The 57,671-nt window shown below is 63.5% G+C and carries 51 protein-coding genes (1 of these 51 running past the window's edge); 25 read left to right on the top strand and 26 right to left on the bottom strand.

Annotated elements, in window-relative coordinates; translation table 11 throughout:
• On the top strand, window positions 1-258 hold the 3' portion of the coding sequence (locus ACH49N_RS33375) for a RidA family protein (RefSeq protein ID WP_159922151.1). Its footprint begins 144 nt before the window's first position; only the last 258 of its 402 coding nucleotides appear in the window; the start codon falls outside the window, past its left edge; the stop codon is at window positions 256-258.
• Between the two features lie 9 nt (window positions 259-267).
• A complete protein-coding gene (locus ACH49N_RS33370) occupies window positions 268-1,251 on the top strand; it encodes a hypothetical protein (RefSeq protein ID WP_358277016.1) in 984 nt (327 codons plus the stop codon).
• 467 nt (window positions 1,252-1,718) lie between these two features.
• Here the strand turns inward: ACH49N_RS33370 and ACH49N_RS33365 are convergent, their stop codons facing one another.
• Together ACH49N_RS33365 and ACH49N_RS33360 are read right to left on the bottom strand one after the other, a co-directional pair.
• Entirely contained in the window at window positions 1,719-2,084 is a 366-nt protein-coding gene (locus ACH49N_RS33365) for a hypothetical protein (RefSeq protein ID WP_159922173.1), read from the bottom strand.
• 417 nt (window positions 2,085-2,501) lie between these two features.
• Complete coding sequence (locus ACH49N_RS33360) at window positions 2,502-3,152, bottom strand: helix-turn-helix domain-containing protein (RefSeq protein ID WP_358277015.1); 651 nt, start codon at window positions 3,150-3,152, stop codon at window positions 2,502-2,504.
• A gap of 132 nt (window positions 3,153-3,284) precedes the next feature.
• Here ACH49N_RS33360 and ACH49N_RS33355 point away from each other — a divergent pair, with 132 nt between their 5' ends.
• The 11 genes from ACH49N_RS33355 (at window position 3,285) to ACH49N_RS33305 (ending at window position 13,962) form a co-directional block, all read left to right on the top strand.
• On the top strand, window positions 3,285-4,259 hold the full coding sequence (locus ACH49N_RS33355; RefSeq protein ID WP_358277014.1) for a sugar phosphate isomerase/epimerase: 975 nt from the start codon (window positions 3,285-3,287) through the stop codon (window positions 4,257-4,259).
• A 44-nt stretch (window positions 4,260-4,303) separates the two neighbouring features.
• Window positions 4,304-5,029: a glucose 1-dehydrogenase gene (locus tag ACH49N_RS33350; protein ID WP_358277013.1), complete on the top strand. Its 726-nt coding sequence runs from the start codon at window positions 4,304-4,306 to the stop codon at window positions 5,027-5,029.
• Between the two features lie 14 nt (window positions 5,030-5,043).
• A complete protein-coding gene (locus ACH49N_RS33345) occupies window positions 5,044-5,940 on the top strand; it encodes an intradiol ring-cleavage dioxygenase (RefSeq protein WP_358277012.1) in 897 nt (298 codons plus the stop codon).
• Window positions 5,937-7,013, top strand: coding sequence for a maleylacetate reductase (locus ACH49N_RS33340; protein WP_358277011.1), 1,077 nt, complete (start codon window positions 5,937-5,939; stop codon window positions 7,011-7,013). Before ACH49N_RS33345 ends, ACH49N_RS33340 begins: the two co-directional genes overlap by 4 nt.
• Before the next feature lie 49 nt (window positions 7,014-7,062).
• The gene (locus ACH49N_RS33335) at window positions 7,063-7,449 is read left to right on the top strand and encodes a nuclear transport factor 2 family protein (RefSeq protein ID WP_358277010.1); all 387 of its coding nucleotides are present in this window, start codon (window positions 7,063-7,065) and stop codon (window positions 7,447-7,449) included.
• A gap of 75 nt (window positions 7,450-7,524) precedes the next feature.
• Window positions 7,525-8,307, top strand: a complete 783-nt coding sequence (locus ACH49N_RS33330; protein ID WP_358277009.1) for an SDR family oxidoreductase — start codon at window positions 7,525-7,527, stop codon at window positions 8,305-8,307.
• A 256-nt stretch (window positions 8,308-8,563) separates the two neighbouring features.
• A complete protein-coding gene (locus tag ACH49N_RS33325; RefSeq protein WP_358277008.1) occupies window positions 8,564-10,117 on the top strand; it encodes a sugar ABC transporter ATP-binding protein in 1,554 nt (517 codons plus the stop codon).
• Entirely contained in the window at window positions 10,110-11,108 is a 999-nt protein-coding gene (locus ACH49N_RS33320; protein WP_317763903.1) for an ABC transporter permease, read from the top strand. The genes ACH49N_RS33325 and ACH49N_RS33320 overlap by 8 nt, the downstream gene beginning before the upstream one ends.
• Window positions 11,105-12,118 (top strand): ABC transporter permease, encoded by a 1,014-nt coding sequence (locus tag ACH49N_RS33315; RefSeq protein WP_358277007.1) that lies wholly within the window; start codon window positions 11,105-11,107, stop codon window positions 12,116-12,118. The genes ACH49N_RS33320 and ACH49N_RS33315 overlap by 4 nt, the downstream gene beginning before the upstream one ends.
• Entirely contained in the window at window positions 12,115-13,137 is a 1,023-nt protein-coding gene (locus tag ACH49N_RS33310; RefSeq protein ID WP_358277006.1) for a sugar ABC transporter substrate-binding protein, read from the top strand. Before ACH49N_RS33315 ends, ACH49N_RS33310 begins: the two co-directional genes overlap by 4 nt.
• Before the next feature lie 24 nt (window positions 13,138-13,161).
• Window positions 13,162-13,962, top strand: a complete 801-nt coding sequence (locus tag ACH49N_RS33305) for an SDR family oxidoreductase (RefSeq protein WP_358277005.1) — start codon at window positions 13,162-13,164, stop codon at window positions 13,960-13,962.
• Between the two features lie 438 nt (window positions 13,963-14,400).
• On the opposite strand, the gene ACH49N_RS33300 is transcribed toward ACH49N_RS33305, so the two are convergent.
• Window positions 14,401-15,411: an NADP-dependent oxidoreductase gene (locus ACH49N_RS33300; protein WP_358277004.1), complete on the bottom strand. Its 1,011-nt coding sequence runs from the start codon at window positions 15,409-15,411 to the stop codon at window positions 14,401-14,403.
• Between the two features lie 236 nt (window positions 15,412-15,647).
• On the opposite strand from ACH49N_RS33300, the gene ACH49N_RS33295 reads away from it, so the two are divergent.
• From ACH49N_RS33295 to ACH49N_RS33270, 6 genes are all read left to right on the top strand, one after another.
• Window positions 15,648-16,616: a polysaccharide deacetylase family protein gene (locus ACH49N_RS33295; RefSeq protein ID WP_358277003.1), complete on the top strand. Its 969-nt coding sequence runs from the start codon at window positions 15,648-15,650 to the stop codon at window positions 16,614-16,616.
• A 44-nt stretch (window positions 16,617-16,660) separates the two neighbouring features.
• On the top strand, window positions 16,661-18,181 hold the full coding sequence (locus tag ACH49N_RS33290) for a long-chain fatty acid--CoA ligase (RefSeq protein ID WP_358277002.1): 1,521 nt from the start codon (window positions 16,661-16,663) through the stop codon (window positions 18,179-18,181).
• An 86-nt stretch (window positions 18,182-18,267) separates the two neighbouring features.
• Window positions 18,268-19,221, top strand: a complete 954-nt coding sequence (locus tag ACH49N_RS33285) for an AraC family transcriptional regulator (protein ID WP_358277001.1) — start codon at window positions 18,268-18,270, stop codon at window positions 19,219-19,221.
• A 139-nt stretch (window positions 19,222-19,360) separates the two neighbouring features.
• The gene (locus tag ACH49N_RS33280; RefSeq protein ID WP_358277000.1) at window positions 19,361-20,200 is read left to right on the top strand and encodes an SDR family oxidoreductase; all 840 of its coding nucleotides are present in this window, start codon (window positions 19,361-19,363) and stop codon (window positions 20,198-20,200) included.
• A gap of 467 nt (window positions 20,201-20,667) precedes the next feature.
• Complete coding sequence (gene fabG / locus ACH49N_RS33275) at window positions 20,668-21,441, top strand: 3-oxoacyl-ACP reductase FabG (RefSeq protein ID WP_358276999.1); 774 nt, start codon at window positions 20,668-20,670, stop codon at window positions 21,439-21,441.
• Window positions 21,438-21,893 (top strand): MaoC family dehydratase, encoded by a 456-nt coding sequence (locus ACH49N_RS33270; protein ID WP_358276998.1) that lies wholly within the window; start codon window positions 21,438-21,440, stop codon window positions 21,891-21,893. The genes fabG and ACH49N_RS33270 overlap by 4 nt, the downstream gene beginning before the upstream one ends.
• Window positions 21,894-22,012: 119 nt before the next feature.
• Here the strand turns inward: ACH49N_RS33270 and ACH49N_RS33265 are convergent, their stop codons facing one another.
• Window positions 22,013-22,435 carry a YciI family protein gene (locus tag ACH49N_RS33265; RefSeq protein WP_358277022.1) on the bottom strand — a complete coding sequence of 141 codons (423 nt, stop codon included), beginning with the start codon at window positions 22,433-22,435 and terminating at the stop codon, window positions 22,013-22,015.
• 696 nt (window positions 22,436-23,131) lie between these two features.
• Between ACH49N_RS33265 and ACH49N_RS33260 the strand changes: the two genes are divergently transcribed.
• The gene (locus tag ACH49N_RS33260; protein WP_358276997.1) at window positions 23,132-24,472 is read left to right on the top strand and encodes an NAD(P)-binding protein; all 1,341 of its coding nucleotides are present in this window, start codon (window positions 23,132-23,134) and stop codon (window positions 24,470-24,472) included.
• A 449-nt stretch (window positions 24,473-24,921) separates the two neighbouring features.
• Here the strand turns inward: ACH49N_RS33260 and ACH49N_RS33255 are convergent, their stop codons facing one another.
• From ACH49N_RS33255 to ACH49N_RS33180, 16 genes are all read right to left on the bottom strand, one after another.
• On the bottom strand, window positions 24,922-25,596 hold the full coding sequence (locus tag ACH49N_RS33255) for a triacylglycerol lipase (protein ID WP_358276996.1): 675 nt from the start codon (window positions 25,594-25,596) through the stop codon (window positions 24,922-24,924).
• 945 nt (window positions 25,597-26,541) lie between these two features.
• Entirely contained in the window at window positions 26,542-27,615 is a 1,074-nt protein-coding gene (locus ACH49N_RS33250; protein WP_358276995.1) for a 2-oxo acid dehydrogenase subunit E2, read from the bottom strand.
• A gap of 18 nt (window positions 27,616-27,633) precedes the next feature.
• On the bottom strand, window positions 27,634-29,970 hold the full coding sequence (locus ACH49N_RS33245) for a transketolase-like TK C-terminal-containing protein (protein WP_358276994.1): 2,337 nt from the start codon (window positions 29,968-29,970) through the stop codon (window positions 27,634-27,636).
• A 155-nt stretch (window positions 29,971-30,125) separates the two neighbouring features.
• Complete coding sequence (locus ACH49N_RS33240) at window positions 30,126-31,748, bottom strand: AMP-binding protein (RefSeq protein ID WP_358276993.1); 1,623 nt, start codon at window positions 31,746-31,748, stop codon at window positions 30,126-30,128.
• A 161-nt stretch (window positions 31,749-31,909) separates the two neighbouring features.
• Complete coding sequence (locus tag ACH49N_RS33235) at window positions 31,910-33,034, bottom strand: 3,4-dihydroxy-2-butanone-4-phosphate synthase (protein WP_358276992.1); 1,125 nt, start codon at window positions 33,032-33,034, stop codon at window positions 31,910-31,912.
• Window positions 33,035-33,036: 2 nt separating this feature from the next.
• Window positions 33,037-33,555, bottom strand: coding sequence for a flavin reductase family protein (locus tag ACH49N_RS33230; protein ID WP_159922217.1), 519 nt, complete (start codon window positions 33,553-33,555; stop codon window positions 33,037-33,039).
• 81 nt (window positions 33,556-33,636) lie between these two features.
• On the bottom strand, window positions 33,637-34,392 hold the full coding sequence (locus tag ACH49N_RS33225) for a creatininase family protein (protein ID WP_358276991.1): 756 nt from the start codon (window positions 34,390-34,392) through the stop codon (window positions 33,637-33,639).
• Between the two features lie 8 nt (window positions 34,393-34,400).
• Window positions 34,401-36,284 (bottom strand): AMP-binding protein, encoded by a 1,884-nt coding sequence (locus ACH49N_RS33220; protein ID WP_358276990.1) that lies wholly within the window; start codon window positions 36,282-36,284, stop codon window positions 34,401-34,403.
• Window positions 36,285-36,310: 26 nt separating this feature from the next.
• On the bottom strand, window positions 36,311-37,468 hold the full coding sequence (locus ACH49N_RS33215) for an ABC transporter substrate-binding protein (RefSeq protein WP_358276989.1): 1,158 nt from the start codon (window positions 37,466-37,468) through the stop codon (window positions 36,311-36,313).
• Window positions 37,469-37,692: 224 nt separating this feature from the next.
• Window positions 37,693-38,412, bottom strand: a complete 720-nt coding sequence (locus tag ACH49N_RS33210; protein ID WP_358276988.1) for an ABC transporter ATP-binding protein — start codon at window positions 38,410-38,412, stop codon at window positions 37,693-37,695.
• Window positions 38,399-39,184 (bottom strand): ABC transporter ATP-binding protein, encoded by a 786-nt coding sequence (locus tag ACH49N_RS33205; protein ID WP_358276987.1) that lies wholly within the window; start codon window positions 39,182-39,184, stop codon window positions 38,399-38,401. Before ACH49N_RS33205 ends, ACH49N_RS33210 begins: the two co-directional genes overlap by 14 nt.
• A complete protein-coding gene (locus ACH49N_RS33200) occupies window positions 39,184-40,173 on the bottom strand; it encodes a branched-chain amino acid ABC transporter permease (protein WP_159922225.1) in 990 nt (329 codons plus the stop codon). The genes ACH49N_RS33205 and ACH49N_RS33200 overlap by 1 nt, the downstream gene beginning before the upstream one ends.
• Window positions 40,170-41,036 carry a branched-chain amino acid ABC transporter permease gene (locus ACH49N_RS33195; protein WP_162603223.1) on the bottom strand — a complete coding sequence of 289 codons (867 nt, stop codon included), beginning with the start codon at window positions 41,034-41,036 and terminating at the stop codon, window positions 40,170-40,172. Before ACH49N_RS33195 ends, ACH49N_RS33200 begins: the two co-directional genes overlap by 4 nt.
• Before the next feature lie 10 nt (window positions 41,037-41,046).
• Entirely contained in the window at window positions 41,047-41,841 is a 795-nt protein-coding gene (locus tag ACH49N_RS33190) for an enoyl-CoA hydratase/isomerase family protein (RefSeq protein WP_358276986.1), read from the bottom strand.
• Between the two features lie 3 nt (window positions 41,842-41,844).
• On the bottom strand, window positions 41,845-42,711 hold the full coding sequence (locus tag ACH49N_RS33185) for an enoyl-CoA hydratase/isomerase family protein (protein WP_358276985.1): 867 nt from the start codon (window positions 42,709-42,711) through the stop codon (window positions 41,845-41,847).
• The gene (locus ACH49N_RS33180; RefSeq protein WP_358276984.1) at window positions 42,708-43,901 is read right to left on the bottom strand and encodes an LLM class flavin-dependent oxidoreductase; all 1,194 of its coding nucleotides are present in this window, start codon (window positions 43,899-43,901) and stop codon (window positions 42,708-42,710) included. Before ACH49N_RS33180 ends, ACH49N_RS33185 begins: the two co-directional genes overlap by 4 nt.
• A gap of 362 nt (window positions 43,902-44,263) precedes the next feature.
• Between ACH49N_RS33180 and ACH49N_RS33175 the strand changes: the two genes are divergently transcribed.
• Window positions 44,264-44,851, top strand: coding sequence for a TetR/AcrR family transcriptional regulator (locus ACH49N_RS33175; protein WP_250768245.1), 588 nt, complete (start codon window positions 44,264-44,266; stop codon window positions 44,849-44,851).
• Window positions 44,852-45,195: 344 nt separating this feature from the next.
• On the top strand, window positions 45,196-45,549 hold the full coding sequence (locus tag ACH49N_RS33170) for a VOC family protein (protein ID WP_358276983.1): 354 nt from the start codon (window positions 45,196-45,198) through the stop codon (window positions 45,547-45,549).
• Window positions 45,550-45,583: 34 nt separating this feature from the next.
• Here the strand turns inward: ACH49N_RS33170 and fdhD are convergent, their stop codons facing one another.
• From fdhD to ACH49N_RS33155, 3 genes are all read right to left on the bottom strand, one after another.
• A complete protein-coding gene (fdhD, locus tag ACH49N_RS33165; protein ID WP_358276982.1) occupies window positions 45,584-46,411 on the bottom strand; it encodes a formate dehydrogenase accessory sulfurtransferase FdhD in 828 nt (275 codons plus the stop codon).
• On the bottom strand, window positions 46,411-48,714 hold the full coding sequence (locus tag ACH49N_RS33160; protein ID WP_358276981.1) for an FdhF/YdeP family oxidoreductase: 2,304 nt from the start codon (window positions 48,712-48,714) through the stop codon (window positions 46,411-46,413). Before ACH49N_RS33160 ends, fdhD begins: the two co-directional genes overlap by 1 nt.
• A gap of 81 nt (window positions 48,715-48,795) precedes the next feature.
• Complete coding sequence (locus ACH49N_RS33155) at window positions 48,796-49,710, bottom strand: LysR family transcriptional regulator (protein ID WP_358276980.1); 915 nt, start codon at window positions 49,708-49,710, stop codon at window positions 48,796-48,798.
• Between the two features lie 333 nt (window positions 49,711-50,043).
• On the opposite strand from ACH49N_RS33155, the gene ACH49N_RS33150 reads away from it, so the two are divergent.
• Window positions 50,044-53,355 (top strand): protein kinase, encoded by a 3,312-nt coding sequence (locus ACH49N_RS33150; RefSeq protein WP_358276979.1) that lies wholly within the window; start codon window positions 50,044-50,046, stop codon window positions 53,353-53,355.
• 31 nt (window positions 53,356-53,386) lie between these two features.
• On the opposite strand, the gene ACH49N_RS33145 is transcribed toward ACH49N_RS33150, so the two are convergent.
• Entirely contained in the window at window positions 53,387-53,968 is a 582-nt protein-coding gene (locus ACH49N_RS33145; RefSeq protein ID WP_159922245.1) for a dihydrofolate reductase family protein, read from the bottom strand.
• A gap of 225 nt (window positions 53,969-54,193) precedes the next feature.
• Window positions 54,194-55,339 carry a LuxR C-terminal-related transcriptional regulator gene (locus tag ACH49N_RS33140; RefSeq protein WP_358277021.1) on the bottom strand — a complete coding sequence of 382 codons (1,146 nt, stop codon included), beginning with the start codon at window positions 55,337-55,339 and terminating at the stop codon, window positions 54,194-54,196.
• 103 nt (window positions 55,340-55,442) lie between these two features.
• On the opposite strand from ACH49N_RS33140, the gene ACH49N_RS33135 reads away from it, so the two are divergent.
• Entirely contained in the window at window positions 55,443-55,913 is a 471-nt protein-coding gene (locus tag ACH49N_RS33135) for a grhN (protein ID WP_358276978.1), read from the top strand.
• Between the two features lie 11 nt (window positions 55,914-55,924).
• Window positions 55,925-56,728: an MBL fold metallo-hydrolase gene (locus ACH49N_RS33130; RefSeq protein ID WP_358276977.1), complete on the top strand. Its 804-nt coding sequence runs from the start codon at window positions 55,925-55,927 to the stop codon at window positions 56,726-56,728.
• Between the two features lie 131 nt (window positions 56,729-56,859).
• Here ACH49N_RS33130 and ACH49N_RS33125 read toward each other — a convergent pair.
• Window positions 56,860-57,671, bottom strand: an 812-nt coding sequence (locus ACH49N_RS33125) for an SMP-30/gluconolactonase/LRE family protein (protein WP_358276976.1), incomplete at its 5' end; no start/stop codon positions are given.

Below are 57,671 nucleotides of genomic sequence, written 5' to 3'. Positions count from 1 at the left end.
GACGGCATCGAGGCCCAGGCCCGGTTCGCGTTCGACGGCGTCAAGCAGGCCCTCGAAGCGGCCGGGTCCTCGATGGACAACATCCTCGAACTGCTCACCTATCACACCGATATGGCCCGAGACGGTGAAATTTTCGGCCGGGTCAAGGACGAATACATCAAGGAACCGTACCCGTGCTGGACCGGCGTCGGGGTCACACACCTCGCCCGCCCGGAGCTGCTGTGTGAAGTCCGCGTCATCGCCTACGCCAACGACTGAGGAGCGGCAATGAATTCGACGCAGTCACGCCGGGTCGGACTTTACGGAACCGGACGCGCCGCCGCCCAGCTCGTCGGCGCCATCGAGGCGAGCCCGCACACGCTGACCACTGCCATCGTCTTCTTCGACGAGCATGCCGGCCAGGACATCGGCACACTCACCGGGGGTCGAGCCGCCGGGATCACGGCGACCACCGACCTCGAGGGCGCGATCCGCTCCGGCGACTTCGACGTCCTGACCTACGCCGGCCTGAAAGGTGAAGTGCTGCACCGGGCGATGGAACTGTGCGCCGACGCCGGTGTCGACCTCGTACACGCCTGCTTCGTCCATCCCCGGGTCAAGCTCGATCCCGAGATGTACTCGCGGTTGCAGAAGCGCGCCGAGGAAACCGGTGCGCGCATCGTCGGCACCGGCATGCTGCCCGGATTCTGGCTCGACGTGCTGCCTGCACTGCTGAGCAGCGCGCTGCCCGCGCCGGTCTCGATCGTCGGCGAATCCCGCTCCGACATCACCGCGTGGGGCCGAGGCGTCCTCGCCGACGAGATGGGTCTCGGCACACTCGCAGACGGTCAACCCGGTCCTGTGGGCGGGGTGCTGCAAGAATCCGCGGAGATGATCGCCGATGTCCTCGGCCTCACCGGGTACGAGTCGAAGGTGTACGGCGGATTCGTCACGGCGGACGCCGCCACCGAGGTGGCGGGCATCCAGATCAGCCCGGGCACCAGGGTGGGTTTCGACGAGGCCGCGGTAGTGGTCCACGACGGTCGTGAACGCATCCGCATCGCCTGGAAAGGACTGCCCAAGGGGTCTTTCGAAGGTTACGAGCGCTCCTTGACGGTCACCGCGATCGGGGGCGACGACTCCGAGTGCACCCTGAGCATCACCCCGGCACCCGATCCCTATCCGGGTACCGCCGCACGCATCGTGCACGCCGTCGGCGCGCTCGGTGCGCTGCCGGGCGGCCAGCACACCCCGATAGGACTCGGTATCTGAACCAACGAGGTAGGAGTGCGATTTCCGCCGCGAGAACTACGACGACGACCACGGGGCCCGGGATTCCTCGGCATCGGGATCCCTGAAGAAGCTCCACGCAGTACCCCAGACGGTCCCGCTCGACATGCGGTGTGTTGTCCGCATTGGTTTGGTCCACCGGACCACCTTTGCGGGACAACAGCAGTCAAGCTTCCGATTGGGGACCGCTTCCGGAACACGCCGGTCGGGCTTCCGCTAGCGGAGTTTTCCGGCTCCACCGGCCAGCCGGAAGTTGACCCACCCAACGACGCCGAGTTGAGGACCGTGCCGCTCAGGGATCCCTCGGCATTGCGGACCCGTTCGGGCGCACCACTCGAATGGTGCCCGAATGAGAACATCCTGGCCGCTGGTGAGCGACGTGAGGACCTCGATTCTCTCTCGAGACTATATCATCGGCTCACATCAAACAGGCGGGCTGCGAACAGATCTCAGAGCGAGATGACAGCTTCGATTGCAGGCGCGGACACGTGAGCAGTAGCGGTACTCAACCAGAACCGGACGCGCCCGAGGCCCGACGCGACATAGGCCGCGTTACCCGAGGTTTGATATCGATCCGGGCGGCTGTCCATCGGATAGACCGTGCGACTGCCCGCAGCGCCCGTATCAAGGTTCTCCCAATGCACGGTCACCGGGATAAGGCACGAGGTCAGTTCGTGCGGTGCTCCTCGCAGCTCCGCGGGCACATAGAACTCCGGTGACAGCAGAATGTATGCCTCCGCACCTGGCCACCCGCTCGACAGACCCACCGTCATCGGGATCCGGGCAACACCGCATTGACTGACGTCCTCGGCCATAGCCCATGTATCACCGGCTTGCACCGGGACCGGAGCGGCGGAGGCCGACCCGCAACCGACCACAGCGGCTACAGAGACCGCGGCAGACGCAAACACAATCCGACTAACAGATTTCAACATCGCCCCCCATTTCGGCGAGGAAGGCTGTCCCACAGCCACTCGCATCTCCGTGAATCCATTCGAGTGGATATCACCATCTCCGGTTCGATCGTTACACACTGGCGAGGGCTGACCAGAAGCCCACGTTCACAGTGATTGCAGAGAGTCGGCATACGCGGCAGGGGTCAACCAGCTGCTCCCGAGTCCGCGCCGGTGGACGCGCTGGTTCGCGGTGGCCTCGGCACGGGTAGTGGGTACTCACCCGCAGGCAGGATCAGGCGGAGGTGATCGCCGAAACGTGGGGACAGGCTAGCGGGTTTACCTGAACGTGGGCAGATGGGTGCGGCTCTGGCCGCTTCCGTTGGCGGTTCGCATCGCGTCTAGCAACGATTTGACGTCGGCGGTGTGGCTCGCGGTGTCGAAGACGAACCAGACGCCGCGTGCGGGTACCGTGTCTGGGTTGTAGAACAGGTGTGGCCGGCTCGAGTCGAAGCAGAACGAGTCGCCGGGGCCCAGGTCATGTTCGTCAAAGTCGAGCCGGAGCCGCAGCGTGCCTTCGAGGATGTACGCGAACTCGGCTCCGTCGTGGCGCATCTGTTTGCCGTCGACCGAGCTGGAAGCGCCGACTTCATAGGTGACATAGAGCGGTTCGATCTCAGTGCGCCCGCCGGTTGCCAGCCGCTGCCAGGTGACCCCGTTTTCCATTTCGAGGACCGGATTGTCTGCGGCGCGCTGGATACCCGCCGCGGCGTCGCGGTTCTGCGGGAGCTCGATGTCGAGACCGCTGCGACCGGACACGATCTGGTCGAGGGAGACCTCGAGCACGGTCGCGAGACCGAAGAGTGTTTTCACCGACGGCTGGGTTTTTCCGTTCTCGACCTGGGACAGCAGGCTGGTGGAGATGCCGAGCTGATCTGCGACCTGGCGAAGTGACAGTTTCTTGTCCAGGCGGGCCCGCTTCAAGGCCACGCCGATTTCCTCTTCCACCACTGTGCCCCGTTCTGTGTGTCTGACGCTCGATATCCACTCTGGCTTAACTCCGGCAGTGGTGCCACACCGCAGTTCATCGCCTGTTGTTGACATTCACACTACACGGCTTGCATGATTGGAATCACAAAATTAAGCCAGGATGAAATGTCTGGTTGGTCGGTCTGGCATCGTCGCGATCCTGCGCTACACCGCAGGATGCAATCCACCCAACCCCTCTGGAAGGAAGATCTGGTAGTGAGCAAGGTCGAATTGATCGCTGGAACGTGGACGACCGCTGGTGACGCCGATGCCGGCAATGCGGAGAACGATCGCAGTCCGCACAGCTTCCAGGAGCGCATCGAAGTTGCCGCGAAGGCCGGATTCACCGGCGTGGGCATTGGGTACCTGGATCTTCTCGAAGCCGAGCAGCAGTACGGGTTTCCCACTGTCAAGAGCATGCTCGCCGACAACGGCATCGCTCACCTCGAGCTCGAGTTCCTGGAGAACTGGTTCCTCACCGACGAGCGCCGGACAGCCGCGGACGAGATTCGCGAAAACATGTTCCGGGCCGCCGAAGCTCTCGGCGCCCGTCACATCAAGGTCGGCGGCGACTTCAGTGGTGGTGAATTCGATGCGGATCACATGGCGGCCGAATTCGTGAAGCTCTGCACCGACGCTTCAAACGCGGGTACCACGGTGGTGTTCGAGCCGATGCCGTTCGTGAACGTCAAGACACCGCAGCAGGCACTCGAGTTCATCGCCAAGGCCGATCATCCCGCTGGCGGGTTGTTGATCGACATTTGGCACGTCGCCCGTGCCGGCGTCGACTTCGACACTCTCGCCGATATCCCGGCGCAGTACATCTTCGACGTCGAACTCGACGATGCGCCATTGACGTTCGAAGGTGACCTCATCGCCGACACCTTCAACGGCCGCCGGCTTCCCGGCGAGGGCGAACTCGACGTCCAAGGCTTCGTCGACGCCATCCGTAAGACCGGCTACGACGGAATCTACGGCGTGGAGATCTTGTCCGCCGCCTACCGCAAGCTCCCGATCAGCGAGGCCGTTCCCGCCGCCTATGAAGCGACGATGAAGTACCTGCGCTGACCTGGCCGGATACCGATCCGAACACGAAAGAAGAGGGCAACACAATGGCGCGGTTGGAACAGAAGGTAGCTGTCGTCTCCGGCGGAGCCCGCGGTATCGGCCGCGCCACGGCGGAACTGTTCGCCGAGGAAGGCGCGAGGGTGGTGGTCGGCGACCTGCGGGAGCCGGAGCCCTTCGATCACCCGAACATCACCTTCAAGCGCCTCGACGTCACCCAGCTCGACAGCTGGCAGGGACTCGTCGACTCGGTGATCGCCGCGCACGGGCGGATCGACATCCTGGTCAACAACGCCGGCCTCGTCGGCTCCTACGAGGCGATCGACAAGATCGACCTCAACGACTGGCACCACATCATCGCGGTCAACCAGACCGGGGTCTTCTACGGCATGCGCTCGGTCTTGCCGACCATGCAGGCCCAGCACGCCGGCGCGATCGTCAACGTCTCGTCGATCTGGGGCATCGTCGGCGCCGCCGGGGTCTCGGCCTACCAGGCCAGTAAGGCCGCGGTGCGGATGATGAGCAAGAATGCCGCCCTGTCGTACGTCGGCGACGGCATCCGGGTCAACTCCCTGCACCCGGGTCTGGCCAGCACCCCGATGATCGACGCTCAGGACGAGGCGATCACCGCCGAGGTGATCGCCGCCACCCCGATGAAGCGTGCCGCCAATCCTCGCGAAATCGCCTATGGCGCATTGTTCCTCGCCAGCGACGAGGCCAGTTACGTCACCGGCATCGAACTGCCGGTCGACGGCGGCTACACCGCACCGTGAAAGGAGTTGAACCGATGACCGATCGTGGACTGTTCACCGAAGGCCGCTCAGCCGAGGTGGTGATCGACAGCCTCGGAGCCGACACCGATCCCCGGCTGCGGCAGATCGTGACCTCCCTGATCCAGCACCTGCACGACTTCGTCAAGGACGTCCAGCTCACCGAGGAGGAGTGGGAGAAGGGCATCGAGTTCCTCACCCGCACCGGGCACACCTGCAACGACGTGCGTCAGGAATTTATCCTGCTCTCCGATGTTCTCGGGGTATCGATGCTGGTCGAGACGATCAACCACCGCGCCCTCGATCACGCCACCGAGCAGACCGTTCTGGGCCCGTTCCACATGGTCGACTCCCCGCCGCGCGAGCTCGGCGACACCATCGCCCTCGACGACGGTGGTGAGCCGTGCCTGGTGACCGGACAGGTCCGCAGCGCGGACGGCACCCCCTTGGCCGGGGCGAGTGTCGACGTCTGGCAGGCGAACGCCGAAGGCTTCTACGACGTCCAGCAACCCGGCATCCAGCCGGAGCTGAACTTGCGTGGGTTGTTCAGGACCGACGACGAGGGCAAGTTCTGGTTCCGCTCGATTGTTCCGCGGTACTACCCCATCCCCGACGACGGACCGGTGGGGGAGCTGCTGGCCATCACCGGGCGCCATCCCAACCGGCCGGCGCACGTGCATTTCATCGTCACCGCACCCGGCCACGAACCGGTCACCACCCATCTGTTCGTCGACGGCACCCCTTACATCGACTCCGATGTCGTGTTCGGGGTCAAGGAAAGCCTGATCCGGGAGTTCCCGGTGGTCGACGACCCGGACCGCGCCCGCGAGCTCGGGTTCGACAATCCTTTCCGCACGGTCCACTTCGATGTGACTCTGCTCGAATCCGAGGTACGAGAGGCGGCCGGACTGTGACCTTCACCACCTCCTTCCACTATGAGGCCCTGCCGATGCGGGTGAGCTTCGAGGTCGGCGCGGTGACCAAGATCGGGGAGGAACTCGACCGACTCGGGCTGAGCCGGGCGCTGGTCCTGTGCACTCCCGAGCAGAAGCACCTGGCCGATCTCGTCATGGATAATCTCGGTGACCGCGGTGCCGGCATCTTCGACCAGGCTCGCATGCACGTGCCGGTCGACACCGCGGACCGCGCCCGGGACCGGGCCCGCGAGCTCGGCGCGGACAGCTGCGTGGTGATCGGCGGTGGTTCCTCGATCGGCCTCGGCAAGGCGATCGCCCTCGAACACGGGCTACCGATCATCGCGATCCCCACCACCTACGCCGGATCGGAGATGACCCCGATCTGGGGTCTGACCCGCGACGGGCGCAAGCAGACCGGGCGCGACGCGAAGGTGCTGCCGCAGAGTGTCATCTATGACCCACAGCTGACTACCACGCTGCCGGCGGGGATCTCGGCCGCCAGCGGCCTGAACGCGGTCGCGCATGCCGTCGAGGCACTCTATGCCCCGGACGCCTCGCCGATCATCTCGCTGATGGCCGAAGAGGGAGTTCGCGCCTTCGCCGAATCGCTTTCGGTGGTGGTCGCCGACGGCAACGATCTCGACGGCCGGTCGAAAGCCCTGTACGGCGCCTGGCTGTGCGGTGCCTGCCTGGGGGCGACAACGATGTCGCTCCATCACAAGCTCTGCCATGTCCTCGGCGGATCCCTCGACCTGCCGCACGCCCAGACGCACGCGATCGTGTTGCCCTACGTGCTGGCCTACAACGAATCCCACGCCCCGGCAGCGCGGGCCGCCTTGCAGCGGGCCCTGGGCACCGACGGTGACCCGTCGACCGCGCTGTGGGACCTCGAACAGCAACTGCAGATCCCGCACTCGCTCGAAGAATTGGGGGTGAGCGAAAGCCAACTTCCTGCCGTCATCGACGAGGTCCTGTCCAACCCCTACTCGAACCCGACCCCGGTCACCGAGGACGGGCTGCGCCACCTCCTCGGCCAGGCTCTGCGCGGCGATCGGCCCACCCGCCGATGACCTGGTACGACACCTACCCTCGCCCACCCTGAACAGCACAGGAGCCGACGTGACAGCTACCCACGATGCGACCACCACCATCCGTGACCTCGAAAACGCCCGGTACCGGGCGATCGTCGAGCAGGACCTGGCTCGGTTCGCCGAGCTCAGTCATCCCGACCTGGCCTACTCGCACTCCTCCGGGGACACGGACAGCCTCGACTCCTACCTCGACAAGGTGCGGTCGGGCTACTACGTCTATCACGACATCGACCACCCGATCGAGTTCATCCGGATCGTCGACGATGTCGCGCTCGTCATCGGTGAGATGAACGCCAGCATCACCGCCGGCGGACGCGAGAAGAAGCTGCGAAACCGGTGCCTGGCAGTGTGGAAGTACACCGACGAGGGCTGGCGATTCCTCGCCTACCAGCCCACCCCGGTGCCCACCGCGTAAATCCCCCTCACACGACCCCCGTGCACCGGTGTGCCGGCGGAGTTCACCCCACCCGAACACCAGATTGGATTCCCCATGTCCACCCTCGAGAACAAGATCACCATCGTCACCGGAGCCAGCCGTGGACTCGGTGAGGGCATCGCCGTCGAACTCGCCCGACGCGGCGCCACGGTCGTCTGCGCCGACCTGCACAGCGCCGAGGAGACCGCGAGCACGCTGCAGTCCGCCGGCAGCCCGAAGAGCAGCTCCGCCAAGGTCGACGTGTCCAGTGCGGCGTCGGTGGACGAGTTGGTCGGTTCCACTGTCGAGACGCACGGGCGTCTGGACATCATGGTCAACAACGCCGGCATCTACACCTACGGTGCAATCGCCGAGGTCACCGACGAAGACTTCCGCCGCACCATGGACGTCAACGTCGGCGGCGTCTTCAACGGTTCCCGTGCGGCTGCCCGGGTGATGAAGAAGCAGAAGTCGGGGCGGATCATCAACACCGCCTCCCAACTCGGCAAACTCGCCCGCCCCAACGAGGGCGTCTACTCCGCATCGAAGGCGGCCGTCATCTTGATGACGCAGGCCCTCGGGCTGGAACTGGCGCCTTTCAACATCACCGTCAACGCCATCTGTCCCGGCTGCATGTACACCGAGATGATGGAGAAGTCGTTCGCGGAAATCGCTCAGAGCGAGGGAATTACGCTCGAGCAGAAGCTGCAGGACTACCTCGACGCCAAAATACCCACGGGTCGTTTCGGCACTCTCGACGATATGGGCCGGATGGTCGCCTGGCTGGCCTCCGACGAGGCTTCGTTCACCACCGGTTCCGCTCTCAACCTCACCGGTGGCGAGCAGGTCTTCTTCTAGGTCTCCGGCCTCCTCGGCGCAGACACCGCGGTGGTAACCGATCGGCTTCGTCCGATCGGTTACCACCGCGTCTGTATTCAGCTGCAATGAACATTGTCCGATGCGACTCCATAACTTCCTCATATTGACAGTCACACTGAACTAGATGGTATGGTGGGCGTCACACTTTAAGTAGTGATGAAAAGTCGCTTGGGGCGTCCATCACCCCCGCGCCCTGCAGTACCGCGTTATTTCCCAGCCTGTATCAGGAGCCCCCGTGACCTCACAGATCCCCGCTTCGTCACCCGCTGCCATCGAGGCCACCGGGGTCAGCAAGCACTTCGGCGGTGTGCACGCGCTCGAGGACGTGAGCATCCGCATCGACTCCGGTACCTGTCACGCCATAGTCGGCGCGAATGGCGCCGGCAAATCCACACTGATGAAGGTGCTCGCCGGCCTCTACACCCCCAACGAGGGTCAGGTGCTGGTCTCCGGACAACTGCTGTCCGGGGGGACCGTAGCGTCCAAGGCCGCCGGCATCGCACTGGTCCATCAGGAACTGAGCCTGTGCCCGGACCTGACCGTCGCCGAGAACATCTGCGTCGGAACCACTCCCACCAAACACGGACTCGTCGACCGCAAAGCTATGCGCTCGATCGCCGCCGCACTGTGCGCGCGGCTGGGCGTGAACATCGACCCCGACACTCTCGTCGGTCAGCTGCCGGCGACCCTCCAGCAGTTCGTCGAGATCGCCAAGGCATTGCGCCTGGACCCGCAGATCCTCATCCTCGACGAGCCCACCGCCTCCCTGACACCCCAGGAGACCGACCAGCTGCTCGAACTGCTCGAGTCCCTGCGCGATCAGGGTGTGACCATCGTGTACATCTCGCACCGGCTGCGGGAGATCTTCAAACTGTGCAGCCGCGCTACCGTCCTCCGCGACGGCCGCCTGGTCGAGCACCTCGACCTCGCCGAGACCACCACCGACCGGCTGGTCGAGAGCATGGTCGGGCAGAAACTGCTCGACCAGGAACAACACGAGCGGGAAGAGAAGACGGACTCATTCGGTGAGGTGGTCCTGTCCGTCGACAACCTCTGGGCGCCTGGGGTGTTCGGCACCAGCCTCGAGGTCCGTGTCGGCGAGGTCCTCGGTCTCGGCGGACTGATGGGCTCAGGTCGCAGCGAACTGGTCCGGGCCATCCTCGGCCTCGAACCCCGCTCCCGCGGGTCTGTCACCCTCAGCTACGACGGCCACCGCCGCACCATCAGTTCCTACCGCTCCGCAGTTCGGTCCGGCGTCGCCTTCGTCCCGGAAGACCGCCGTACGGAAGGGGTACTGCTGGCCCGGTCGGTGCGCGAGAACCTGGCGCTACCCTCGCTGACCGCGCTGAGCCGGTTCGGACAGATCCGTACCAAGGCACTGAAAAAGATGGCCACCGGCCTCGCCGGCGAGGTCAACCTGCGCCCCGCCAACACCTCCGCCACCGTAAAACTGCTCAGCGGCGGCAACCAGCAGAAGGTCGCCTTCGGCCGGTGGCTACCCACCAATCCACGACTGTTCGTCCTGGACGAGCCCACCGCCGGCGTCGACGTCGGAGCCAAAGCCGAAATTCACGAACTGGTCCGCTCTTTGACCGCGAAGGGCACCGCCGTCATCGTCGTCTCCTCCGACCTCGAGGAACTGCTCTCCTTGTCGGACCGGATCGCGGTCCTGCGCGACGGCACGATCACCGGCGAACTGTCCGCCACCGAGGCCGACCAACAGGCCATCGTCCGGCTCGGCACCCATCACGACACCACGCACCAACGCAAGGAAGCCGCACATGTCTGACACCCAGATCGCGCCGGCAGGGCGGGTCGCACCTTACGTGCCGCCCCTGCGGCGCACATTCGATGAGAACCCCACCGCAATCGTGGTCACCGGGGCGCTGATCGCACTACTGCTGTTCGCCGCGGTCGGACTCGACGGTTTCTGGTCCGCACAGAACCTCGGCACGCTGCTGCGTAACAGCGCCTTTCTCGGATTCGTCGCACTGGCAATGACGTTCGTGGTCGTCTCAGGCCTTATCATCGACCTGTCGGTGGTGCCGCAGATCGCCCTCGCCGCTATCGTCGTGATCGCGGTGAGCCCGCACGGCATTGCCGTGGCCGCACCGGCCGCGATCCTGGCGTGCCTGGTGTTCGCGATCATCAACGGCATCGGCGCCGGACTGATGCGCGGCAACGGAGTCATCGTCACCCTGGCCACCGCCACCGCCGGCATGGGCGTGCTCAACTACATCACCGGCGGCGCCCAGTACTCCGGAAACACCACGCTGCTGTCGTGGATCGGCAACGCCTCCGTCGCCGGCATTCCGGTGGTGTTCCTGATTTTCGCCGTCGTGGCCGTGCTCGCCCACAACCTGCTCTCCGCCACCAGCTTCGGGTACTCGCTGCGGGCCACCGGCACCAACCGCGGTGCCGCCCGGATCGCCGGACTGAACACCACCCGCACCCTCACCCTCACCTTCGCCGTCTCCTCGCTCGGCGCGGCCGCGGCGGGAATGGCGCTGGCCGGCTACAGCTCGAGTGCAGTCTCGACGATGTCCGCCGGCTACGACTTCAACGCCCTCGCCGCCGTCGTCATCGGTGGCACCAGCCTCTTCGGCGGCCGCGGATCGATCCTGGGCACCGTCCTCGGTGTCGCGTTCGTCCAGGTACTGCTCAGTGTCCTGTCCCTGGCCGGGTTGCCGTTCCAATGGCAACAGTTCGTGCAGGGCTTCATCATCGTCGCGACCCTCGCGGCGGACGCCATCCTGCGCCGACGTGGAGGTCTCAAGTGAACGGCCACACTCTTCTGACCCAGTTCAAGAGCTGGACCGCATTCCGGGCGGTGATCCTGCTGGCCCTGGTCGTCGTGGTGCTGCTGGCAGTCCAGCCGACCGCACTCGGCTCCTACGGCATCGCCCTGTCCCGCATCGTCGACGTCTGGCTGGTGGCGATCGCGCTGGTCCCGGTCCTCGTCCTCGGCGAGATCGACCTCAGCGTCGGATCGACCATGGCCGTCACCGCGGCCGTCGCCGCGCAGGCCTCCGGCAACCTCGCCGTCTCGATTCCCCTCGCGCTGATCACCGGTGCGGTGGTGGGACTGATCAACGGTCTCCTGGTCGTCAAGGTCGGCATCAACTCCTTCATCACCACCCTCGGCATGCTGATCACCCTGCAGGGTCTCGCCCTGGCGATCACCGACGGCGCCCCGGTGCCACTGCAGGACTCCACCCGGGCCCTGGAATTCAGCGTCCCGCTGATCGGGCAGATCACCCCGGACATCGTCATCGCCGTCGCCGCGACCGCCGCCCTGTGGTTCTTCATGACCAAGATGCGTACCGGCCGCGAGCTCTACATCATCGGCGGCAACGCCGAAGCCGCGGCGTCGGGCGGTATCTCCATCGACACCCGCAAGATCCTCGCCTTCACCATCTGCAGCTGCGTCGCCGGCCTCGCCGGTGTCGTCGACACCCTCAACCTGGTCGCCGCGTCACCCACCCTGGGATCGACGGTGATGCTGCTAGCGATCGCGGCCGCAGTCGTCGGCGGCGCCAGCCTGTCCGGTGGCCGCGCCAGCGTGATCGGCGCCGTCATCGGGGCGATCGCGCTCGGTGGCATCAGCATCGGCCTGCAGATGAGCGGGCTGGACTCGAGCGTCGAGGGCATCGCCATCGGCGCAATCCTGTTCGCCGCCGTCGTCTTGACCAAGGAGGGCGTGCGCGCCCTGCGGCTCCCATCGCTGCTCGGTCCCCTCACGGGCGCATCCTCAGACCGCACAGCCGTCGCAGCAGGAAAGGCACGATGATGGCACACAAGAGTTCTCTGTTCCGGCGAGCCGCACTCGCGATCGCCTTCTGCGTGGCCACCGTGCTGGCCGGCACCGCGTGCGGCGCTCCCGGCGCGGCCACCGACAACGAGGACTGGCCCACGATCGCCTTCCTCGTGCCGATGGACCGCAACCACGAGTACGGGCGCAACTACGTTTCGTCCCTGCGGAAGGCAGCCGAAGAACACCACGTCAACGCATTCGTGATGAACTCGAACTACGACGCTTCGGTGCAGGCGTCGCAGATGAAGATTGCGATCGCCAAGAAGGTCGACGGCATAGTCATCTGGCCCGCGCTCTACGGCGCCGAACAGCCGATGTTGATCCAGGCCCAGCGGGCCGGAATTCCGGTCAACATCAGCAACTCCCAGCCCCCCGAGGGCCTCGACACCAGCCTGTACCACGCGTTCACCGGACCGAACGACCAACGTATCGGCGAACTCCAGGGCAAGGGACTCGCGAAGCTGCTCGGCGGCAAGGGAACCTACGTCTACATCGGCGGCACCCCCGGCAACGCGGCAGCGATCAACCGTCAGATCGGCCTCGAACGCGAGATGGCCAACCACCCCGACATGAAGCTCCTCGGCTCCCAGCCGGGCAACTTCGACAAGAACCAGGCCCAGACCGCAGCGAGCGCACTGATCAGCCGCTTCGGCAACCAGATCGACGCCCTCGTCACCCCGGACGACATCATGGCCTCCGGCGCCGCCCAAGCCCTCGACGCCGCAGGGATGGCCGGACAAGTCAAACTCCTCGGCCACAACTACGCCCCGGTCGCCCGGACCCTGCTCGAGAACGGATCCATGTCGACGACACTGTTCCAATCCCCGTGCTGGGACTCCACCCACGCCCTGACCACCATGATGGACGTCCTCGCCGGCAAAGACGTGCCGCCGGTCCTTTACATGCCGCTGCCGGTGGTCACCAAGGACAACCTCGACGACTTCACCCCCAACGGCTGCCTGCCCGCGGGGTACTCCGAACTCGCCCGCAACTAACACCCACGCCCGAGAGGAATCACGATGGAAACCGGACTAGGGGACAAGGTCGTCGTCATCACCGGCGCCGGCTCCGGAATCGGAGCCGCATCCGCACGGGCTTTCGCCGCGGAAAACGCCCGCCTCGCCCTGCTCGACCGAGACCGGCACGGCCTCGACATCCTCGCCAAGGAACTCGAGCAGGTCACCGAGGTGCACTACGCCGTCGCCGATCTGAGCACCGAGCCCGGGGTGACCGGAGGTCTCGACGAGGTCCTCGCCCCTTACGACGGCCGGGTGGATGTGTTGTTCAACAACGTCGGCGCCGGCAGCCTGGGAACCTTCGACAGCCTCACCGACACCGACTGGGTCTCCACCCTCGAACTGAACTTCCTCAGCCAGGTCCGCGCCGCCACCCACGTGCTGCCGACCATGCGGGCCGCCGGACGCGGTGTCATCGTCAACAACGCCTCTGACCTGGGGCGTCAGCCGATCGCCGCCGGACCGGACTACGCCGCGTCCAAGGCTGCCATCCTGTCGTTCACCAGCTCGCTGGCCATCAGCGAGGGCCCGATCGTGCGAGTCAACGCGGTCGCACCCGGCCCCATCCTCTCGCCGATGTGGCTGATGGAGGGTGGCCTCGCCGACACCTTCGCCGCCGTCCACGGCGTGCACCGCGACGAATCTATCGACGTCGAGATGAAACATCGCGGACTTCCTTTGCAACGCATAGGAACTCCCGAGGAAGTGGCCAACGTGGTTGTCTTCCTCGCCTCCGACCTCGCCTCGTACGTCACCTCCTCGGTGTACGGCGTCGACGGCGGTTCCTTCCGCGCCATCACCTGACCGCCCGCCCCACCCGGAGCGGCTGTCGATCACTGGCACGGTTCGGATCCATCGGAAGTGAGCCGAAGCGTTCGCTGAAGGGCAGCCTTGTGGTCGTGTGGTATCGCCCGACGAGACCGCACGTCCTGCGCCACAAGCAGATTCCGGTCACGGCCGAATTGACTGATGGTCAGGCGCGGCGCGAGGAACCACTTTTCGTATCCAATCTGGTTGCGCAGTCGGGGCGCCCAGGTCGGGAAGCCGCGGACTGAGCCCAGTACGCCTCGACGACCACCCGGGTAATTAGCGGGTATACCACGAAAGGGAAGCGTGCTATCCGGCTGGGGGAGTGATCCGTTGGTGGGGGTGCTCGGACAGTGATGGATGCGTGTGGAGGCCGGATCCTTGTTGCGCGGTGACGGGATAGAACCTCGGGCTGAGGCCGGCTTCAGACGCTGGCTACGCAGTGAGATCGATGATGATCTTGCCTGGTTGGCCGTTGAAGAACGAGTCCACGAAGGCGGCTGGCAGCTGTTCGAATCCGGGCAATACTGATTGCACGGCCTCCAACTGTCCGGAACTGATGAGTTCGCCGAGCGTGGCTTCAACCACTGCTGCTCGGTCCATGTAGTCGAGCACAATGAATCCTTGTGTGAGGATTCGCTTGGTGAGAAGCTGTCCGAAATTGCTTGGTCCGGCGGGTCGCTCGGTCAAGTTGTAGCCGTCGATCAGGCCACACAACGCGATGTGTGCGTGGTTGTTGAGTCGGGTGATCGATGCGTCGAACATCGGGCCTCCGGAGTTTTCGAAGAGGCGGTCGATGCCGTCCGGTGTTGCCGCCTCGAGCTGGTCCTTCCAGTCAGGGGCCTTGCGATCGATGACGGCGGCGGCGCCGAGTCGGGCGACCATCGAGCACTTCTCGGCGCCTCCTGCGATGCCGACAACATGTGCGCCCGCCTGCTTCGCGAGCTGGACGGCCACGCTTCCGACTGCGCCAGAGGCGCCGGAGATCAAGACGGTATGCTCTGGTTCCGGCCGCAGGATGTCGCATACTCCGGCCCACGCGGTCAGGCCCGTCATCCCGAGGATTCCGAGGTAGTGCTCCAAGGGAACGTCCTCCCGTGGTGTGATTCGGTCCCAGTCAGTACTGGGCGAGCTGACGATCTGGCGCCGTTGCCAGCCGACGAAGCCACGCACAATGTCGCCCTCGGTGAAGTTGCTGTTGCGTGAGGCGGTCACGCGTGCCAGACCGAAAGCGCGCACTGGCTCTCCGATCGCGACTGGCGGAAGATAACTCGGTCGGTCGTCGAGCCAGCCCCTGATGGCCGGATCGATCGAGATGAAGAGGGTCTCGAGTGCGACGTCGCCGGCCTCGAGTTCGGGCAGGACGACGTCCTCCACACGGAAGTCCTCCACGCTCACGTGCCCGTGGGGGCGCTGCGCCAGGACGATCTGTTGTGATGAATTCACGGTGTGCTTCTCCTTCGTCACCACCGACGGTAGAAGTCATGACAAGGCGAAACTTGGCCCGATGCGCACGGAATTCGACGAGCACGCACAGCGCGCATTTCAATGCCGGATGCGTGTGCGCCTGATGAAAGCAGATGCGCGCAAACAACCAAGACGTGACGTCCGTCACTTCGTAGGGTCGGTGAGAAGTGGGCTGCGTGCCGAGGAGCCCACCTGGAAGATCCGGAGTCAACGCAATGAATGACACACGCACCGACCGACCTCTCGAGATTGCGGTCACGATCGATGACTTCGTCCTGTGGGAGGGCGTTCCCATGCCGGACGAGACCACTCCCACCGACATCACGCGGTCTGTGGCGAAAACGCTGAACGACTACGGACTTGCGGGAACCTACGGCTTCTCTCATACCTACCGGCTCGAGAACGAGCCAGAGCAAATCGAGGCCTTCGAGGCGTGGGCCGAAGCGGGCCATCACCTGGGCAACCACACTCACCAGCATGCTCCACTGCGCTGGATGCCCGATGCGGCATTCCGATGCGATTTTGAGACGGCCGAGAAGTACATCGGTCATCTGATCGACGCCGCACCGTCGAAGTACTTCCGGTACCCCATGGACATGTCATCAGGATCGGAACGACGTCGAGGGGAAGTCGAGACGTACATCGCAGATCTCGGCTACCGCACTGCCCCGATCACGAGTTGGTTCAGTGATTTCGCGTTCATCATGCCGTACTTTCGCGCGATGACCCTTGGCGACAAGGACGTGCAGAAGCAGGTCCGCGACCTGCATGTGTCGACCGCGGTTGACATGCTCTACAAGCACGCGGACACCGCGCGTACCTTGTTCGGTGCCGACGCCCCTCTCATCTGGCTCGTACACGGCACCCCGATCTCTCGTGACACCCTCGCTCCGATCCTCGAGGCCTTCCTCGAGCGTGGCGTGGAATTTGTCACCCTCGATGAGGCGATGAAGCATCCGGTGAACTTTGGGAAGCCGCCGTGTAATGAGAGCTTCACCAACCAGCTTCAGAGGTTCGCGCTTGCTGCGCGCGTGCCGAAACCTGAACTCGACGTCGAGCGGCTGGCCGAGATCCTGAACCTTGCCCCCATTCCCGGCCTCGACACGATGGCGACCTACGAAGAGCGCATGTTCAAGCCGCTGGCGAAGCGGGTGGGAGCGAAGTACGACTGGGATTGGTCCTGAGTCGGCATTCCACATTCACAACGTCATTATCTGAAAGCAGGATCATGCTCAACCTGGCCACCATGCTTGCCGACACTGCTCGACGCACTCCCAGCAGAACCGCTGTCATCGAAGGTGACCGCGCCCTTACCTTCGGTGAGATCGATGCGGCTGCGAACAGTGTGGCCCGTTTTCTTCTCTCACGCGGGTTGCGTCCAGGCGACCGCGTCGCCTTGACGATTGCGAATGTTGTCGAGTTTCCGATCGTCTACTTCGGCATCCTCAAGGCCGGTGGGGCCGTCGTGCCACTCAACACGATGCTCAAGCGGGAGGAGGTTGCCTACCACCTCCGTGACTCGGGCGCGACGGCATACTTCTGTACCGTGCCGGGGCCCGACGACGAGGCGTGGCGCGGTTTCCAGGACGTCGAATCCTGCGAGTATCTGGTCACCCTTGGCTCCGCGTTGCTCGATGAGCCAGGCGTGGGAACAACCTTGGCGGACGTATTGGCCGAACACCCCGCGAAAGACGTCCTGCAGGTGACCGAGGCAACCGACACGGCGGTGGTCCTGTACACGAGCGGGACGACCGGCCAGCCGAAGGGCGCGGAGCTCACCCACGCCAACTTGGTCCTCAACGCCATAGGGCATAACCAACTGCTCGACGCCCGAGCCGACGACGTGCATCTGGTCACTCTTCCGCTCTTTCACTCGTTCGCGCAGACCGTACAGCTGAACGCCGGTTTCGCAATGGGTGCCACCCTGGTCCTGCTGCCACGATTCGACGCAGCTCAGGCTCTGGCATTGATGACACAGCATCGGGTAACGGTCTTCGCCGGTGTTCCGACGATGTACTGGGCGCTGCTCAACAAGGCCGCTGACGGAATAGACGTCGATCTGGCCGGTCTCCTGCGAATCGCGCTTTCGGGCGCAGCTGCCATGCCCGTCGATGTGCTGGAGCGGTTCAGGGATGTCTTCGGTGTCGGGATCCGGGAGGGCTACGGACTCTCCGAAACCAGTCCGACCGTCACGTTCAACCCGCTCGACCAACCGAACCGGTCGGGGTCGATCGGCACACCGATCTGGGGAGTAGAGGTCAAGCTCATCGACGATCAGTGGAACGAGGCTCCCGCCGGTGAGCCAGGAGAACTCGCGATACGTGGATACAACGTGATGAAGGGATACCTGGGGCAATCCGAGGCGACACAGGAGGTGATCCGAGACGGCTGGTTCCGCACGGGCGATATCGCAACGCGAGACGAGGACGGCTACTACTTCATCGTCGATCGCGCCAAGGACTTGATCGTGCGGGGAGGCTTCAACGTCTATCCGCGCGAACTCGAGGAAGTGATCATCGGCCACCCAGAGGTCAGCCTCGTGGCCGTCGTCGGAATCCCCGACGAGCGAATCGGTGAGGAAGTGAAAGCCTTCGTCATCCGCGAGCACGGATCGGAGTTGAAGGAAGAAGACCTGATCGGCTGGTCACGGGAACGGTTGGCGGCTTACAAGTACCCGCGCCTGGTCGAGTTCAGGGAGACCTTACCGATGAACGCGACAGGAAAGCTCCTCAAGCGGGCTCTGCGATGATCAAGCCGTTGGCGTGGGCGCCAGCGCGCGCTAGCGTCGACTCTGGCACGAGTCGCAGTTTCTGCATACCGGTGTGAGTAGGTGTTGTGGCCTTGTATTCCGTCGATACGTTGCGTAGCAACGAGCACGACCAGCGCGAGCGCGGTGATTGGTGGCGCGATCAAGTCTCTTCGATCCACTGTCCGATGGCCTTCTCCCTCGCAGACAACTACCAGGGAACCCTTCAGCATCAACATTCGGACACGTACCAGCTAATTCGCTGGTGGGGCGAAGCGGAGGTCCTCTCCCGCACGGCATCCGACATCCGTCGACATCCACACGGCGCCTACGAACTGCTCATACCGGTCCAGGGTGAAGTAATCCTCGAGCAGGATCGTCGTGAGGCCACGATCACACCGGCGGTCATGGCCCTCACGTCGCTGGACACCGCGACCGTTCTGCGCCACGGTGATGGCTTCTCCTCTGTCGCATTCGTGATTCCACGTGACCGGATCGAGGCGCGGGTGCCGACATTGCCTCACCCCGGCACCGTCCTCGATGCAACATCGGGACTGGGACGCATCGTTTCCGACGTGGTCAGTAGTTTGCGCAGGGAGCGGCACCAGCTCACCGGCGGTCAATTCGACGCGATCGCCGACCGAATCGTCGATCTCGTGGCACTCGCCTACAACGCAGACACGGCCGGCCCCTCCGTCGACGTTCAGGACGAGTTGGTCAACGCCATCCGGCGCTTTGTCCGGGAAAATGCGCACGACCCGAACCTCACAGGCGCCGTGGTCGCGACGCGCCTGGGCTGGTCGCTCCGGCACGTGCAGGCCCAATTGCAGCGGATCGGGACAACACCGTCGGACCTCATCAGACAGGAGCGTCTGGCGTTGGCCCGGTTGCGTCTTCAGGACCGTGGCTGGAGCCACCAGAGCGTGACTCAGGTGGCATACTCCTCAGGATTCGGCGACCTCAGCACCTTCAGTAATGCGTACCGGCGGGCCTTCGGTGAGCGCCCGTCCGACACACGTTCTGCAGCATCCGAAGACGACTGAATCAGCAGACCCGTGGGTCGGCTCGAGCGTGAGGACCGGGCCCGCCCGCCGGGTCAGCTCATGGGTTTGCTGCGCGCGGTGCAAGCGGAGTGCGTTGCCCCCCAAGAGATAACGTCAATGCGTTCCTAGCGTAGATAGCATGAATAGTGCCACAACGTACGAAGTGCGACCGGAATTCGACTCCCTCTTCTCTGTCGCCGGGACGACCGCCGTCGTAACCGGTGGCTCACGAGGGATCGGAGCCATGATCGCCCGCGGCCTGGCGCTGGGCGGTGCCCACGTTGTCATCACCAGCCGAAAGGAGGAACAGTGTCGCGCGACGGCCGAAACTATCAATGCCGAGGCAGACGCTGCGGGAACGGCAGGACGCTGCACCCCCGTCGCCGGTGACCTGTCATCTGTAGACGGGGTGGCCGGTCTGGTCGACTGGCTCGGCGAGCACCTGACAAGCATCGACATCCTGGTGAACAATGCCGGGGCTACCTGGGGTGCGCCGTTTGAAGAATTTCCCCTCGTCGGTTGGACGAAGGTACTCAACACCAACCTTGTCGCTCCGTTCTACCTCATCACGGGAACGCTTCCGCTTCTGCGCAATGCGGCACGGCCCGACCGGCCCGCTCGGGTCATCAACATCGGCAGCGTGGATGCCTTGGCTACGCCGAGCGGGGAGAACTACTCATACAGCGCGAGTAAAGCGGGGCTGCACATGCTCACCCGCCACTTGGCCAAGCAATTGGCGTCCGACGGCATCACCGTCAACGCGATTGCCCCTGGCCCGATCCTGACGGACATGCTCGGACACATCGCGGCGGATCCAGAGGTCGAGTCCGGGCTCCTCGGGCGCGTCCCGCTCGGCCGCTACGGAGAAACCGACGATCTGATCGGCACGGTCCGGTTCCTGGCCTCCCGTGCCGGCTCTTATCTCACCGGCAGCATCATTCCGCTCGACGGCGGGATCTCCGGCTGCGCCGGCAAATGAGAACCACCATCTGCTCCTTCTTCCACAGCAATCACCGATTCGAGGAACAACCCCTGCCTGAAGCTGTCATCGGCGCCTCCGCCGGTTTACCGATCGGGAGAGCGATCAAGGGCTCATTGAAGGACATTCTGCCCGATGGTTTCACCGTCCAGATGGTTGGAATCACTCCACTTACGCGCATCGTCAGCACCGGGGTCACCGGCTTGTAGCCCCGAGATCATGAAGAGGTCGCCTTCCCTGGCGCGAAAGGCTATGCCGGACGTGTACATCCGAGGCCTGCACCGAGACCCTCTCAGCGTCAACGTCAACGGTGGGGCCATCGCAGAAGGCCAAACCCGGGACAACCCGCCCGGGGGTTAGGCCCCGAACCATGTGCGTAGGCGGAGGACGGGGCATGGCCCTGACCCTCGACTCACTCTCCTGACCCGAAGTCACACCGATCTAATCCCCGGAAGGAACCCCATTTCGTGAACGCATCACCTCATCCCGAACGCCGCCGCACCGCCATCGTCACCGGCGCCGCCGGGGGAATCGGCGCCGCCGTCGCACAGCGGCTCGCAGCAGACGGCCACGCTGTCGCCGTCCTCGACCTGGAGGAGGCCGCCGCCCAGAACGTGGTCGACACGATCACCCAGACCGGAGGCACCGCACTTGCCGTCGGCGCAGACGTCTCCAACGGAACCGCCGTCGAAAAAGCAGTGGATAAGATCACTACGGAGCTCGGAGCACCGCTCGTTCTGGTCAACAACGCCGGCATCACCCGCGACAATCTTCTGTTCAAAATGTCGGCCACCGACTGGGATAGCGTCATGAACGTCCACCTACGTGGCTCGTTCCTGATGACGAGAGAGGTCCAGGGACACATGACTCAGGGTGGTTTCGGACGAATTATCAACCTCTCGAGCGTGTCGGCGCTCGGAAACCGCGGTCAAGCAAACTACGCCGCAGCCAAGGCCGGGCTGCAAGGATTCACCAAGACCCTCGCCCTCGAACTCGGCAGATTCGGCGTTACCGCAAACGCCGTTGCTCCCGGTTTCATCGAGACCGAGATGACAGCCGCAACAGCGGCGCGAATGGGAATGAAATTCGACGAATTCAAGAAGAGGGCGGCCGCTGACATCCCCGTCGCCCGAGTTGGGATCCCCGACGACATCGCACACGCGATCTCATTCCTTGCGAGCGAGGGAGCCGGATTCGTCTCCGGGCAAGTTCTCTACGTCGCTGGAGGCCCTCAGGTATGAAGACACTCAAAGGGATCGACGGACTGCACGCCGTGGCGAACACCCGGATCGGCCACTCGTCATGGCACACCCTCACCCAGGAGAAGATCGACGCATTCGCTGACGCAACGGGTGACCACCAGTGGATCCACGTCGACCCCTCACGGGCTGCTGACGGACCGTTCGGCGCCACCATCGCCCACGGACATCTGCTGACCTCGATGATCCCGATGCTGGTATGGGAGGTCTACGCCGTCGACGGCATGCGAATGGGCATCAACTACGGGTCGAACAAGGTGCGATTCCCAGCACCCGCACCCGTCGGCTCACGGATTCGGGCTGCGGTTGACATAGCAAACGTTGAAACCGTTCCCTCGGGCGTCAAAGTTGTCACGGTCGTCACTATCGAACTCGAGAATGCCGACAAGCCGGTTTGTATAGCTGAGATCGTCAGCATTTACGTCGCGAATTAACGTCGCAAGATCGCAACCTGTGCATCCGCAGTGTCCCGACTCTTGCCCACGCGCGCTAGACAGACCGCCTTGTTCTATCGTCCCTCGGCACTGTGTTCGGATGATCCGGGGGACGGTCATCACCCGCGGTGAAAACCGCACTCCGTAGTCGGAGAGGCGGCCAGGAACGGGCGCATCTCGAGCCATTCGTGGATCGATTTCCCATCCGCGCCCGGTGTCGCGGACAGCTCGCCGGCCAGTTCGAGCGCCCGCTCGTGGATCTCGACGTCGATCACCATCCAGCCGGCAATCAGGTCCTTGGTCTCCGCGAACGGACCGTCGGTCACCGGCGGACGCCCCTCGCCGTCGTACCGGACGAACGTACCTTCCGGTGACAGTGCCTGACTGTCAACGTATTCGCCGGTGCTTTCGAGCCGGGCGGCGAACTCGTTCATGTACTGCACGTGGACCGAAACCTCCTCTGGCGTCCATTGATCCATCGGCACGTCGTTGACCGATGCGGGCGCGCCTCGGTAGTGCTTGAGGAGCAGGTACTTGGCCATCGTCTTCTCCTCGGTGTGGTGTACGGCCCATTGTGGCCGCATTGCACCCCTGGGACGGAGCTGCGCGCGGGTGATGGTGCCGTCGCAGCGGCCGCCGCGGGTGTAGTTGTGCCGGCGGGCTGCGGATTCGCCGGCCCGCACACCCCACAGCTCACCAGGTCCAGCAATGAGTGGGCTCGTCGGGCGGGTTCGGTAATCAGCACCTCATGCAGGTCGACGGCCGCGCCGACAGGGGCGGAGTGGTCGCACAGGCAGGAGTCGGCGAGGACCTGCAAGTAATGGGGGGTCGGTTGGGGATGCGGGTGCCCGAGAACCGCTGTTCGACATTGGTGACCGCGATCGGTTCGAGCAGAGCCATTTCCATATTCCGTTCGCGGCAGCGACGTATTCGGAAAGTGGTCTGTGTATGCACTACCGCTCCGTGAGAATCTCAAGGGCTTAAACAGGACTACTTATGACCTAGTCCGAATTGTCGCTTACCGCCGTAAGGCCGGCGGTGGAACGGGGCGAGAACAGAGGTGGCGACGTGCGGTGAACATCAGGTTCCGTGAGCGCGTAGTTCCGGACTTCGTGTACTGCGGTCCTGTTGCTCTAACGCCGAGCTTGCTCCGGACTACTCGCCGGTAGAAATTCTCGTGTGGGATCCGTGGTTTTTCTCGGGTACGCTCTCGTGATCCCGAGCCGGAAGGACCACACGTGAACGACTCATATCTCGTCATCGGCGAAACCACCGTGGCCCGACGGGTCTGTGCCTCCCTCCGCGAGAGGGACTTTCACGTACGCCATCTCGTTGCCCCGGACGACGACGAACTTCGCCTGGCGATGGCGGACGAGCCTTGCGGTATGGCTGTACTGGTGCGCGACGATGTCGTCGCGCTGCGTTACGCGCTGGCCGCGGCGCACATCTCGGCGTCGATCCCGTTGGTGGTGACTATCTTCGACCGCACGGTCGCGGACCAGCTGTCCCATCTGCTTCCGCAGTGCGAGGTGACGTCCCCGGCCGACCTCGCCGCACCCACGCTCGCCGGACCCTGCCTAGAATCCGAACTCGTCGCTGCCCGGCATGCGGGCGAGCACATGCTGACGGTCCGCATGATCGACGGCCACCCAGAGGGCGCGCACGTCGACCTGCCCCGGCGGAGCTGGTGGCGCACCGCGACGACCGGTGCGACCGGACTGTTGCGGTCGCACGACATCGGCACACGCATTCTGCTCGGTGGGCTCGCCGGACTTCTCGCGGTCCTGTTCGCTGACTGGCTGTGGCTGATGCTCGGTCAGCACGTGGCACCGCTCGACGCGTTCAACGAGGCGGTGCGCGTGGTGACCACCGTCGGCCCGGGAACCGATACCCACGGCAGCCCCGCTTACGCTGTGTTCTCCTCGGTGGCGATGCTGTTCACCGTCGTCTTCACGGCCATGTTCACCGCCGGGATCATCGAGCGCCTGCTCGGCCCCCGGTTGGTTGGCCTGGTGGGCAGCCGCGTCCTGCCCCGCTCCGGCCACGTCATCGTCGTGGGCCTGGGCCAGGTCGGGCTCCGGCTCTGCCGGGAACTCCAGGCTCTCGGTGTCGCGGTGGTGGGCGTCGAACGCGACCCTCACGCCAGGAACCTGCGGCTCGTGCGGTCGATGAACATTCCGACCGTCGTCGGGCACGGCGGCGACCGTGAACTCCTCGAGCGACTGGGCGTGCGCCGCGCGCTGGCACTGGCCGCCGTCGGCTCCGACGACCTGGACAACATCGCCGTATCCGTGGCCGCGCAAGCTCTGTCACCCGGACTGCGGCTCGTCCTGCGAGCCGGTGAGCAGGAGGCGATCGCCGAGACACGGTCGTTGCTGCGGCTCGGCATCATTCGCGACGTCACCAGCCTGAGCGCCACCTACGTGGTGGCCAAGCTGATCGGCCTGCAACCGCAGGGGGTCGTGGCCAACGGCAGCCACCTCTACCTGGAGGTGCTGACGGCGGAATCGCCCGAACCCATATTCACCGAGCTGCCCGTGTCGCCGCGGATGAGTTGCCGGCACCTCGTCACTGCCTAAGGACTAGCGCGCCCGCTCGAAGCCGCCGGTTCGCTCGAATCCATGATCTGAAATCTTCTGGCAGAGCTTGCAAATCGGGAACGCGTCGTCGCGGTTGCCGTCGGCCGGTCGAGCGGCCCGGTTCGGGTTCCTTTATCGGGAGCCGGACTGCCGGGACTGAGACACGGAAGGGATCGCGGCGCCACGCCAGAAACGTTCTGCCACACACGCGTCCGACTCATCGTGCGCGCCGACACCCATTTCAGCAGGTTCTCGTACGCGCGGCGGTCGATGAGAGCGCCACCGAAGGCCGCGGCGACGAGCCACCAGGTCCGCCGGCGTACCAGCGTGCCACCCACTACCGACAGCTGGATTTGGCCCACCTGATGGTGAGCGGGAAAGTGGGCAGTGGGGAGTCCGGAATTGTGGACCGAAACCGCGGTACGCGATTCCGGTCCACACCAGCGGTGCTACCGGACGAAGTCGCGGACCTGACCGTAGATCGTGGCGTTCTCGAGTATTCCGTTGTGGGTGAGGCATCCTGTCTGAGTGTTGGTCGCACCGGCGAGGGACACGCTGGAGTCGGGGTTGATCACCGTGTCGCAGGGCGACCACCACGTTCCGTAGGCGGGCGCACCGGGCGTCTCGTCTCCGGAATTGAGACTCGTCAGATACGCCGAGCCGATCCGCATTTCGGTGCAGGAAGCGGTAAAGCAGCCGTTCGAGGTGTCGGTGCCGTGGTTGGGGCCCGCAAGGGAGATCCAGTCGTCGATCTTGGTGGCCCCGTCGAGGTTCTTGGCGTAATACCGGGTGGATAATCCGCCCATCGAGTGCGTGACGACATCCACCTTGGCGGCGCCGGTGATGCGGAGAATGTCGTCGACCTTCGCCTCCACCTGTGCGGCGGTCGTGACATTGGATTGATTGGAGTTGTACGACCAGTTGTAGAGCTCGGCGTCGGTCCATCCGTCTGCCTTGAATGCCGCGATCATGGTGTTCCACTGCGAAGAGCTGCCCTGCCATCCATGCACGAAGAGGATGGGATCGTGCCCGGTCGCGTGAGCGGGCGCCAAGGGTGCGATCAGCAACGACACCGCGGCCAGGCCAACGGCGGCGAACAGACGCGAGAGTAGAACACGAGGCATGTAGGTCTCCACTTGTAGGAAACTGATAAGGACTGGTGATGTTAACCACCGGTAACTTAGCCGCTGGCGTAGGAGCGGGGAGCGTTTTGGCCACGCTCGTTCATGGGGTCCCGGCAGGGTGAATGTAACCCTGCGACAACAGATACCACCTTTCATACCAAGGACGACTTCCTCGCTCGAGGGCGCGAACATCTTGGCGACGGCGGGTTCCATCTCGCATTGAGCGGTCGAGACATCGCGGCTTTGCGACCAGTCCGGCCAGCAGCTCAGCTAGCTCGGCGTCGCTTGGTCCCATCCCATCGGACCGTTATGTGCGATGTGAGAAGTAGGTGGATCGGAGCGTGGTGGCGGTCTGGGGGTCGCAGTCCGGCTTTGAGAGGGCATCGGCAAGAACCTCGAGGTATCGCGCCGCTGTCATGCCGTATCGGACGAAAATCTCTTCCGTGGGCACCTTTCCGTAGGGTGCCCATGCCTGTGCAAAACGTATGAGATCAACGCTTTCTTCTGGTAACTGACGGTGTCGCGCTCGACGCAGTTCCTCGGACATTCGAGCGCGGCGCTGGCGGCGGTAGGCGCTCAGCTGGTCGGTGAGGGAATCTGAGGACATGGACGTGTGGTTTCCGGTGAGAGTGTTGCTCGGTGCTCGCTCCGCTCAACTGCAGATTGTCGGTCGTGAGGCGTCCAACTTGTGCTGGCAGAGTGCAATGATGTGTTGCCGGTCCGATGGATCCAGGCGTGGGCACGGGGGCGTCAGAAGGAGTGTGAGGAGTCTCCGGTAGTACATCGTTGGCTGCAGTCCGAACTCCGGCAAGATGTACTCGTCGAAGTCGGGGAAATTGTCGTTGATGGCAACTATCGGTGCCCACCGTAGGGCGAATGCGACGAGTCGGTGATCGTCACTGGTGCTGTGTCCGGGCATAGAACCTGGGACGTGTGCTGGCCCATTCACTGCAGGTCCGACGAGAGAAATCCGCCTTCGAGGCTGTGACGGACGGCGGCGAGGTAGCCGGCGGCGTCGGCGCCGTCGACGATGCGATGGTCGTATGACAGTGAGAGGTACACCATCGACCGGACGCTGATCTGGAGTGCGCCGCCCTCGCCGCGCGTGGGGACGACGCGTTCGACGACGGTTCCAATGCCGAGGATGGCCGACTGCGGCTGGTTGATGATCGGGGTATCGAACAGGGCTCCGCGGCTGCCGGTGTTGGTGATGGTGAACGTGCCGCCGGAGAGGTCGTCGGGCCGGATCGTCCCGTCCCGCACGCTGTCCGCGACGACGGCGATTGCATTCGCGAGTTCAGGAATTCGCAATGCTCCTGCGTCGCGGATGACGGGAACCATCAGTCCCTTGTCGCTGTCGACGGCCATGCCCAGGTGCACCGCCCCGTGGTAGGTCACCTCGGTGCAGTCGACGTTCAGGGACGAATTGATCACCGGATGCTCGGCGAGCGCTTCGACGGCGGCGGTGACGAAGAACGGCAGAAAAGACAGCTTCACCCCGGTGCGGCGCAGAAACGCATCTTTCTCCCGAAGACGCAGACGTGCGATGCCGGTGACGTCTACTTCGACGATCGTGGTCAATTGCGCTGATGTCTGCAGGGATTCGAGCATGCGCTTTGCGATGGTTCGCCGAATGCGGGGCAGCTTCTCCACCCGGTCTACTGCGGAAGGTGGTGAAGCTGGACGGGGAGCCGGGTTCGAGAGGGATGTGGGTGCAGGGCCCTCTGGAGCGGCAGCGGGCGCCAGCGTGTCCTGGGGATCGCTGCACTGTGGGCCGAGGATGGCCATTGCCGCCCCGACCTCGACGACAGTGTCTTCCGGGGCGACAATTTCGAGGAGGGTGCCGGCGGCAGGGGAGGGGACCTCGGTGTCGACTTTGTCGGTGGCCACCTCGAGCAGCGGCTCTCCCGCCTCGACTCGGTCCCCTCGGGCCTTGAGCCAGCGGGTGATCGTGGCTTCGGTGACGTTCTCACCGAGCGACGGCAACACCACGGTGGTGCCTGTCTGTGTCGTGGTCATTCGTCATGTCTCTCTGGGTCAGTCGGTGAGGTCGAGGGCGGCGCGGACGATGTTGTCGGTGTCGATGCCGTGGTAGCGGTAGACGTCGTCGAGGGAGCCGACCTGCCCGAACTTGCTGACGCCGAGCGCCGCGCCGGGGACGTTGTTGATCCCGGTCAGGAATGCGAGGGTGTGCGGGTGGCCGTCGAGGACGGTTACCATCGGTGCCGCCCGGTCGGCGGGGAACACTTGGTCCAGGATCCACGACGGGCCGTCGGCGAGTCCGCGGCGCGCCTGCACCGCCTCGAACAACAGTCCCGGACTGGTGACGCACACGACGTCGGCGGTGATGCCCTGATCGGCTAATCGGTCTGCGGCGGTGAGGGTTTCGGTGATGACGGCGCCCATCCCGACCAGGGTGACGGCCGGACTGCCGGTGTGGCGGAGGGTGTAGGCGCCGGCGACGACCTGACGGCGACGGCGTTCCCGGGCCGCCGGATCGGAGGGGACGGCGGCGAGAGTCTGATCGACGGGGCGGGTCGAGAGTCGCAGATACGACGAGGAGCCGTCGGGGCGGCCCAGGCGAGAGATGCTGTCGAGCAGGGTCCACTCCACGTCGATCGCGAAGGCTGGTTCGTAACTCACGCAGCCGGGTTGTTCGAGTCCGATCGAGGGGGTCTTGATCGACTGATGGGCGCCACCCTCCGCGGCGAGGGTCACCCCAGAAGGGGTGCCGACCAGGATCGACTGCCCGCCCGCGTAGATCCCGTACGACCACGGCTCGAGCGCCCGCTCGACGAACGGGTCGTACATCACCCCGATCGGGAACAGCGGCTGACCCCACCGACTCCATGTGGCGCCGAGCTCACCCATCAACCCGACCAGGTTGGTTTCCGCGATCCCCAGTTCCATGTGCTGTCCAGTGGGCTTTTCCCGCCAGTGCATTATCGTCTCGGCGTCGTCGTCGAACCAATTGCGGCGTTCGTTCGGTGACCACGCCCCCACCTTGTTCAGCCACCCGGCCAGGTTCGTGGTCGAGGAGACGTCGGGGCTGACCGTCACCACCCGCTTCGCCGCCTCCGGTGCCTCCCGGGACAGATCGAGCAGCGCCCGGCCCAATGCGGCCTGTGTCGTCGAGATCCCGGACGGGGTGCGGCCGATGTCGGCCGGCACCGCAGGCGGTGTTGCGAGCTTGGTGGGGTCACGCTGAAGCCATTCGGCGGAGGCGGCGCAGACGCGGCCGGCGGTGCTGTCCGGGGCGAACCGCGCCCACGGATTGTTCGGGTCCATCCCCAACTCCGTGGCCAATTCTTCGTACTGTTCCACCGTGAGGAGCGAGGAGTGGTTCTGCGGATGCCCCTGCGTCGGCAGACCGCGGCCCTTGATCGTGTAGGCGATGATCACCGTCGGGCGGGTGTCGTCGATCTGCCCGTACGCCGCGCGCAGGGCGTCCAGGTCGTGACCACCGAGATTGCGAATGGCGCGCAGGACGGTGTCGTCGTCAAGACCGGCGATCAGGGCGGCGATCTCCATCGCGTTCGGGCCGCCGCCGGGCAGCCGGTCCCGCACCTGCTCGGCCGTGCATCGCAGCAGCCGCTGGTACTCGGGATTGGGCATGTCCAGTATTCGGGTGCGCAGCGCCGACCCACCGGGTCGGCTGAACAGTGATTCGAGCAGGGTCCCGAATTTCACGGTGAGCACCTGCCAACCGGCGGCAGCAAACATCGCTTCGAGCCGGCCGGCGGCGATGTTGGGCACCACCCGGTCCAGGGACTGCCGGTTCAGGTCGACGATCCACACGATCTCCCCGAGTTCGGCGACGGAGGTGTCGAGGATCGCCTCCCACACCGCACCCTCATCCAACTCCGCGTCCCCGACTAGCGAATACTGCCGGCCCGTCCCGGCACCGCCGAGATGGGTGTCGACGAAGCGGCGGGCGATGGCACCCCATATCGGCGCCGTCGCCCCGATCCCGACCGACCCGGTCGAGTAGTCCACTGGATCAGGATCTTTCGACCTGCTCGGGTACGACTGCAGCCCACCGAACTCCCGCAATGTCGTCAGATACTTCTCGTCCAGCCCGCCGAGCAGGTAGTTGATGCCGTGCAGCACCGGAGAGGCATGCGGCTTGACCGACACCCGGTCACCGGGACGGAGCTGCTCGAACCAGAGCGAGGTCATAATGGTCACGATCGACGCACACGACGCCTGGTGACCACCGACCTTCAGCCCCGTGGGGTTGGGGCGAACCCGGTTGGCGTGGTGGATCATCGCGGTCGACAGCCACAACACGCGTTGCTCGATCTCCACGAGCGCCTCAGGGGTCGGGGAGGGAGCGGTGTTGATGCCGGTATCGACTGTGTTCGTGCCCTGCATGAGATTGCGTCCTTACCTATGAATTCGTGGGACCGACTGAACTGCGGCCAGGCTCAGGTCGTGAGCGGTCGGTGATGTCAGCAGGCGGCTCTGGTGAGAGTCCGACGCCGCCAGTGGCGTCGGGTGCCACCGCCAGTGCAACAGGTCGACAGTTCTCAGCCGCTGATCATGTTGTGCCGTGAACTCCACTCCGCGTCACGCAGTTCGTTCTTGCGGATCTTTCCTGTTGACGTTCTGGGAAGGTCGTCGACGAACTCGACCGATCTGGGTGCCTTGTATGACGCGATTCGCGACTTCACGTGTGCGATGACCTCGGCCTCGTCGATGTGCGCTCCATTGCCAGTCATCACGAACGCTTTCGGCCGTTCGCCCCACTTGTCATCAGGTACCCCCACGACGGCGGCTTCGAGTATCGCCGGATGCGACAGAATCGCCTGCTCTACCTCGATCGTCGAAATATTCTCTCCCCCGGAGATCACCACGTCCTTCGCCCGGTCGAGAAGTTGCACGTATCCGTCGGGATGCATGACGCCCAGGTCACCTGAGTGGAACCAGCCACCCTCGGTTGCCTTCCGCGTCCCGTCCTCGTCGTCGTAATAGCCTTTCATCACGGTATTGCCGCGCATGACGATCTCGCCCATCTCTGTGCCGTCTGCGGCCACGTCGGTCAACTCGCCCGCCGGTGAAAGTCCGGGACGCACAACCCGCAGCCGCTCGGCAGTGATCATGCCGACACCCTGGCGCGCCATGAGTTTCGCGTGGTCCTCGACATCCACCTCGTCCCACTCGGGCTTGGGTTCACAGACCGAGTAGGGTCCGTAGGTTTCAGTGAGGCCGTAGATGTGCACTATCGATGCGCCCAGAGCGCGAATCCCGGCGATGATGGTGGGGCTGGGCGGTGCGCCTCCACTGCTGATGGTTAACGGTGTCGTGAGGGGATGGGCCTGCTCAGCGTTGGCCAGGAGGGTCAGAACTGTCGGTGCTCCGTTGAGGTGGGTAATCCGGTGCTCGTCGATCAACGACCACATGCTGTCGGCGCGCACCGCCCGGTAGCAGACGTGTGTCCCGAGCGCCGCGGTGACCGCCCAGGTCGTGCACCATCCGTTGCAATGGAACATCGGCAGAGTCCACAGATATTTGGTGGTCTTATCGAAGCCTGCATGTAAGATTTCGCCGAGCGAGTTGAGGTAGGCGCCGCGATGGGAGTACATGACTCCTTTAGGGCGGCCCGTGGTGCCGGATGTGTAGTTGATTGCCAGCGTACGGTTTTCGTCATCAATCTCCCAGCGCAGATCATCGCCCTGGCCGCGTGTCAGCAGCGAGTCATAGCTGCGAAGTTCGTTAGGTCCGGTGAAAAGACCTCCCACCGAAGGTAGTTCGATCCACTCGTCGATGGTGGAGAAATCGAGTCCGGCGTGAAGCAGCGGCTTCAGTAGATCAATCTCACCGAAGAGCAGGTGCACACCAGAATGCCCGCAGATGTATTCGATCTCGGCCGCTGACAAGCGTGTGTTGATCGCAACGAGTACTCCGCGCGCGAGCGGGACGGCGTAATGGGCGATGAGCAGCTCGGCGGAGTTGGTGGCCAGATATGCGACGCGTTCGCCATCCGTGATACCGGAAGCTCGGAGCGCTTTCGCGAGGGCCTGTACTGAGGCACCGAATTCACGGTAGGTCCATCGACGCTCGCCGTCGATGATTGCGATTTTGTCGGGCATGACCTCGACTGCACGTTCGAGGAAGCGAATGGGTGTCAAAGGAACGTCGAGACAGGTCACGGATCCTCCAGTTGAGGCAGCGCTTCATCCGAAGCGCTGGGCGGGTCGGGTTGCGAGATGGCGGTACCGACTACGTCGGTACCTCGAGGGGGGGAAGTGGGGTTTCAGCGGCGTCAAGTTCGCGCCCACGGTTTCGGTCCCCCTGCCCCGGTTGGGGGCAGTCAGAGCGAGGCGGCGGTCTTGTACGCCGGATTGCGGACAGTCGGCGTCAGGTCGAGCGCGCGGGCCGATGTCGGGTGCTGATCACCCGGCCATCCGGACACGATGACCGTGGTGAATCCAAGGTGGGTGAGGATGGAACTGATGGATCCCTGTGCGAGTTCGTGTCCCTGGACCGTGTACTGGTTGGCGGGCCGCGGGTTCGACCGCAAGTAGACGATGATCCCGCCTTCTGCGGCGATTCGGGTACGGCGGGTTTCGAACTCTCGTCGGCACCCGCAGTCGGGTGCGAGTGGATCGCGGTGCGAACATTCGAAGACGATGTACACCGTCGGAGCTGCCGCAGGCGTTGTCGAAGCTGCCGCAGGCGTTGTCGAACCGAGGAAGGCCGTGTGGTGGGCGCCGGTCAATTCGTCGTAGAAGTCGACTACGCGCAGGCACCTGTCAGGAACGTCCACAATACGTGTGGCCGTCTGGCGAACCCGCCCAACGTGGCCGTCGCCGTGGTGTAGGCGGTAGTGCACCACATCCTGGACCTGCACCACTGGAACGCCGTGTACCTGGGCGAAAGCCGCGAGTTCCGTGCCCTGCAGGAGGGTTCCATCGTCACCCAGCAACGTGGCCGTCAGCGCTACCGGCGAAAGTCCCGCGATTTCGCACAGGTCGACCGCCGCTTCCGCACTGTTTCGGCGCTCGAGCACTCCACGTGAAGCCGTTCTCAACGGCAGGACGTGTCCCGGCCGCGTCAGATCCACTGGGCGGGTCTGCGGGCTGGCGAGCACCCGAGCGGTCCGCGACCGGTCTGTCGCGCTGATACCGGTTCCGACGCCGGCAACGGCGTCGACCCCTACACAGAAGGCCGGAGTTGTCGTGCTGGAGCCGTTGCCCCTCACCATCGCGGGCAGTTCCAGCTCGTCTGCCCGGGTCGAACGCATCGCCGCACACAACAGCCCGGAGGTGTATCGAACTGCCCAGGCGGTCCACCGTGGGCTCGCTAGGGCGGCGGGAATCAGCACATCGGCGACCTCCTGATCGTCCGCTCCGCTGACGATCAGTGCCGGCCTTCCGGTGGTCAACGCGTTTGTCGCGGATTCGATTCTCTTTTTCACGTCACAGACGTCGGTCATCACTATCCCTCGCCGATCACGAGTGTGCGGAAACGGCTGTCATGAAAAACAAGGGGTTGTGCTGTCTCATTTACCGCGGTGCTGTTGACCTCCAGAAGTACAACATCGTGGTCCCCTGCGGGGATCGACGTCGAGATCCTGCAATCGAGCCATGCTGCGGCGTCGGCTAGGAATACTGCATTGGATTCGCCTGCGAACCAGGAGATCCCGGCGAACCGGTCGACGTTCTTGGCCGCGATCTGGCGACTCGCCGCTTCGTGCGTCGATGCCAGGACCGAAATACCTAGATGGCCGTCCTTCGACAGCGTCGGCCACGTCGTCGAAGTGTGCTGCACGCAGATCGATACCAACGCCGGGTCCATGGACACAGGTGTGAACGAGGTAGCCACGATTCCCACCGGTCGTCCCTCCTGGAGCGCGCATACTGCCGCGACGCCAGTCGGATATTGCCCGTACAGTCGGCGAAGCTTGGTTGTATCCCGTTGCGAGTCACCCGTCTTTACTGGATCGAAAGTGATCATGGCGTACCGCCTTGGCTGAGAAGTGAATTGGATTTATCGGCGTCGGAGGATCGCATTGGAGTCGCGCGCATGTCGTGCATGTCACGCACCCCTGGCGCGCGCATGCTGGACAATGAGGGAGGTGACGGCGTCGAGGCATACCGTCCCGATGGATGGCGACGCGCCTGCAGGGTCTCCCAGAATTCCGTTGGGGGATATCGAATGGATGCCCTCCCGGAAGGCGCGATCGAGGAGTCCCTTGTCAACCATGCCCGAGTATCCACGGGCAAAGCGTTCGACGCGAACCTTGTCGGGATGAAGTGCGAGCATCACGGAGGTTTCTGCGACGTCAGCATGCCCACCGACGTTGCCGCCCAGGGCGGCCACGTCCTCGGCTGCCCGGCGCCAGGCGTCCAGAATCGCTTCGCTGTCGGTGAAGACGATGACCGACAGTGGTGCCAGTTTGTCCGCCAGACGCAACTCGAAGTCGCGCATGACCGGGTAGTTGCCGATGTGGCCCGAGAACACGACAATCCGCTCGAAACCGGACGCAGCCAGGTGCGCGCTGTAATCTTCGCAGATCGCCTCGAGAGTCGATGCGCGGAGGGACAGTGTGCCGGGGAATCCGAGGTGATGCGGCGAGTACCCGACACGAACGGTCGGCAGGACGAGCGCACCTCCGAGGTCGTGCGCGACCCGCACTGCAAGAGCGTCGGCGTGGTCAGCGTCCATCGACAGCGGTAGATGCCGGCCGTGCTGTTCGACTGCACCGAGGGGCAGGATCGCGGTGTGCGCCCCACCTGCGATTGCGTCACCGATTTCGGCACTCGTCATGTATTCGATCCGAAGTTCGTTCATTGTGGCACCTACTTGCGATCCGGCCTGGCAAATCGGGCCTGGCGGGCAATCTCGTCCTGCTCGCCTGCGTCGTACATCTCGTCGACGAGATCGGTGAAGGAGGCGAGGATGTTAGAGCGTCGGATAGTGGCTTTGGCCGTCAGCTCTCCCGCTGCCGCTGACAGCGCCCGCGGCAGAACCCGGAACTTCTTCAATTGCAACGGGCGGGCGAGTTCGGAATTGACCTCGTCGATCCATCGGGTCAGAGCAGCATCGCGGTCATCCCGAGTCATTGCCTGCGCCTCGTCGCTGACGCTGAGCAGTACGGTGAGGTACTTGCGGCCTTCGCCCACGACGATCGCCTCGTCGATGAGCGGACTCGCCTTGAGCCGTACCTCTATCGGCTGCGGGCTGACGCTCTTGCCGCCACTGGTCTTGAGGACATCCTTCATTCGCCCGATGATCTTCACCTCGCCATCGGAGCTCTGCTCGACAAGGTCGCCTGTGCGGTACCACCCCTCCTCCAGCGCCGAGGCCGTCGCCTCCGGATTGTTCCAGTAGCCGTCGAAGAGACATGGGCTGCGCACCTGCAACTCGCCTTCGTGGGACACACGGACAACCCACCGGGGATCGGGCATGGCCTTTCCAATGGTTCCCGGCGCTGGAAAGGCGCGATCCCACTGGGCGATCACGGAGCCACACGTTTCCGTTGTACCGAAAAGCTCGCGAAGATCGAGACCCCACATATGCCAGAGCGCGGTCACGTCGGGGGCCATGCTTCCGGAGGCTGTCCAGCTCACCTCGATGCGATCCATGCCGACTTTCGCCCGCAGTGGCAGAAACACGTATTTCAGGCACACGCCGTAGGGGACTTCGAGGTACCTTGGGACCTGTCGCCCACGCCAGCGTAAATCGCTGACCCTGCGCGCGACCTTCATCGCAATCGCGTATCCGAAGCGGAAAGCTCTGCCGGACTCGGCAAGCGCCTGCAGTATTTCGCTGGCGAGCTTCTCGTGCATCCTCGGCGGCCACAGGACAGCAGTTGGCCGCACCCCGCAGAGCGCTTCGACCCGTTGATCCATGGTGCAGTAGGTGACGACGAGCCTGGTCATTATCGGCGCGAAGACTCCGATCAGAGCCGGCGCAACATGTGAAAGTCCGAGGAATCCCACGAGGTCGTGCCGGGACCTGCCGATCTCGGGGTAGGACATTGCGAAACCAAGTACCGAGTACTGGAGTGTGCGGTGCGTGTGTCTCACGCCCTTCGGCGCTCCAGTGGATCCTGAGGTGTAAAACAGGGCGGCCAGCTGGTCGATGTCGCCCGCTTCGACAAGAAGCGAGAACAGTTCCGGCTCAGCCACAGCCCGAGCGCTTCCGACGGCGAGTAAGGACTCCCAATGTACTGCTTTGACCGTTTCCGGCAGGTCTGCCGGTTCGGCATCGAAACTGACAGTTGCACGTAAGTGCGGCAACTTGGGGGCGACCGCAGCAACTTTCGCGATATCGGACGTGCCCTCGGCGAAGATCGCGGTCGCGCCGCTGCTCTCGAGTGCGTGCTCTACCTCAGGGGTCGAGCTTGTGGGGTATACCCCGACCGGGACGCCACCCACACTCAGGATCCCGAGTGCCGCCACAACCCACTCTCGGCGGGTAGAAGACATGATGGCCACCCGGTCGCCCGGCGCCACCCCGAGATCATGGAGGCCCAGTGCGGTCGCCCGCACTTCCTCTAGATACTCGCTCCAGCTGGTCGGGCGTGCAGCGCCCTCAACCCAGCTGCAGAATGCGACCGTGTCCGGTTCGCGCTCGGCGCGGTCGCACAACATCTGGGCGAAGGTGCGATCCACGGCCTCGAATCCCGAGACGCTGCGCAGTACCGGTATTCCATCCCTGCCGCCCTCACGCGAACTCATTGAAACAGTGTTCTCCATCTCCATGGTCACTGCAATTCCTCAGCTAAGTCGTTGATCTCGGTGCCCGTGTAGCGCTTGACTACCTCCCACTTCCCGTCGACTACCTGATAAATCCCGTAGTCGGGCACCGCAGTGTTCGTCGAGTTGAAATTGACGGGACCGCTGGCACCGTGATAGTCGATCGTTTCATCTTTGGCCAGGAGATCCAGGCCTTCATCCAGGGAGAACACCGGCGTGCCGCCGGAATCAGTCACGTTGTGGAGGTTCTCGGCAATCGCCGTGCCGGTGGCCTCGCCGCCGGCGGCCATCGCCAAGAGTCCCGAAACGATCGCGTCGTATGCCATGGCCGCCGTGGGCTGCTGAGCGATGGCCGCACCTTGCTCGACGCCATACTCCTCGACCAGCACATCGCGCATCCCCGCGACGGACGGCGAGTCTGCCGCGACCGCGGACTGACCGTACGCGCCTTCGAGGTATTGGGCCCCGACCTCGTCGAGTAGCACGGGGAAGGTCAACTCTGCGATAAATGCCCATTTGCCAGGTAACCCCGACCGCGCCCACTCGCGCACGATCGGCACAGCGGGCTCCACGGAGCCGGCGAGGAACACCATATCGGGTTGAGGCTCAAAGGCGCTGCGCACCTCCGGCAGATAGGAACTCTGTCCGCCGTTGAAAGCGACCTTCGCCACCACCTTGCCACCGAGCTTCGTGTAATAATCCTCCAACCAGCTCGACGTGCTTCGCGCTGAGTCGGAGTTTTCGTAGAGTATGGACAGGGTCTTGATGCCGTTGTCCCAGAGGTTTTTCGCGACCGCCAGGCCATCGAAAGTGTCCGGACCAATAGTGCGGAAGGTGTAGGGATTGGCCTGGTCGTCGTACTCGACGATGCCGGAGTACGGAGACGCGATCGCAACCTCGCTGCGTTCTGCCTGGCTGAGCGTCGCCATGAACGTCGATGACGTCGGTCCCACGATGAATTGCGCGTCGTCTTTATTGATGAGCTTGGTGACGGCGCGGACTCCATCCTCGGCGTTGAACTTCTCGTCCTCGCTCACAACCTCGAGGGTCGTCCCATTGATGCCGCCGCGCTTGTTGACATGGTTCACTACTGCTCGGGTGATCGAATCGACAGGCCCGCCGAAGACCGCCGCTTCGCCTGATAGCGGCGCGGCCACACCGATCACCGTGGTTCCGCCCGACGCCCCTCCACCGTCGCCGCAACCTGTGAGCACTGCCCCCGTCGCCATGACGACGCATGCGATCGATACCTTGCCTGCTGTTGTTCTGAGTACTTTCATCGCTCAAAATCTCCTGTGAACTGCTGCTTTGGGGGTCGGACTTTCTCTGGTAGAAGCGAGGAGAGTGAAGCCTGCTTTTCTTCCGCGATTGCGGTAGGCATGCGTGCTGCTCACGCCTGTGGGATTCGAGCGCCCAGGAACATCTCGGCGAAGCCCGGATCCGCTAGCAGTTGCGGCCCGTTTGCCTCGTGATGAATTTGGCCCGATTCCATGAGAAATACGCGTTCGCACAGCGGCAGGATCTGGCTGGGATGCTCCTCGATAATCCATAAGACGCCGGTCCCGCTGCGCTCGATGACGCAGATCTGCTCGATGAGCGAATCCACAATCTGGGGCGCTAGACCGGTGGTGGGTTCGTCGAGGATCAACAGCCGTGGTCGCATGAGCAGCGAGGAAGCGATTGCGAGCTGCTGGCGTTGTCCGCCGGACAGCGTTCCGGATCGCTGCTTTCGGCGCTCTGCGAGGATCGGAAACAGTTCGAAAACCTCGTCCACGCGATCATGAGGCAATCGCATCGCGCGGGTGACAACTTCCAGATTGTCCTCGACGGATAGTGCACCGAAAACGTTGCGCAGCTGAGGTGTATATCCGAGGCCACGGCGTGCGCGCTCGCGGGCGGACATCCCACCGAGGTGCTCGCCATCAAGTCTGACGCTCCCGCCGCGTGCATCGACTACCCCGGCGATGGTCTGCACGAGGGTTGTCTTGCCGGCTCCATTAGGGCCAATGATGGCTGTAATCGACCCTTCTTCTGCGCCAAGGGAAATGCCCCGGATGATGTTGTTTCGACCGTAGCCGCTGGTGAGGTTTTCGACATTAAGCAGTGGCACGGCGTACTCCCAGATAGGTTTCGATAACTAGGGGGTCGCGGATGACGTCCGCCGGTGGGCCGCTTGCAATGACATGGCCGTCGTGCATGACGTAGAGCGCATCGGAGATTGCGTTCATGAAGGACATGTTGTGCTCGATGACGAGCACCGTGACGCCCTCTACATCGCGCAGCTGACGCACTGTCGCAGATAAGCGGTCCTGATCGTCGGGGTTCAGGCCCGAGGACGGCTCGTCGAGCATCAACAGCGACGGCGGTTCCATGAGCAGCCGGGCGATCTGCAGTAGGCGGCCTTGGCCGATCGACAGATCTCCCGCCCGGACGTTCGCCAATTCGACCAAACCCAGACGATCAAGCAGAATCCATGCACGGTCGACCAGGCTGCGCTCACTCGCCGAGATCGCGCGCGGAGACGTGAAGAGGCGCGAGAGGCGCTCGCCCGGCACAGTGCGCACAGAGGTGAGCAAATTCTGCACGACCGACATGTCAGTGAAGTCAGCAGTGTTCTGGAACGTGCGCTTCAGACCCATCCGCGCAAGTTGGTGCGTCGGAGCCCCTGTCACGACACGCCCGTCGAACACGACCGCGCCTGCATCAGGCTTCAGGAAACCGGAGACTGCATTGAACAGGGTGGTTTTGCCGGAGCCGTTTGGCCCAATGACTCCTGTAACCTTGCCCCGGCTAACGGTCATATCGACACCGTCGAGCGCCCGGAGCTGACCGAAGCTCTTCACAACGCCCTTCACTTCGAGCAAGGGATTCGGTGCAGTCATCAGCGACCACCTGCCACAGAAGTCGCCAACACAGCAGGTGTCACGGAGGGGGAGCGTGGTGGCGGGTAGACGGACAGTCGCGGCCGGAAGAGGCCACCCGGCCAGAACAGGAGTATCACAATGAGGACCAAACCTTGCAGTGCGTCCTGAAGGCTGGCCAGCAGCTCCGGTGTAATAAAGTCCACTTGAATGTATGTGAGGCCCTCCCGCAGGCCCAACAGAACAACCGCACCAAGAACCGCGCCGACATTGCTGCCTGTCCCGCCGATAATCAGAGCAATGAAGACCGTGAAGGTGATATTCACGTTGAAGAAAGTCGGAGTAAGGATCGACAGATACCACACATACATCACCCCGGCCAGACCCATGAAGAACGCCGCAAAGACGAAAGCTTTGAGCTTGACCGCGTAGACGTTCACACCAAGCGAACGGGCCACCGCTTCGTTCTGGTTGATCGCGAGCAGACTTCGGCCGAACGCCGACCGAGTCACCCGCCGGAAGAGCAAGAAGCTGATTCCTAGAACAACCACAACGATCGCAGCGACGAACAACACCTGCGCTCGACCCGGGACGATATCGAGGCTGGGCACCGGCGCGTTCAGCAGCCCGCGCGCCCCATTGGCGATCGCCGGCTGGTTGATGAACAACTGGCGGATCACCTCGGCAAGCGCAAGCGAGACAACGGCGAGGTACTCCCCACCGACCTTCAGCAGGCCACTTCCGACAACGAACGCGAGCAGAGCTGATACGAGACCACCAATGATTGCGCCCGCCCACCACGGCAAACCGAGCCCGAGAAGGTATGTGTACGATCCGGATGGTGCCGGCAGGACGGTGAGTGCGTAGGCATAGGCGCCGACACCGAAGAATGCCGCCACACCGAAATTCACCATCCCGCCAACGCCGAACTGAAGGTTCAGTGCCAGGGCTGCGACGGCGTAGATCCCCATTAGAGTGATCAGTCCGCCAAGAATCAGCAGAGTGCTCATGCGACACGCTCCTTCGGCCCGCTGAAAAGGCCCTCAGGCCGGATGAATACGACCAAGGCGATCACCGCGAACACAACCATCTGGGTGTATTCGGACGGAATGACAAGGGTCGCGAGACTTGACGTAAGACCGACGAGGACTGCCGCGAGCATCACGCCGTAGATACTGCCGAGACCACCGATGATTGCGGCGGCGGAGATGATCAACACCTGATCCCAGCCGAGCTCAGGGTAAATGCGTGCGGTCAAGGCGATGAGCGTTCCCGCCAGCGCAGTCAGCGCACTCGCTACCGCCCAGGTGATGTATTGCAGATAAGTGGTGTTGACACCGCGAATCTGAGCCAGTGCCTGATTGTTGGCCATCGCGCGCAACGCCCGTCCGCTGTAGGACTTCGACAGCCAAAAGTGCAGTGCCATGACCACCAGAGCGGCAATGACGATTACAGCGACCTGATCGATGCCGGCCACGGCAATCCCACCGATACGGAAGGTCTCTTGAAGAGGGACGTCGAGTGTCTTTACGCCGTACCCCGTGAAGACCTCGATCATTGCGTGAATGAAGAACGCGAGACCGACTGATGCGATCATGGGAATATAGTGCGGACGCCCGCGCATCGGCCAGAAGATCAGCCGAGCTGATACGACGCCCGCCACCGTCGTGACGGCGATCGCCGCGAGACACGAGACTATCCAGTGAAACCCGAGCAGCACGTTGAACCCGTACGCGCTGAACCCACTGAGCACGATCAGCTGGGGCAGAGCGATATTCAGGAAGCCCTCCACCCGGCGCACCAATTCGAAGCCCACGGTCGCGAGCAGCAGAACCGCACCGCTGACCAGGCCTGCAACAAGGACGGCTAACATGACTCCACCCTCATCCCTGACCTCCTCGAGTGCGACTGCCGTTCCAGCTATCTCGTAGTCCACGGGCGACGGGGTCATCGAAGTACTCGGCGGCAGACCCAAGTGTGCGATGCAGGGAGACCTCGTCGCGGGTGTCGTCGGAATCGTTGACACTGCGTTTCAATGCGCCGTAGAGCACGGGTGCCTTGGCCCCGGCCTCACGCGCCGATGCGACAGCCGCAGCGACAAGCTCTGCGGGGTCCGCGAGGACATCGACGAGACCGATCTCCAGTGCGGTTTCAGCATCGAATAGTTCCCCCGACAACAGCAGTCGCCTCGCGGTACGTGCTCCGAGTAGTCGGGCGGCACGCTGAATACCCTTATCGGCCGGTAGGAGGCCGTGATTGATCTCTGGGAATCCAAAACGCGCACCGTGGACGGCCAGCACGGTATCGGCGAACAGAGCAATCTCCATGCCACCGCCCACACAGTGACCGTTGATCGCGCTGATCACCGGTCGCGGGTACCTGTCCATTGCTACAAGTAGCGAGTGAAACTCCCGCATCCGGGCGTCCAACTCTTGTTGGAGTGCTTGTTCGAGTTCTTTTATATCGCCTCCGGCGCAGAAGAATCGTTCTCCCTGGCCTGTGAGGACGACCGGGGGTGCTTCACGCATCTCGCTGAGGTCGGCAAACAGCGCCGCGAGATTGCGAATGGCTGATCGGTTCAATGCGTTTGCCGGCGGCCGGTCCAAGGTGACGACAAGGACACCCGTATAGTCCGCGGCGGTGAACCCGGCGGTCTGTGTGGTCTCAGGCCCTCTCATGCTTCACCCGGCAACTTCTTGCGTCGCCGGGGAACCAACAACGAGGTGGTCATCTCGGCGGGCGGAGGGAAATCGGGCCGGTCGCCCTTCGCGGAAGGCTTGTCGGGCCTCGGCGTAGTCTGCGCCGGCGAAATTGAGGGTTTCCAACGCCGCCGACAATTCCTGCTGCGGAAGGGCGTTGGTCAGCCAACCAGAGTTCAGTGAACGCTTCGTCCAGCGGATTGCCTGCTGCGAGCCCTGGGCAAGGTCATCGGCGATCGCCAAGGCGCGTTCGAGCACGGCGCCTTTCGGTTCAGTGAGGCTCACCAAGCCGATCCGCTCGGCCTCCGCGCCGGTCAGGCTTGCTGACGTCAGCTGGTAGTACTTAGTTTTGGCCATGCCGACCAGCAGCGGCCAGATCAGGGAAGAATGGTCGCCGGCGACCACTCCGATGCGGGTATGGCCGTCCAGAAGCAAGGCGTCTTCAGCAGCTACGCTGATATCCGCGAGCAGTGCCATCGACAAACCCCAGCCCACCGCTGGTCCGTTGATCGCGGAGATGAGAGGCTTGTCCATGTTCAGGAGGGTCGTAATCCGCCGCCGCTCATCCTCCATGAGTTCGATCGCGTCATCCAGAGTAGGGTCTGGTTCGCGTACGTCCATGCCCGTGCAGAATCCGCGGCCGGCGCCGGTGATGACAGCCACACGCGTGTGGGGGTCTCGGTCGACGTCCTCCCAGATTTCGGACAGATGCTTGAACATCGGCAGCGTCAGGGAGTTGAGTCGCTCGGGACGATTGATGGTGATGAGGAGTACCCCGTTCGGCTTGCGCTCGATCAAGATCTCCTTCGGGTATCGGCTGAAGATGTCATCCGTGGCCAATGTGCTCATCGTGCTTCTCCTACCTCGACGCTGTTTCCGGTTGTTTCTTTCTGTGCACTTTCGAACGCTTCGACCTCGGCGTAGTGGGCCGGCCGGGCGGTGCGAATATCGTCCAGAACCGCGGCAGGGGTGCGCACCACAGCGCGGGGGTTCTTGAACTTGGGGATTACGTACTTGCCGAAAAGTTCGATCGACTTCATCAATTCCTTGTGAGGCAGCCCGTCGATGCGCATAACGAGCGAGTCGGCGCCCAAGTCGGCGAATCGCTGTACCTGGGCGACACAGTCGTCGGGATCGCCCACGATGAAGCCGGAGGAGTCCTCGAACATGTAGCGCTCATCGTTGAAGTCCAGATGCTTGACGGCTCCCATGTACTGGTAGTCATCGGAGAGTTTCGAGAGGCGTTGGTACGCGTCGGTCGATAGCGCGACCGATTCTGTGAGGCTCCTCGCCCATGTGACGGCTTCGTCGCGTGTTTCTGCGCAATGCATACCGCCGCCGACTGCAACGAGCTTTTGTGCCTGCACTGGGTAGGTGTGCGTCGCGCCGTCGAGAGCGTCATCGTAGATACGCAGCATATTCTCGAGGAATTCGAAGCCCAGGTAGAAGCCTCCGACGATCGCGCCGACGCCGAGCTCCGCCGCAGTTCGAACAGACTCGGGACTCCCGGTCGCCATGTGGATCGGAGGATAGGGAGTCTGAATTCCTCTGGGTACGAGGCTTCGTGGTGGGATCTTGTAGTGCTCGCCCACAAAGGAGAAGACGTCGTTGTGCAGCGCGCGTCGAATGACTTCGAGCCCCTCGATCTGCTGGGCCTTGTTTTCCGTCGGTGAAACCTCAAAGGCCCGCAGTGCAAGGGTGGTGTTGCCTCGGCCGACACCGAGTTCCACGCGGCCGTTGGACAGAATGTCTTCGGTGGCCAGCCTCTCGGCGACCCGAAGCGCGTGGTTGATGCGCGTGGGCAACAGGGTCACCAGGTGCACGAACCGAATGCGTGAGGTCAGCGCCATCAAGTACGGATAGAGGACCTCCGGCGCGGACGTCGTCGCCGTGCCAATCGCCACGTGCTGCTCAGAGGTGCCGAACGCATCGAAACCCACCTCTTCGGCGAGGAGGACCTCGTCGACGAGCTCCCGGTAACGGTGCTCATGGGTATGCCCTGGGGGCGTTTCGCCCTCGCTCATGAAGATGAATCGCATGGCCACAACCTTTCGTGTGTGAATGCGCATTAACGTGAATGAGCATTAACGTAGAACGAGAGTGTGAGCTTGTCAACACTCGGCGGGCATTTGGGCACCTTCACTCGCCACGGCTCGCAATATCGCTGGTCAGATGCAAAAGTGTGCGGTCGCGCGCGGAGCGTGGGCCCGCAGCTAGCATCGACAGGTGTCCGATCGCTGTCCGATTGTGTTAATGCGTGTTACTATTGGTCGCATGGAGCTGATCAAGGTGGATGCGAGCGACGCTTGCAGGCGGTGTGCGACTCGGTATGTGTTGATCTCAGATTTCTCAGATTTCTCAGGTTGCCCGGTTGCTGTCGTGAACCATGAAGGCTGATCAGATGCCGTCAGCCGCGCCAACGGTTCGCCGGTCACGCCGGGAGCTGCTGCTGGAGGTCGCCGCCGATCTGTTCCTGCACCAACCCTACGACTCGGTTACGGTCGAGATGATCTGCGCGAAGGCAGGAATCTCCGCTCCCGGGCTCTATCGTCACTTCCAGAACAAGCAGGCCCTCCTCATCGCAGTGGTGGAGAATCCGTTGGAGTTTCTCCATCAGTCCGCCCGGGCGACGGTGGAGTCGGAACCCGATCCGCGTGCTGCGCTGGACGCCATGGTCGAATTCCACATCAGGTCGGTCCTGTCTGCGGCTCCGACAACGCTGATTTTCCTCAAGAACGAGCACGCGTTTCCCGAAACGGATCGCCGGCGCATTCGACGAGCGATGAATATGTACGCCGAGGAGTGGATTTCGACAGTGTCGCTGCTGCGGCCAGAGCTGTCGGATCCGGAGGTACGCCTGCTTACGCAGGCGGTGTTCTCGATGTTGAATACCGTACCCACGCTCAATAAAGGTCTTGACCAGGAGTCGATCGTCAAGACAATGTCAACTGCGGCGGTCCAGGCATTGACCTCTCCTCGGGCCGAGTGATGGCGGACCTGCCGGATTGATCAGGCGCCTACGGAACGTGGCGATAGCATCCGGTACTGGCCTGTAAATAGACCCCGTTCAATCGGATACCCTGGTTGAACGGGGCTTGATCGTCGACGATCGAGCGAAGGCGACATCCGCCTGTGTCGGTCGCACCAGTCTCGACCTCAAATATTTAAATACACTGTTGCACAGTCGAATACTGCAGCAGACTGCGCGATCCTCAATGCGGCACGTGGATCGGAGCAGTGACGCCGGCCCGGGGTCGCGCAATGACAGGATCCGCGCCCTTCCGTGCGGAAGCGCCTGGCCGGTCCTGCAATCCGATTTACGGGGAGACTCAATTGAGCGAGCATGATGTGCGAATGATCGTCCTGTCAACCGACAACTTGGACGAATCGGTCCGGTTTTACTGCGAGACTCTGGGAATGCCGTTGAAGTTCCGCGACGGGGACCGTTTCGCGGCCCTGGATGGAGGGACTATCACCGTCGCGTTGGCGACTGCGGTCGACCACCCCATGCCGGGGCAAGTTGTCGTCGGCATAAGGACCGCCGACGTCGACAGTGCGGCGAAGGCCGTGGAAGCCAACGGCGGTGGCATTGTGGGAGGCCCGTATGACCACGGACACGAACGCCGTGCAGTGGTCTACGACAATAACGGCAACGGCTTGGTCTTCTACAGCCCGCTTACCCGGTAGTACTGGACTGTCGGGGCCCGCGCATTGCACATGGTCAGCCTTGTATTACCCGATGGGTGTGGGTGTAGAGGTTCATGTTCTGGCCGCGAAGAAACCCCACGAGTGTCAGTCCTGTTTCGTCTGCGAGGTCGACAGCGAGCGACGACGGCGCGGAGACAGCGGCAAGTATGGGTATGCCTGCCATTGCGGCTTTTTGGGCGAGTTCGAACGAGGCGCGACCGCTGACCATGAGGATGCTGCCCCGGCAGGGGATGCGGTGTTGAGCGATTGCCCAGCCGACGACCTTGTCTACGGCATTGTGTCGGCCGATGTCCTCGCGGAGGGCGAGTAACTGCCCGTACTGATCGAAAAGTGCGGCTGCATGTAAACCACCGGTGCTGTCGAATACTCTCTGCGACTGGCGTAGTCGGTCGGGCAGTGTCGCCAGAACATCGACATGCACCGTGGCGGTGTCCTCGGCCGGGGAATGGACCGTCGCGAGGCGAACGGCGTCGAGTGATGCTTTCCCGCAAACTCCACATGAGGAGGTTGTGTAGAAGTTGCGTTCGACACCGGGTTGGGGTGGGGGGATGCCAACGGTGAGGGTGATGTCGAGGACGTTGTAGGTGTTGAGGCCGTTGTCGTCCACTCCGTCGCAGTAGCGGGCCGAAGCGACGTCGTCAACGCTGTTGATGACTCCTTCGGTGAGGAGGAAGCCGTGCGCGAGTTCGACATCGTGGCCTGGGGTGCGCATGGTGACCGCGAGTGGGGAGCCTCCGACACGGATTTCGAGTGGTTCCTCGACGACGAGTGTGTCGGGCCGAGTTGTGGAGTTCGGTCCACGCACGCGCACGATGGGGCGACGGGTAGTGATGCGTCCCATCAGGGTCGGTGCTCGAGCCGAATCAGGATGGCTTTGCTGACGGGCGTGTTGGATTTGTCTGCGACGTGGTCGAGGGGAATGAGGGGATTGGTTTCGGGGTAGTAGGCGGCGGCGTTGCCGACAGGTGTGGGGTAGGCGACGAGTCGGAAGTTGTCGGCTCGTCGTTCTTCGACGTTCCCGCTCCGGTTCTTCCATTCGGAAATCAAGTCGACGTGGTCGCCGTCTCGGTATCCGAGTTTTTCGATGTCGCGGGTGTTGACGAACAGAACTCGCCGGCCGCCTTTGACGCCGCGGTAGCGGTCGTCGAGACCGTAGATGGTGGTGTTGTACTGGTCGTGACTTCGCATGGTCTGCAACATGAGTCGGCCAGGCGGGACAGGTAGCCACACGAGGTCGTTGACGGCAAAGTTCGCTTTACCGGTCTCCGTCTGGAACGTGCGTGAGTCTCGCGGCGGGTGGGGGAGTCCGAACCCCTCCTTCTGTCGGACCTTGGTATTGAAGCCGTCGAAGCCGGGCACGACGCGCGAGATCGCATCCCGGATGAGGTCGTAATCGGCGGTGAACGACGTCCACGGCACGGGATGGCCGGGGCCGAACAACGTCTCGGCGATGCCGCAGACGATGGCAACTTCGGAGCGCATGTGGATGCTCGACGGGGTAAGACTTCCGCGGGAACGGTGGACCATCGACATCGAATCCTCGACGGTCACGAACTGCTTACCAGTCGCCTGGACGTCTTTGTCGGTGCGTCCGAGCGACGGCAGAATGAGTGCGGTGCGGCCGTGAACGAGATGACTGCGGTTAAGTTTGGTGGACACCTGGACGGTGAGCGAACAGTTCCGGAGGGCGGCCTCTGTGACGTCGGTGTCCGGCGTGGCGGACACGAAGTTGCCACCCATTGCCATGAACACCGAGGCTCGCCGTTCGCGCATGGCGCGGATGGAGTCGACGGCGTCGAGCCCGTGTTCTCGTGGTGAGGTGATGCCGAATTCGGTGTCGAGGGCGGCGAGGAACGATTCTGGCATCTTCTCCCAGATGCCCATGGTGCGGTCGCCTTGGACGTTGGAGTGCCCGCGGACGGGGCATACCCCGGCTCCGGATTTACCGATCATGCCGCGCATCAGCAGCAGGTTCACGGCTTCTTCGATCGTGGCAACACCGTGTGTTTGCTGGGTCAGTCCCATCGCCCAGCAGATGATGGTGGCGTTCGACTCGATCAGGGCCTGCGCTGTGTCGTGGAGTTGTTCGATTGTCAGGCCGGTGGCGTCGACGACCGTGCCGAGATCGACTCTGCGGATGTGATCGAGCCAAGCGTCGAACCCCGCGGTGTGGCGGTCGATGAAGCGTCGGTCGAGGACGGTGCCTGGCGCGGCGTCCTCGGCGGCGACGAGCAGTTTGGCCAGCCCCTGGAAGAGGGCCATGTCGCCGCCGATGCGGATCTGCAGGAAGTCGTCGGAGATCGCGGCTCCGTCGCCGATGACACCATGAACCTTCTGTGGGTCTTTGAACCGCAGCAGTCCGGCTTCGGGAAGCGGGTTGATGGCGATAACCCGGGCGCCGTTGGATCTGGCTTTTTCGAGTGTGGAGAGCATGCGTGGATGGTTGGTGCCCGGGTTCTGGCCGGCGATGAGAATGAGGTCGGCGTTCTCGATATCCGGAACGGATACCGATCCTTTGCCGATGCCGATCGAGGCGGTCAGTGCGCTGCCGGACGATTCGTGACACATGTTCGAACAGTCGGGCATGTTGTTGGTGCCGAAGGAGCGAATCAGTAACTGGTAGAGGAACGCTGCTTCATTGGATGTTCGGCCGGAGGTGTAGAAGATCGCCTCATGTGGGCTACCCAGCGCGTTCAGTTCGTCTGCGATGATGCGGTTCGCGTCATCCCATTCGATTGGCTCGTAGTGTGTGGCGCCTGGGCGTAGCACCATGGGGTGGGTGAGGCGTCCCTGCTGTCCGAGCCAGTACTCGGTGCGGCCGAGGAGGTCGTCAATGGAGTGTGCGTTGAAGAAGGCTGGGCCGACGGTCCGCTTGGTGGCTTCTTCGGCGACGGCCTTGGCGCCGTTCTCGCAGAATTCGGCGTGCTTGCGGTGGCCGGGTGTTTCCGGCCACGCGCAGCCCGGACAGTCGAAGCCTTTGCGCTGATTGAGTTTGGCGAGAGTGGCAGCGGTGCGCGTCGCACCCATCTGTGACATGCCGCGTTGAAGTGATACGAGCACCGCCGGTACGCCTGCGGCGTACTGCTTGTTCTTCGTCACGACGATGCTGTGCTCGTCGTATTCGTAGTCGTCTCGACGCGCCATCAGCAGTGCAGCCTTCCCCAGGTTTACAGACAGTCGGTCGAGGATGCACCACGGATATGGGTGGTGTCCAAGATGCCCGTCCTACTGGTCGATAGGCGTTGCCGATGATGTCTGGTCGAGGACTGAAGCCGTCGCTTCGAGAGCCTGAACGAGAAGGGACGACGGGCCTTCTGCGCGGGTGATCAACCCGACCACTGGAGCTGTGCGACCTTCGATGAGTGGAGTGGACCGGAGGCCGGGTGGTTCACCGAATACTTTGAACCACACCTGAGGCACGACTGCAGCCCACTGCCCGGTCTTGACGTGGGCATAGAGGGAAGCGATGGAATCGGTTTCGACTTGTGCGGTGTGGACGGCTCCGTCGTCGGCGAAATAGTCGTCGAGGATGCGCCTGCCGCGCATGATCGACGGCAATGTGCACATCGGCAACGTCGACGCTTCGCTCCAGGAGATGTGGGCGCGGCGCGGGAGGGCCGGGTCGTCGGCGGTCAAGAGTGCGTATCGCTCGCGATAGAGCGGGAAAGTGTGGTAGCGCAGGGCGATGTCGTCGTCGAGGTAAGTGATGCCACCGTCGAGCTCGAAGCGATCGAGCCGAGCTGTGATCTCGCTCGAGGACAGGTCTTCGGCGAGACGCACCGTGATGAGGGGATGCCGCAGACACAATGGGCTCGACAGGTCGGCGACTGTCGCGGATGCGGTGGGAATGACCCCTATTCGGAGGGTGCCGGTGACGCCCGACCGTAGGCTGGCGGCCTCGTGTAGGAGTGATTCCTGGTTGGCGAGAATTCTCTGAGCCCAACGTACGATCTGCTCGCCCTCCACTGTGAGGCCCTCGAACTTGCGGCCTCGAACGATCAGCGGCAGATCGAGTTCGATCTCCAGTTTGCGGATCGCCTCCGACAAAGCCGGTTGAGAGACAGCACATGCATCCGCTGCGCGAGTGAAGTGCTTCTCACGCGAGAGGACGACGAGGTACTCGAGCTGCCGGAACTGCACAGCATAATCTTCTCATCCCGTCTCGCTCCCCGGAGGAGGCGGCGAAGTTCTGCGGCCCGACAGCCGAGTACCGGATGCGTCGTTTGGTGTCAGGGTCACCTCTCTCGCATCGCTGGCCAGGGTCTACGCCCTGTCGTTCTGACCGTTTCGTGGATCGTGGTGAGGCCTCCCCAGGCCACTGCAACGGGACCAGACGGTCGGTATCGACGATTCGATCAATACAATTGCCCCGACTCGGTGGCAGGTGGCGTTACCCTGAATTCAGATCATTGAGGGACAAAGAAATGCTGTGTCTTTGGGGTACCGCCGGATCGAGTGAATCGCCAGCTGCGCATGGCAACTGGTGATCCACTCGAGACTCAGCGTGACGTGGCGTCCGCCGTCGTTGCGGAGTTGACCACGGCAGGGTTTACGGAGGTCCACGAAATCGGACGTGGCGGCTTCGGTCTTGTCTACCGTTGTGGGCAACCCTCGCTGGACCGCACTGTCGCGGTGAAGGTCCTCACCGCCAATCTGGACAAAGACAACCGGGCACGGTTCTTTCGAGAGCAGCGGGCGATGGGCCGCCTTACGGGTCACCCGAACATCGCTAACGTGCTCCACATTGGAACCACAACCAGTGGTCGGCCCTACATCGTGATGCAATACCACTCGCACGGTTCGTTGGACACCCGAATCCGTCGGCATGGCCGACTCGAGTTGGACGAGGCTCTGCGATTCGGCGTGAAGTTGGCCGGCGCGCTCGAGACCGCGCACCGGCTCGGCATCCTCCATAGAGACGTAAAGCCGGGGAATATCCTGATCACCGATTACGACGAGCCCGCCCTGACCGACTTCGGCATCGCTCATTTTGCTGGGGGATTCGAGACCTCGACGGGCATTCTCACCGGATCCCCGGCTTTCACAGCCCCCGAGGTGCTCGAGGGAGAGGAGCCGCCCAGCGCGGCCTCAGACATCTACAGTCTCGGCGCAACCTTGTTCTCGGCCGTAACCGGGCACGCAGCTTTTGAACGTCACAGCGGCGAGCAAATAGTCGCACAGTTCATTCGCATCACTACCCAACCGGTACCCGATCTCCGCGAGCAGGGACTTCCGGATGATGTCAGCGCGGCCATCGAACACGCGATGTCAGCAAATCCGCGGGAGCGTCCCCTCAGCGCGGCGCAGTTCGGTGACGAACTACGCCGGAGTCAGCTCGCTCACGATTTTCCGGTCGAAGAGATGGACCTGCTCGCCGAACGAGGCGCGAAGCGCTCCGCACAAGACCAACCAAGAGCCCGTCGCCGCTCCACCGCCGGCCTCCTCCACAACGCGATCCCGCCGTCAACATGGGGAGCGGCGGGAGATCTTCCGTCGGACCTCACCAGCTTCGTAGGCCGCCGTCGCGAGCTGACCGACGCCAAGGCGAAGTTGTCTACTTCCCGCCTGGTCACCTTGACCGGGATCGGCGGGGTCGGCAAAACGCGCCTTGCGCTACGCGTTGCGACGGAGGCGCGGCGCGGGTTCAGCGGCGGTGTGAGGTTGGTCGAGCTAGGCGAACTGAACGAGCGGTCACTGCTCGTGGATGCGGTCGCTGCGGCGGTCGGAATACATCATCGCTCGGCACGACCGCTTGAACGCGTAATTGCGGAGTTCCTCGCCACACGCAACCTTCTGCTCGTTCTGGACAACTGTGAGCGTTTGGTGGATGCAGTCGCCACGCTCGCCGGGGAACTGCTTCGGACCTGTCCCGAGCTGCGGATTCTGGCCACGAGCCGGGAGGCCCTCGGTATCGAAGGGGAAGCGGTGCTGCGCGTACCGCCGCTGACGATTCCCGAGGCGGACGATGAGTCGTCTCTGCGCGGGCTTTCCCAGTACGACGCCGTGACGCTGTTCTTGGAACGTGCCGCCGCTGCGGTGTCCGGGTTCGAGTTGACCGAGGAAAACCGGATCACGGTAGCGCAGATCTGCCGGGCACTTGATGGTCTACCCCTGCCGATCGAGTTGGCGGCCGCGCGGTTGCGGGCGATGTCCGCCGACCAAATGGCCGAGCGACTGAATGACCGGTACAAACTGCTCACCCTGGGACGTCGCGGTGCGCCGAGGCGCCAACAGACGCTGTGGTTGTCGATGGACTGGAGTTACGACCTGTGCAGTTCCTCGGAACGGCAGCTGTGGGCACGCGTGTCGGTATTCGCCGGGAGCTTCGAATTGGACGCGGCGGAAGGCATTTGCTTGGGGGAGGAGGCTCCTGAGGATCTGCTCGACGTGCTCACAGCGTTGGTCGACAAGTCGATCCTCATCAGGGAGGCTCCGGGCGGAGTGGTCCGTTTCCGCCTTCTCGAGACGGTACGTGACTACGGCCGACACAAAGCAGAGCAGTCCGGTGACTACCAGGCGTTACGCTCGCGGCACCGGGATTGGTACGAGAAGCTGGCACTGACAGCGGAAGCGGAGTGGGTCAGTTCGCAGCAGTTGAAATGGATCGCACGGCTCGGGCGCGAGGAGTCGAATTTGCGTGAGGCGATGACGCTGTGCCTATCCGAGGTAGGCGATACCGACCCCGAGGCCGGGCTGCGGATCGCAGCTGCGCTGTATCCCTTCTGGCTTACCCGCGGCAAGCTCACCGAGGGACGATACTGGCTCGACCGAGCCCTCGCCTGCCATCCCCGGCAGCCCACCGCGACACGAGTCAAAGCCCTGTACTACAGCAGCGTGCTGTCCGAACTTCAGGGCGACCTCCCCGCTGCGACTGCACTGGTCGAGGAGGGGCGATCCTTGGCTGAGCAGATCGACGACCCGATGACGCATGCACTCGTTGCCCAAGCAGAAGGGCTACTCGCGCTCAACAACAGCGACCTCCAGCGCGCGAGCGGACTTCTGGAAGAAGCCCGCACCATGTACGCGACACTGAACGATGACCATCGGAAGGTTGCAGTTGAGTATCTACTGGGTATGGCATATGGACTGCGTGGGGACATTCCGCGGGCGATGGCGTGTCATGAGAGGGCTATCGCGATGACGGACGTTCTGGGCGAGTCGATATATCGCTCGTATTCGTTGTGGTCCATGGGTGTTGGGGTTTGGCAGCAGGGAGATTCGAATCGTGCCGCTCGCTTGCTTGAAGACAGTTTGCGTCTCGGGCGACTGGCGGACGACCAAATTACCGTCACCGTGTGTCTGGAATCCCTCGCGTGGCTCTGCGACGAGCGCCATGCACAGCGTGCCGCGGTGCTGATGGGCGCCGCCGAGGAATTGGGGCACACCGTGGGCAGCTCGACGGTGATGTTCCCCCACCTCCTCGTCCACCATGAAAAGAACAAGCGCCGGATTCGCCATACACTCGGTGAGCGCGCCTTTCAAGCCGCCCATCGGGAAGGGCGCGCGCTCGGAACTCACGATGCCATTGTGTATGCCCTGAACGAACAGCCCAGGGACACAACGACGCGGCCCGCCGGTATCGCGACGAACCTGACCAAACGTGAATGGCAGGTCGCCGACCTGGTAGCAAAGGGTTTGACCAACAGGGCGATCGCAAAGAGTCTCGTCATCTCGGACCGTACCGCCCAGGGCCACGTAGAACACATCCTGAGCAAGCTCGGATTCACCTCACGAGCACAGATCGCGGCCTGGTTCGTTGACCAGACCCAAGGCGAACAACTCTGACTCGTGAGCTCCGCGTACCCGCTCAGATCGGTCAACGGCGCACCCGATAGCGCAGGTGAAGCACCCGATTGCCCTGAATCACCACGTCAGGATCCTCCAACAGGTGCTGCGCGTGGACCGATCCGAAGAAACGCTTGCCGGACCCGAACACCACGGGTGCGACGTCCATGCGCACCTCGTCGACCAAACCTGCGGCAAGCACCTGGCCACCGACGTCGCCGGCGGCGACCTCGACGATGCGGTCACCCGCGAGCTCCTGGGCCTTGGCCACGGCTGCGTCGATGCCGTCGACGAAGTGAAACGGCGCCTCGCGGTCCCAGCCCTCGGGCATCGGCCGGTGCGTCACAACGACCACGTGGTCGATTCCGCCCGGAGGCTTGCCGTCCCAGCCGTCCGTCATGTCGAAGACGTGGCGGCCGACGATTGTCGCCCCGATCTGGTCCCAGTACGGCCGGGTGTAGTCGTAGGACGTCTGCGACATCTTGATCTCGCCGCTCTCGTCCAACGGGACGTCACCGCTGGACAACCAATCGAACAGCGGTCCGGGCTGGTCGTTCTCGTCCGCGATGAAGCCGTCCACCGACACCGAGCTGTACATGACCACCTTGCCCATGGGGCACTCCTCTGCTTTGGGGTTTCCCAAATGTAGCGGGTCGTGAGCTGTCGCTCTTGTAAGAAATCAATCGCCTGGCAGCGGCCACGCGAATGAGTGTCGCGCCGGATCGGTACGGCGCGGCAGGAGGCGCGGAAGACCATTGAGGAGATCCACCGCAGCACCGCTCTCGAGATCGCGCTTGGATTACGAACGAGATTTTTTGGCTTATTAGAAGGGGTTCGGCTATTGATTTGTGCGGCGCCGACGATCCGTGGGCCAGGGGCCACCCCGGAGCGGTCGGTCGTCGAGCGTGCGTTTCTCGTTGTCACGGAACCGCGGCTCGTAGTGATGGAAGAACACCTTGCCGACCAGGTCCCGTCGGCTGTGCACGCCGGTCTTGTCGAAGATGCTCTTCAAATGTTGCTGCACGGTCTGCGCCGACACGTGCAGCTCGGCGGAGATCTGCGAAGTCGACGCCCCTTGTAACACCATCGACGTGACCTCCTTCTCCCGCTCGGTCAGCCCGTACGCCGACATCAGCAGCGGATACAGACGACTCGGATGCGCCGGCTCGACGATCACCGCGATCCGCCGCCTGCCCGTCGACGTCAGGCATGCACCGTGCAGCACCAACCACGCACCCGACCGCGACAGCACCCGCGAGATGGCCACGTCGCCCAGCCGGTCGCGGTCTTCCACACACCGCAACACACGACCGGCGAGCGTGATCACCGCGGCCGGCAACTCGCCCCGATCCCAATTCCCACCCGGAAGATCCACCATCCACCGGTCGACCCCGGGCGTCGCGGATTCGATGTTCCAGTTCTCGTCGAGAACGAGCAGACCCGGCGAATCGGCATACTCCGGTTCCTCGGCCTGCCCGTACAGCAGTGCGCGGCGGGCACCACCCGCGAGGACCGGCGCGATCTCCTTCACGAACGACTTCTCGGTTTCGGAGAACATCGGCATTCCCTCGTCGCGATAGAGGCTCAGCGCTCCCCACGTTTCTCCCGAGCGCGTGCGTAACCGTGCGATCAGCTCCTGGTCGCCGCCGAGCGTCCGGCTCCGGCGCCAGCGCGGACTTCCCGACGGATCACCATGCGCCGCTTCGTGCAAGGTGGAAAGCCCAGCGGCGGAACGCATTACGTCGGGGACGGACTGAAAGTCGTCCTCGTAGTACTCCGCGGCCAGCCATTCCCCGGGGAACTCGTCCATGCCGAAGTGATAATGACTGGTCATCAGCAAGGACACGGGGTCGAGGGTGAACCAGCACGGCGTCCAGTAGTACGGGACGACCCCGGCGACGACGGCCGACGCGTCCCGCCACAGCGAGACCAGCCCGCGTGGGGCGGCGCACAATCGTGCGACCTTGTCTACCGCGCACTGCACGGAATCCACGCTCACGAGTCAATCGTACGAGCGCGGATCGGCAATCGGATATACCAGAATTGTGGAATGGTGCCCCCTCCGCGTCGGGCCTAGCGTCGGTGACATGTCCAAAACCGATACCACGAATGTGCGGCTGAGCCCGCCGCCGCCCCAATTGATGCGGCTGGTCAATCCGTTGATCCGGCGGGTCCTCACAACCCGGTCACTGGGGCGGCGCATCCGGCGCCAAGGACTGATCGAGTTCACCGGCCGTCGTACCGGGCGTACCCTGCGGGTGCCGGTATGCCTGCACGACGTCGACGGTCAGACACTCGTCTTCACCGAGCGTCCGTGGCGGCGCAACTTCGCCGGCGGTGCACCCGTGACGGTCACCCACCGGGGCCGTGTCCGCCGGGGGCGGGCCCTGCTACTCGAGTCCACCCCCGCCGAGGCAGGCGCCGCATTCCGGGCAGCTCTCGACGACGGGGCCACCCCGTTCGAACTCGGGCTGAAGGTTCCGCGAGGATACGAGCCGACCGAAGCCGAACTGGCCACGATCGCCAGGTCACTGATCCGCGTCGACTATGATGACTGAGGAGAGTTCTTATGCGTATCAACAGGATCCGACGTGACATTACTGCTCTCAGCGACGAACTGGAAGTACCGGGGATCGGACACCTGCCGGTGAACGCGTACGTTCTGCACGCCGCCGAACCCGTCGTTGTCGACACCGGACTGAGTCTGCCCGGACGCGGGTTCATGGACGCCCTGGGATCGGTGCTCGACGCCGCGGACGTCGAGTGGATCTGGCTGACGCATCCGGACCGCGATCACACCGGCGCGCTGTTCGACCTGCTCGACGCGGCGCCGCGCGCCCGCCTGATCACGACCTTCGCGGGCGTAGGCATCATGTCGTGCGCACGGCCCGTGCCGATGGACCGGGTCTATCTGCTCAATCCGGGTCAATCCCTCGACGTCGGCGATCGGACGCTGACGGCGTTGCGTCCGCCGCTGTTCGACAATCCCAGCACGGTCGGCTTCTACGACGACCGCAGTAAGGCCTACTTCTCGTCGGATTGCTTCGGGGCGCCGATGGAGACCGCGGAACTCGCCACCGCCGACGACATCGGCTACTGCACGCCGACCACGGTGCGCGCTGCCCAGCACCTGTGGGCCGCCGTCGACAGCCCCTGGGTTCACACGGTGGACCAGGACAAATTCCTGGCCACCGTGTCAACCCTGAGCGCTCTCGAACCCCGGCGACTCCTCAGCACTCACCTGCCCCCGGCGGACGGGCGCACCGCGGAGTATCTCGACATGCTCGCCACCGCGCCACAGGCTGATGCCTTCGTCGGACCCGACCAGGCCGCACTCGAACAAATGTTGGCCGGATTCGAACCCGCTCGCTGAGAGTCCTCCGGGCTTGTTCGCGGCCGACGCCGGCAAGCAGGAACAGGTGAAGCGGTTTCCACCACGATGTGCTCGGCCAGGTCGCGCACCGAAATCTGTGACGGTGTGGGCAGACGCCTGTCACCTCACGTTCAGATGGACGCCGGAACTCCGGTGCGCCCGACCCGCGCGACGGCCACATGAGCGGTCGAGCGTCCTTCGTGAAACTCTTCGAGCGTCGTTGTATTACAGCAGAGGTAGAGGGTGTCGAGGTTCTCTCCGCCGAATGCGCACGCCACTGCCCACGTGTCGGTGACCTCGACCTTATCGGTGATCTGGCCGCCTTCGACGACCCGATAGAAGCCACTGTCGGCACCGAGGGTCAACGCGTTCCCGAACCAGAGGCCTCCGTCACTATCCAGGGCGATGCCATCGGGATGAAACGACTCGTCGAGCTGAGCCCATACTCGGTGGTTGGTCAGACCGCCATCTTCCGCCATGTCGAACGCGCTGATGCGGTGCGGGAAGGTTTCCGCGACCAGCAGGGTGCCATCGGGGGTACGTGCACAGCCGTTGGGGAAGATCAGATCTCCAGGAACCTGCGAGACGCTGCCGTCGGCACGGATGTGGACGAGGTGTGTCGGCTTCGGATCCTCTTCGCCGAGCGCGAATCCGAAATTGCCGGCATAGGCGTCGCCCGCCGGTGCAACGTACAGGTCGTTGCCGATCCCTCCAGCCAGTGCGCTGAAGTCGGCATACTGCTCGAGCTTGCCGCCGGCGGTGATGCGATACACCGACCGCTCGTTCTGCGAGACGACAAGAGGTGTCCCGTCGGGAAGGAAACCGAGTCCGGACGGTCGTCCGGGCACTTTAGCCTGAATCCACCGACGTGATGCCGAAGCCCGTTCCGGCCGGGCGAGTGGATGTATGGGCAGTTGCGGGCATGCGGTGACCGCTGGTCTGC

The sequence above is a fragment of the Rhodococcus sp. NPDC019647 genome, from assembly GCF_044389235.1.
In the GTDB taxonomy this organism is placed as follows: Bacteria; Actinomycetota; Actinomycetes; order Mycobacteriales; family Mycobacteriaceae; genus Rhodococcus_F; species Rhodococcus_F oxybenzonivorans.
The sequence above is the reverse complement of the archived record's forward strand: the minus strand, read 5'-3'. Positions and strand labels throughout refer to the sequence as shown.

What these genes read in the sequence shown, in the direction of transcription:
- ACH49N_RS33310 (WP_358277006.1), top strand. Translation starts at nt 12,115, where the DNA reads ATGATGGCACACAAGAGTTCTCTGTTCCGGCGAGCCGCACTCGCGATC.
- ACH49N_RS33250 (WP_358276995.1), bottom strand. Translation starts at nt 27,615, where the DNA reads ATGACCACGACACAGACAGGCACCACCGTGGTGTTGCCGTCGCTCGGT.
- ACH49N_RS33195 (WP_162603223.1), bottom strand. Translation starts at nt 41,036, where the DNA reads ATGTTAGCCGTCCTTGTTGCAGGCCTGGTCAGCGGTGCGGTTCTGCTG.
- ACH49N_RS33355 (WP_358277014.1), top strand. Translation starts at nt 3,285, where the DNA reads ATGATTGGAATCACAAAATTAAGCCAGGATGAAATGTCTGGTTGGTCG.
- ACH49N_RS33350 (WP_358277013.1), top strand. Translation starts at nt 4,304, where the DNA reads ATGGCGCGGTTGGAACAGAAGGTAGCTGTCGTCTCCGGCGGAGCCCGC.
- ACH49N_RS33330 (WP_358277009.1), top strand. Translation starts at nt 7,525, where the DNA reads ATGTCCACCCTCGAGAACAAGATCACCATCGTCACCGGAGCCAGCCGT.
- ACH49N_RS33290 (WP_358277002.1), top strand. Translation starts at nt 16,661, where the DNA reads ATGCTCAACCTGGCCACCATGCTTGCCGACACTGCTCGACGCACTCCC.
- ACH49N_RS33145 (WP_159922245.1), bottom strand. Translation starts at nt 53,968, where the DNA reads ATGGGCAAGGTGGTCATGTACAGCTCGGTGTCGGTGGACGGCTTCATC.
- ACH49N_RS33220 (WP_358276990.1), bottom strand. Translation starts at nt 36,284, where the DNA reads ATGAGTTCGCGTGAGGGCGGCAGGGATGGAATACCGGTACTGCGCAGC.
- ACH49N_RS33265 (WP_358277022.1), bottom strand. Translation starts at nt 22,435, where the DNA reads ATGGCCAAGTACCTGCTCCTCAAGCACTACCGAGGCGCGCCCGCATCG.
- ACH49N_RS33370 (WP_358277016.1), top strand. Translation starts at nt 268, where the DNA reads ATGAATTCGACGCAGTCACGCCGGGTCGGACTTTACGGAACCGGACGC.
- ACH49N_RS33230 (WP_159922217.1), bottom strand. Translation starts at nt 33,555, where the DNA reads ATGATCACTTTCGATCCAGTAAAGACGGGTGACTCGCAACGGGATACA.
- ACH49N_RS33270 (WP_358276998.1), top strand. Translation starts at nt 21,438, where the DNA reads ATGAAGACACTCAAAGGGATCGACGGACTGCACGCCGTGGCGAACACC.
- ACH49N_RS33175 (WP_250768245.1), top strand. Translation starts at nt 44,264, where the DNA reads ATGCCGTCAGCCGCGCCAACGGTTCGCCGGTCACGCCGGGAGCTGCTG.
- ACH49N_RS33255 (WP_358276996.1), bottom strand. Translation starts at nt 25,596, where the DNA reads ATGCCTCGTGTTCTACTCTCGCGTCTGTTCGCCGCCGTTGGCCTGGCC.
- ACH49N_RS33185 (WP_358276985.1), bottom strand. Translation starts at nt 42,711, where the DNA reads ATGAGCACATTGGCCACGGATGACATCTTCAGCCGATACCCGAAGGAG.
- ACH49N_RS33205 (WP_358276987.1), bottom strand. Translation starts at nt 39,184, where the DNA reads ATGACTGCACCGAATCCCTTGCTCGAAGTGAAGGGCGTTGTGAAGAGC.
- ACH49N_RS33320 (WP_317763903.1), top strand. Translation starts at nt 10,110, where the DNA reads ATGTCTGACACCCAGATCGCGCCGGCAGGGCGGGTCGCACCTTACGTG.
- ACH49N_RS33365 (WP_159922173.1), bottom strand. Translation starts at nt 2,084, where the DNA reads ATGGCCGAGGACGTCAGTCAATGCGGTGTTGCCCGGATCCCGATGACG.
- ACH49N_RS33150 (WP_358276979.1), top strand. Translation starts at nt 50,044, where the DNA reads ATGGCAACTGGTGATCCACTCGAGACTCAGCGTGACGTGGCGTCCGCC.
- ACH49N_RS33305 (WP_358277005.1), top strand. Translation starts at nt 13,162, where the DNA reads ATGGAAACCGGACTAGGGGACAAGGTCGTCGTCATCACCGGCGCCGGC.
- ACH49N_RS33235 (WP_358276992.1), bottom strand. Translation starts at nt 33,034, where the DNA reads ATGACCGACGTCTGTGACGTGAAAAAGAGAATCGAATCCGCGACAAAC.
- ACH49N_RS33180 (WP_358276984.1), bottom strand. Translation starts at nt 43,901, where the DNA reads ATGCGATTCATCTTCATGAGCGAGGGCGAAACGCCCCCAGGGCATACC.
- ACH49N_RS33135 (WP_358276978.1), top strand. Translation starts at nt 55,443, where the DNA reads ATGTCCAAAACCGATACCACGAATGTGCGGCTGAGCCCGCCGCCGCCC.
- ACH49N_RS33280 (WP_358277000.1), top strand. Translation starts at nt 19,361, where the DNA reads ATGAATAGTGCCACAACGTACGAAGTGCGACCGGAATTCGACTCCCTC.
- ACH49N_RS33295 (WP_358277003.1), top strand. Translation starts at nt 15,648, where the DNA reads ATGAATGACACACGCACCGACCGACCTCTCGAGATTGCGGTCACGATC.
- fdhD (WP_358276982.1), bottom strand. Translation starts at nt 46,411, where the DNA reads ATGGGACGCATCACTACCCGTCGCCCCATCGTGCGCGTGCGTGGACCG.
- ACH49N_RS33200 (WP_159922225.1), bottom strand. Translation starts at nt 40,173, where the DNA reads ATGAGCACTCTGCTGATTCTTGGCGGACTGATCACTCTAATGGGGATC.
- ACH49N_RS33190 (WP_358276986.1), bottom strand. Translation starts at nt 41,841, where the DNA reads ATGAGAGGGCCTGAGACCACACAGACCGCCGGGTTCACCGCCGCGGAC.
- ACH49N_RS33160 (WP_358276981.1), bottom strand. Translation starts at nt 48,714, where the DNA reads ATGGCGCGTCGAGACGACTACGAATACGACGAGCACAGCATCGTCGTG.
- ACH49N_RS33345 (WP_358277012.1), top strand. Translation starts at nt 5,044, where the DNA reads ATGACCGATCGTGGACTGTTCACCGAAGGCCGCTCAGCCGAGGTGGTG.
- ACH49N_RS33245 (WP_358276994.1), bottom strand. Translation starts at nt 29,970, where the DNA reads ATGCAGGGCACGAACACAGTCGATACCGGCATCAACACCGCTCCCTCC.
- ACH49N_RS33225 (WP_358276991.1), bottom strand. Translation starts at nt 34,392, where the DNA reads ATGAACGAACTTCGGATCGAATACATGACGAGTGCCGAAATCGGTGAC.
- ACH49N_RS33130 (WP_358276977.1), top strand. Translation starts at nt 55,925, where the DNA reads ATGCGTATCAACAGGATCCGACGTGACATTACTGCTCTCAGCGACGAA.